Raw genomic sequence first — 54,939 nt, 5'->3', positions numbered from 1 at the left:
ATCGGTCATCTCGCCCTCAAGACCGGAGGACACCATCCACCAGCCCACCGCACCCTGCACACCGATCAGCACGCCGATGGCCAGCAGCCGCTGCTTCCAGCCGGTGGGGATCTTGCCTGCGGCCCAAAAGCCGAGGAAGCCCGCGATCCAGACCAGTCCGATGATCCGGCCAAGGAAGCGATGACCCCATTCCCACCAGAAGATGCCCTTGAACTCCTCCAGTGTCATCGAGGCGTTGACCAGCCGGAATTCGGGCGTTTCCTGATATTTGGCAAAGGCGCTGGCCCAGGCTTCGGCATTCATCGGCGGCAGCGAGCCCATCACCAGATCCCATTCGGTGATCGACAATCCGCTATCGGTAAGCCGCGTCAGCCCGCCCACCACGATCATCACCACCACCAGCGCGAAGAGCACCAGCAGCCAGCCCCGGATCGCGCCGCGCGCGCCGCCGGCTCCGCCCCTGTCGATCATGCCCGTCTGCACGGCTTTGCGCGCGGCGGGCGTTTCGTCACTGACCTCTTCGAATAGCTTGCGTGGTTCGGCCATGGCGCTCCCCTGTTGCGATTGCGGCGATACTTAAGGAAGCGGCGGCGAATGCCAAGGCGCGAAATCGGCTGATGCCGGCAATCCGGCGCGTTTCGGGCGACAAAAACCCGCCCGCTCCATTGCACCCCAAGCCTTGCGGATGATATAACCAGCCAAACAAAATCTTGTGTGTCCCGGATGCGCGGCACAGACCAACGAACAACACGGCGGACAACGTGAACGACACCCCGGAAACCCCTGAAACCGAAGGCGAAATGCCGCCCGAGCGGCCCACCTTCGGCGGCCCCACCGTCTCCATCGAGCTGGAGATGCGCAATTCCTATCTCGACTACGCGATGAGCGTGATCGTGAGCCGTGCGATCCCCGACCTGCGCGACGGGCTGAAACCGGTGCACCGGCGCATCCTTTACGCCATGCACGAGGTGGGCAATACGCACGACAAGCCCTACCGCAAGTCCTCGCGCCCGGTGGCCGATACGATGGGCCAGTATCACCCGCATGGCGACGCGGCGATCTACGACGCACTGGCGCGGATGACGCAGGATTTCTCGATGAGCCTGCCGCTGCTCGACGGTCAGGGCAACTTCGGCTCGATGGACGGCGACCCGCCCGCCGCCTTCCGTTACACCGAAGTGCGGATGGAAAAGGTCGCCCTGTCGCTGCTCGACGATATCGACAAGGACACGGTCGATTTTCAGGACAACTACGATGGCAAGCAGAAAGAACCCACGGTTCTGCCCGCGCGCTACCCCAACATGCTGGTCAACGGCGCCGGCGGCATCGCCGTGGGCATGGCCACCAACATCCCGCCGCACAATCTGGGCGAGGTGATCGACGCGACTTTGGCGCTGATCGAGAACCCCGATCTCGATTCGATCCAGTTGATGGACTACATCCCCGGCCCCGACTTCCCCACCGGCGGGGTGATGCTGGGCCGCGGCGGCGCGCGCAAGGCCTATACCGAGGGCCGTGGCTCGGTGATCCTGCGCGCCAAGACCCGCGTGGAAGAAATCCGAAAAGACCGTTACGCCATCGTCGTCGACGAGATCCCATATCAGGTGAACAAGGCGACGATGATCGAAAAGATCGCCGATCTGGTGCGCGACAAGAAGCTCGAAGGCATTTCGGCGATTCAGGACGAGTCCGACCGCGTCGGCGTGCGGGTGGTGATCGAACTCAAGCGCGATGCGACGCCCGAGGTGGTGCTCAACCAGCTATTCCGCTTCAGCCAGCTGCAAACCTCCTTCGGCTGCAACATGCTTGCGCTGAACGGCGGCCGGCCCGAGCAGCTTACCCTGCGCGATTTTCTCACCCATTTCATCACCTTCCGCGAGGAAGTGGTTGCGCGGCGCACGGCGTTCCTCTTGCGCAAGGCGCGCGAGCGCAGCCATGTGCTGGTGGGCCTCGCCGTCGCCGTCTCGAATGTCGACGAAGTGGTCGCCACGATCCGCGCCTCCGCCGATGCCGCCGAGGCGCGCGCCAAGCTGATGGAGCGGCGCTGGCCGGCCAAGGAAATCGCCCCGTTCATCGCCCTGATCGACGACCCGACTCACAAGATGAACGACGACGGCACCTATAACCTGTCGGAAACCCAGGCCCGCGCCATCCTCGATCTGCGCCTCCAGCGCCTTACCCAGCTCGGCGTGAAGGAAGTCACCGACGAGCTTGAGGAACTGGCCGCGAAGATCAAGGATTACCTCGATATCCTGCGCTCGCGCGAGCGGATCATGGCGATCATCTCGACCGAACTCACCGAGGTGAAAGACGCCTACGCCGTGCCGCGCCGCACCGAGATCGTCGACTGGTCGGGCGACATGGAAGACGAAGACCTGATCGAGCGCGAAGACATGGTGGTCACGATCACCCAGTCCGGCTGGGCCAAGCGCACGCCGCTGGCCGATTTCCGCGCGCAGCGGCGCGGCGGCAAGGGGCTGTCGGGCGGGGGGCTGAAGGAAGACGACGTGGTCACCACGCTGTTCGTCGCCAATACTCACACCCAGCTTCTGTTCTTCACCACCGACGGGATGGTCTACAAGCTGAAAACCTGGCGCCTGCCGCTCGGCGGGCGCACCGCCAAGGGCAAGGCGATCGTCAACATCCTGCCGATCCCCACGGGCGTGAGCATCGCCGCGATCATGCCGGTGGATGCGCCGGAAGAAGACTGGGACAACCTCCAGATCGTCTTCGCCACCGATGCCGGCGACGTGCGGCGCAACGCGCTTTCGGATTTCACCAACGTCATGCGCAACGGCAAGATCGCCATGAAACTGCCCGAGGGGGTGGAGCTGGTGAATGCCCGCATCTGCACCGAGGAAGACGACGTGATGCTCGTCACCGCCAGCGGTAGGGCGATCCGCTTCCCCACCACCGATGTGCGGGTATTCAAGGGCCGCGATTCCACCGGCGTGCGGGGTATCCGGCTCTTGTCGGACGACGACCGCGTGGTGTCGATGGCCGTGGTGCGCCATTTCGAGGCCGAGGCGTCGGAGCGCGCTGCCTATCTCAAGATGCGCCGCCAGATGGCCGGAGCCGACGAGATTGACGGCACGGAGGATGACGAAGAGGCGGTCGCGGGCGATATTTCCGCCGAGCGCTTCGAGGAGATGCGCGCCGCTGAAGACCTGATCCTGACGATCACCTCCGCCGGCACCGGCAAGCTCTCGTCCTCGCACGACTACCCGGTGCGCGGGCGCGGCGGTCAGGGCGTCGCGGCGATGGACAAGGCGATGCGTGGCGGCGCGCTGGTGGCCTCCTTCCCGGTCGGCCCGAGCGACCAGGTGATGCTGGCCACCTCGACCGGCCAGTCGATCCGCTGCCCGGTCGAGGGCATTTCGTTCCGCTCGCGCTCGGCGGGCGGGGTGAAGGTGTTCAACACCGCGAAGGGCGAGCATGTCGTCTCGGTGGCGTGGATTGCCGAGAGCGAAGACGAGGACGAGGTGGCGGACAGCAGCGAAAGCTGAGCCTCTTCTCTGTTCTACAAATACCTTGCTGGGGTGTGGGGGTGCAAAACCCCCACTCCACGCTTGCCAGCCGCGCGCCCCTCGCCTATCTCGCGCCACATGACACAGACACTCCACATCGTCGGTGGCGGCATGGCCGGCTCCGAAGCCGCCTGGGCCGCCGCGAAAGCGGGCCTCACCGTGGTCATCCACGAGATGCGCCCGAAGGTCGCCACCTTCGCCCACCAGACTGGCAAGCTCGCCGAGATGGTCTGTTCCAACTCGTTCCGCTCCGACGACAGCGAGCAGAACGCGGTGGGGCTGTTGCACTGGGAGATGCGGGCCGCCGGCTCGCTGACGATGGAGGCCGCCGATACCCACCGCCTGCCCGCCGGCGGCGCGCTGGCGGTCGACCGTGAGCCGTTCTCGCAATATGTCACCGACAAGCTGCGCGCGCTGCCCAACGTCACCGTGGTGGAGGAGGAAATCACCGCCCTCCCCGGCGACGGCCACTGGATCTTCGCCACCGGCCCGCTCACCTCGGAAGCGCTCGGCGCGGCGATCATCGCCGAAACCGGCACCGAGCGGCTCGCCTTTTACGACGCCATCGCGCCCATCGTCTATGCCGACAGCATCGACATGGATGTCGCCTGGATGCAGTCGCGCTACGACAAGGGCGAGACCGAGGAGGAGCGCAAGGCCTATCTCAACTGCCCGATGACCAGGGACCAGTATGAGGCCTTCATCGACGCGCTGATGGGCTCGGACAAGGCGCCGTTCCACGAGGGCGAGGAGGCGAAATATTTCGACGGCTGCCTGCCGATCGAGGTGATGGCCGAGCGCGGCCGCGAGACGCTGCGTCACGGGCCGATGAAGCCGGTGGGGCTGACCAATGCCCACAAACCAGACGAGAAAGCCTATGCCGTGGTCCAGCTGCGCCGCGACAATGCGCTCGGCACGCTCTACAATATCGTCGGCTTCCAGACGAAGATGAAATACGGCAGCCAGACGGAGGTGTTTCGCATGATCCCCGGGCTGGAAAATGCCAGCTTCGCCAGGCTCGGCGGCATCCACCGCAACACCTTCATGAACTCGCCCACCCTGCTCGACGGTGAAATGCGGCTGAAATCGAAGCCCCATATCCGCTTTGCCGGGCAGGTGACCGGCGTGGAGGGATACGTGGAATCCGCCGCGATGGGCCTGCTCGCGGGCCGGCTCGCAATCGCCGAGCTTTCGGGCAAATCCCTGCCGCCGGTGCCCGCCACCACGGCGATGGGCGCGCTGGTCAGCCACATCACCGGCGGAGCCGAGGCCAAGACCTTCCAGCCGATGAACGTGAATTTCGGGCTGTTTCCACCGGTGGACGGGCTGAAAGGCGGGCGGCGCGGGCGCAAGGACCGCTACAAAGCCTATACCGACCGGGCGAAAGCCGACTGGCAGGGCTGGCTGGGCGCGGCATAAGCGAAATCTTTCCAGGATTTCGCCCCGGTTTCTTGGAATGAAACCGTGCCGCTTGCTGCCTCCCGCCCCGCCCCCTAGCCTGCGCCCATGATCACCCGCTTCGCCCCCTCGCCCACCGGGCTCCTGCATCTCGGCCACGCCTTCTCGGCGCTCACGGCATGGGACATGGCGCAGGCGGCGAGCGGGCAGTTCCTGCTCCGGATCGAGGATATCGACAGGCCCCGCTGCAAACCGGACTTCGAGCAGGCAATTTACGACGATCTGCACTGGCTCGGCCTCACCTGGCCCATGCCGGTGATGCGCCAGTCCGACCGGCTGCCCGATTATGCCGCCGCGCTCGACCGGCTCACCGCAATGGGCCTCACCTATCCCTGCTCCTGCAGCCGCGCCGATATCCGCGCCGCGCTCTCGGCGCCGCAGGAGGGCGCGCAAGGCCCCGATGGCCCGCTCTACCCGGGCACCTGCCGTGGCCGCCCGATGGAAAGCCGCCAGCCCGGCGATGCGATCCGGCTCGACATGGCGAAAGCCACGGCGCTGACCGGGCCGATTACCGTCACCGAAACCGGCCCCGGTTTTCACGGCATCCGCGAACACGAGCCTGCGGACATGGTGGACACCATCGGCGACGTGGTGCTCGCCCGCAAGGATATCGGCACCTCCTACCACCTCGCCGTGGTGGTGGACGATGCCGCGCAAGGCATCACCCATGTGGTGCGCGGCGAAGACCTCTTTGCCGCAACCCCGATTCACGTGCTGCTGCAACGCCTGCTCGCCCTGCCCACGCCCACCTATCACCACCACCGCCTGATCCGCGACGAAGCCGGCAAGCGGCTCGCCAAACGCGACGATGCCCGCGCCATCCGCCACTACCGCGCCGAGGGCCGCAGCCCCGCCGAAATCCGCGCGCTTGTCGGCCTTCAGGCTTTCATCTTGCCATAAATATCCCGGGGGTCCGGGGGCTGGCCCCCGGCCCTGCCCGCACCGCTATGCCATCGGCTCCATGATCACGACTTCCTCGAAGTCGCGCACCGCGGTGTAGAAACACGAGCGCCGGTTGGTGTGGCAGGCCGGGCCTTCCTGCTCGACCAGCACCAGAAGCGCGTCGCGATCGCAATCCACCCGCATCTCGACGAGGTTCTGCACATGGCCGGAGCTTTCGCCCTTCACCCAGAAGGCCGACCGAGAACGCGACCAATAGGTCACCCGGCCGGTCTGCAGCGTGCGCGCGACGGCCTCGGCATTCATCCAGGCCAGCATCAGCACCTCGCCGCTATCCGCCGCCTGCGCCACCACCGGCACCAGCCCCGCCTCGTTGTAGTTCAAGCTCGCCGGATCGAAGCGCATCGCCATCCCTTTCCATTTCCGCCCGCGCCTCTTATCTAGAGACAAGCGCGCGGAGGGGAAAGCCATGACTGAGCAAAGCCTCGAACAGCTCTACTCAACCCAGATCCTCGCCTTGGCGACGGATATTCCCCATGCCGGGCGGCTTGCCGCGCCGGCGGCCAGCGTGAAGAAACGCTCGCCGCTCTGCGGCTCCACCGTCACTGTCGATCTCGTCGCCCGAGATGGCCGGGTCGCCGAGTTCGCGCAGAACGTGAAGGCCTGCGCACTCGGGCAGGCGTCGGCCTCGGTGCTGGGGCGCGTGGTGATCGGGCTTGACCGGGCCACCATCGCGGCCGGGCGCGCGGCGCTGTTCGCCATGCTCACGCAGGACGGGCCAACCCCGCCCGCCCCCTTCGAAGGGCTGGAAGTGCTGCGCCCGGCCCAGGCCTACAAGAACCGCCACCCCTCGATCCTGCTCGCCTGGGATGCCACCCTTGCCGCACTCGACGAGGCGAGCGCCAGCGCCGGGGCGTCATAAAAAAACCGCCGCGCTCCGGGACGGGAGGCGGCGGTCAGTGATGCGGGTTCGGTTCCGAAATCCGGTCAGGACAGAGGCAAAAAACCGGAGGGACAGGTGGCGGCCGGAGCCGCCGGCATCTCTTGGGACAGGCGATGCGGGAACCGGGCAATCCGCAGGCAGAATGGGTCAGTCAGATCAGGCCGGGCAGTTGCAGCCCGTCATAGAGCACCACCATCAGGCCAACGCCGCCGGCAATATCCTGCCAGATGGTGGCAGAAGACCGGTCGAGGACGGCTTTGATCTCTTTCAGCATGGCGGGCTCCTGCTCTCGAAGGTGCCGGAATGTTCCGGCTGTGTTCTTTGTTAACCATTTGTTCTCACAAATCCCGCCCGTCTGTAAAGAACTTTTTAAGAACAAAAGCGAACTTTTTGTTCTTCCGAGCCTAACCGATTGAAATCAAACGGATCGCCTCGTCTTGCCGCATCAGCCAGAGCAGCACGCGGGCCGCCTCGCCGCGCTTCGAGGTCAGGCCGGGATCTTCCCGGAGCAGGTTGCGCGCGTCGGTCTGGGCCACCGCCATCAGCGCCGCCTGCGTCTCCAGATCGCCCACCCAGAAGCGCGGCAGGCCCGATTGCGCCGTGCCGATCAGATCGCCCGCGCCGCGCATGGCCAGATCTTCCTCGGCGATGCGGAAGCCATCTTCGGTCTCGCGCAGGATGCCGAGACGGCGCTCGCCGCCCTCGGTGAGCGGCGGCTGATACATCAAGAGGCAGGTCGAGGCCGCCTGCCCCCGCCCGACGCGCCCGCGCAACTGGTGAAGCTGGGCAAGGCCGAAATGCTCGGCCCGCTCGATCACCATGATCGAGGCGTTCGGCACGTCCACCCCCACCTCGATCACCGTCGTGGCGACCAGCACAGAGGTGTCGCCCCGCTCAAAACCGGCCATCGCCGCATCTTTCTCCGCCGTGGGCAATTGCCCGTGGACCAGCCCGACAACCCCCTCGCCAAGCTCCGCGCGCAGCATCCTGAAGCGTTCTTCGGCGGCGGTCAGTTCGCTCAGCTCGCTTTCCTCGACCAGCGGGCAGACCCAATAGGCCTGCCGCCCCTCGGCGATGGCGGCGCGCAGCCGCTCCACCACCTCGCCGATCCGGCCGGTCGAGACCATGGCGGTGGCGATCGGCTTGCGTCCCGGCGGCTTTTCGTCGAGCACGCTCACATCCATATCGCCATATTGCGCCAGCGCCAGCGAGCGCGGGATCGGCGTGGCCGTCATCACCAGCACATCCGTCACCTGCCCCTTGGCGCCGAGACGCATCCGCTCGGCCACGCCGAAGCGGTGCTGTTCGTCAACGATGGCAAGGCGCAGATCGTGGTAATCCACATCGTCCTGAAACACCGCATGGGTGCCGACCAGGATATGGATATCGCCCCGCGCCAGCGCCTCCAGCTTCGCCGCGCGCTCGCGGCCCTTGTCGCGCCCGGTGAGCATTTCCACCACCACCTCTGCGGCCTCGGCCAGCGGGCGGAGCGCGGCAAAGTGCTGACGGGCGAGGATCTCGGTGGGCGCCATCATCACCCCCTGCCCGCCGGCCTCGACGGCGACCAGCAGCGACAGGAAGGCCACCAGCGTCTTGCCCGCGCCGACATCGCCCTGCAACAGCCGGTTCATCCTGAGGCCCCCGCCCATATCGGCGGCGATCTCCTCCATCGCGCGCTCCTGTGCGGCGGTGGGCCGGTAGGGTAGCGCGGCGAGCACCTTGGCGCGCAGATGCCCGTCGCCCTGGCTCACCCGGCCCTTGCCGCGCCGCACCCGCTGGCGGGCCAGCGCAAGGGTAAGCTGGTGGGCGAAGAACTCGTCATAGGCCAGCCGGCGTCGCGCCGGGGCCTGCGGGCTGAGATCGTCGGGGCCCTCCGGGGCATGGGCGATGGTCACCGCCTTGTTCCAGGCCGGCCAGTGCTCGCGCTCCAGCAGGTTCGGGTCAATCCATTCGTCGAGCGGTTTGACCCGCATCAGCACCTCGCCCACCGCGCGCAGCATCAGCCGCTGGGTGACGCCGGCGGTAAGGTGATAGACCGGCTCGAAATCGGGGATCTGCTCGGCCTGGCCGGGGCGCAGAATGTAATCGGGATGGACGATCTGGGCGATGCCGTCGAACAGCTCGACCTTGCCCGAGACCACCCGGCGCTGGCCGGTGGGAAGCTGCTTTTGCAGCCAGTCGCCCGCCGCGTGGAAGAAGACGAGCTGAAAGGTGGTGAGCGTGTCGCGCACCTCCACCCGGTAGGGGCCGTTGCGGCTGCGTGGCGGGATGTGCTGGCCCACCTCGACCTCTACGGTCACCGTGGCGGGCGCCACCACCTCCTGCACCGAAGCGCGAAAGCGCCGGTCGACCCCGGAATAAGGCAAGGAAAACAACAGATCGCGCGGCAGTTCGATGCCCAGCCCGGCAAAGGCCTGCGCGGTTTTCGCGCCCACGCCGCCCAGCGTTTCAAGCGCCGCGAAGAGCGGAAACAGGATTTCCGGCCGCCCGGTCATGCGTCGCCGATGAGGACGAGCCAGCCGTCCTCGTCGATGGTTTCGACGCCAAGTTCGGCCGCCTTCTTCGCCTTCGATCCGGCCCCCGGCCCGGCGATCAGCAGATCGGTCTTCGCGCTCACCGAGCCCGCCACCTTGGCCCCGAGCGCTTCGGCCCGCACCTTGGCCTCGGCGCGGGTCATCTTCTCAAGCGTGCCGGTGAAGACGAGCGTTTTGCCCGCCACCGGGCTGCCTTCGGTATCGGGCTGTTCCGCCGCGATCACCTCAAGCTCGTCCGCCAGCCGGTCGATCGAGGCGCGCTCGGCCTTCTGGTGGAAGGTGGTCACCAGTGCGGATGCCACCGCCACGCCGATCCCGTCGATGCCCACCAGCTCGTCCCAGGCCGCGCGCGCACCCTCGGGCAGCGCCGGCCCGGCCTCCCACACGCTCTTTTCGGTCTCCGAAATCCGCGCGCGCCGCCCCTCATGCGCCGCTGCCGCCCGTTCCTCCTCCACCGCCGCGCCTGCGGCGAGATGGCGTTCCCCCGCCGGTCCGGCGGCATCGAGCGCGGCGATGAAGGCGGCCCATGTGCCGTAATGGCGGGCGAGATCGCCGGCCACCACTTCCCCCACATGGCGGATGCCGAGGCCGAAGAGCAGCTTGCCGAAGGGGATGCGGCGGCGCTCCCCGATGGCGGCGAAGAGGTTCTGCGCCGATTTCTCACCCCAGCCCTTGACCTGCGCCAGCGGCTTGCCGGCGAGGTGGCGGATACCGGCGATCACATGATCGGCGTTATCGTCCTCCACCGGCACGCCGGAACTGCGCAGCATCTCGGCGAGCCTGTCCAGAAGCTCCGCCCCGCGCTCGGGATCGGCAAGCTGGCGCTCGATCCGGTCGCGCGGATCGGCGGTGAGCCGGTCGGGGTCGCCGTCGCGCTCTTGCAGGCGGAAAATGTCGGCGGGTTCCGAGATGCGGCAGGTATAGTAGAAATATTCCACCTGCTTGGCCCCCAGCCCCTCGATATCGAAAGCGCCGCGCGAGACGAAATGCTTGAGCTTTTCCACCGCCTGCGCCGGGCAGATCAGGCCGCCGGTGCAGCGGCGCACCGCATCGCCCTCTTCGCGCACCGCGTCCGAGCCGCATTCCGGGCACAGATGGGGAAAGGTGTAGGGCGCGGCGGTTTTCGGGCGCCTGGCAAGGTCCACATCCGCCACTTTCGGGATCACGTCGCCGGCGCGGTAGACCTGCACCCAGTCGCCGATCCGGATATCCTTGCCGCCACGGATCTCGTTGCCTTTCGAATCCCGCCCGGCGATGTAATCCTCATTGTGCAGGGTGGCGTTCGACACCACCACGCCGCCGACCGTGACCGGATGCAGCCGCGCCACCGGGCTGAGCGCGCCGGTGCGGCCGACCTGAATGTCGATCCCCTCAAGCCAGGTCCAGGCCTTTTCGGCGGGGAATTTGTGGGCGATGGCCCAGCGGGGCGTGGTCGAGCGGAAGCCGAGCCGGGCCTGCAGCGCGAGGTCGTCGACCTTGTAGACCACGCCGTCGATATCGTAGGGCAAGGTCGCGCGTTGCGCCTCGATCGCGGCGTAATGGGCGAGCATCTCATCGGTGCTGTGGCAGAGCCTGGTGAGCGGGTTCACCGTAAAGCCGAACCCGGCGAGCCGGGCGATGGCGGCGGACTGGCTCTCGGCCAGCGGTTCGGAAAGCGCACCCCAGGCATAGGCGAAGAATTTCAGCGGGCGGGCGGCCGTCACGCTCGCATCGAGCTGGCGCAGGCTGCCGGCGGCGGCGTTGCGCGGATTGGCGAAGGTTTTCTGCCCCGCCGCCTCCTGGCGGGCATTGAGCGCGGCGAAATCTTCGTGGCTCATATAGACCTCGCCGCGCACCTCCAGAAGCTCCGGCGCATCGGCGATCTGTTGCGGGATTCCGGCAATCGTGCGGGCATTGGCGGTGACGTTCTCGCCCTCGCTGCCATCGCCGCGCGTGGCGGCCTGCACCAGCCGCCCGTTCTCATAACGCAGCGACAGCGAGAGCCCGTCAATCTTGGGCTCGGCGGTATAGGCGAGCGGCGCATCGGCGCCGAGGCCGAGAAAGCTGCGCACGCTGTCGTCGAAATCGCGCAGTTCTTCGTCACTGAACACATTGGCGAGCGAGAGCATCCGCACCGCGTGGCGCACCTTGCCGAAGCCCTCGGCAAGCGCGGCACCGACCTGCTCCGACGGGCTGTCGGCCCGTTTCAGCGCGGGAAAGCGCGCCTCGATCGCGGCGTTCCGCTGCCGGGCCGCATCATATTCCGCATCGGAAATCTCCGGCGCGTCCTCGGTATGATAGGCACGGTTGGCGCGCGCGATCAGCGCGGCGAGCCGCGCCAGCTCGGCTTCGGCCGCCTGTTCGTCCAATGCCTCGACGGCGGTGGTTTCAAACCCTGTTCCGGCCACGTCATCCCCCCGGCTGTCGCTGTCTTTCCGGTTTAGGCCGCGGCTTGCGCCCCGTCCAGACGGAACCGCCGGCAAGCGGTGGCAGGCGGGTCGTCGCGCCGGGCACGGCCTGGTGATGGCGCGCGCGGGCGGCAAAGCCGGGGACCGATCTGCCGGATCACCGCCCATCCGGGCGGGGGTGGCCCGGCACCGCTCGCGCGCATGCCGGGCCGGGAGGGAACGGGTTTCGGTCCGTCAGGCGCCGAGGGCGAGCGGGCTGTCCATCATCTCCGGTTCCGGGTCGCGCAGCACATAGCCCCGGCCCCAGACCGTTTCGATGTAATTGTCGCCGCCGGTGGCGGTGGCGAGCTTCTTGCGCAGCTTGCAGATGAACACGTCGATGATCTTCAGCTCCGGCTCGTCCATCCCGCCATAGAGATGGTTGAGAAACATCTCCTTGGTCAGCGTGGTGCCCTTGCGCAGGCTCAGCAGCTCCAGCATCTGGTATTCCTTGCCGGTCAGATGCACCTGCTTGCCCTCGACCTCGACCGATTTCGCGTCGAGATTGACCGCGACCTTCCCGGTCGAGATCACCGCCTGCGAATGGCCCTTGGAGCGGCGGATGATGGCATGAATGCGCGCCACCAGCTCCTCGCGGTGGAAGGGCTTGGTCATGTAATCGTCGGCGCCGAAGCCGAAGCCCTTGAGCTTGTCTTCGGTATCGTCGGAGCCGGTGAGGATCAGGATCGGCGTGGCGATGCGCGCGGCGCGAAGCTGGCGCAGCACCTCAAGGCCGTTCATGTCGGGCAGGTTCAGATCGAGCAGGATCAGATCGTAATCGTAGAGCTTGGCCAGGTCGATCCCCTCTTCCCCAAGGTCCGTCGAGTAGACATTCAGGTTCGCATGGGTCAGCATGAGCTCGATCGAGCGCGAGGTGGTGGGGTCATCTTCCACGAGCAGGATGCGCATGTTTTGTCTCCGCAGATTTCCGTTCGGTCGATGAACACCTTGGACGGTAAAGGTTAACGGCACGTTACCGTTGCGGAACTTTTAGCGAATACTACCTATGGTTGTCTATATCGCTGCACCGCCGTGGCCTTCAGCGCTGCCTCGCCATGCTGCGCCACCGCCGCCCGCCAGCCGGCGAATTCCTCTTCCGACAGCCCGTAAGTTTTCAGCGCTTCCGCCTCGCCGATCAGCCCGGCCGCCACCCCGCGCACCACGGCGGCCTTGCGGCTGGCCACCCAGCGGCGGGTGTCGGCCGGGGGGAAGATCGGCGCGGGTCATCACCGTTCCATCGGCCAGGCGCACCGCGCGCGGGCCATCGACTTTTTTCAGATACATCACTTTGCCTCGTGCTCTGCGCCCGGCACGATGGCGGATCGGGCTTAACGGAGGGTGAAGCCCGGCCTTGTTGTTGCGTCGAATTTTCCTATATTGCGTCCTTCTCCTATGCACGCGGCCAGGATCATGACGGCAACACTCACCGATACCCCCCTGAACTCGCTCGGTTTCGCCAAGAGCCCGGCGGATACGCGCGTGGTGGTGGCGATGTCGGGCGGGGTCGATTCGTCGGTTGTGGCGGCGATGCTGAAGGACGAAGGCTATGACGTGGTCGGCGTCACGCTCCAGCTTTACGATCACGGCGCCGCGCTGGCCAAGAAAAACGCCTGCTGCGCCGGGATCGACATTCACGATGCCCGCCGCGTCGCCGAAGAGATGGGCTTTCCGCATTACGTGCTGGATTACGAGAACATCTTCAAGGAAGCGGTGATCGAGGAATTCGCCGACAGCTACCTTGGCGGCGCCACCCCGGTGCCCTGCATCCGCTGCAACGAGCGGGTGAAGTTCAAGGATCTGCTGGCGACCGCGCGCGATCTTGATGCCGATTGCATGGCCACCGGGCATTACATCCAGCGTTTCGAGGGCGCGCGCGGGCCGGAATTGCACCGCGCCGCCGACCCGAACCGCGACCAGAGCTACTTTCTGTTCTCGACCACGCCGGAGCAGCTTGCCTTCCTGCGCTTCCCGCTCGGCCATCTGAAAACCAAGGACGAGACCCGGGCGCTGGCGCGTAAATTCGGCCTCGACGTGGCCGACAAGCCCGACAGCCAGGATATCTGCTTCGTCCCCGACGGCAATTATGCCGGCGTGATCGAAAAGCTGCGCCCGGGGGCTGCGGAGCCGGGCGAGATCGTTCATGCCGATGGCCGGGTGCTCGGCACGCATGATGGCGTGATCCATTACACGATCGGCCAGCGCCGGGGGCTGGGTATCGGCGGGCTGGCCGATCCGCTCTACGTGGTCAGGCTCGACGTGGAAAACCGGCAGGTGATCGTCGGCCCGAAAGAGATGCTCGCCACCCGGATCGTGCCGGTGCGCGAGATCAACTGGCTCGGCGATGCGCCCTTCACCTCGCAGGCCGAATGGCATCTGAGCGTGAAGGTCCGCTCCACCCGCCCGCCGCGCGAGGCGATCCTGCGCCCGCTCTCCGAGACCGAGGCGGAGGTGGAACTGCTCACCCCGGAGGAAGGCGTGAGCCCCGGGCAGGCTTGCGTGTTTTACGCCCCCGAGGGCAGCCGCGTCTTCGGTGGCGGCTGGATCTGGGCGGGGCGCTGACGAGAATCCCGGTTTCTTGGTAAGAAACCGGGGCGAAATCTTAGAAAGATTTCGCCCTTCCCCTGCGTCAGGCGCCGCCTGACAGGTCGATCATCGCCGAGAACTCGGCCTGACAGGCCACCTGCCCGTCGACCGTGGCCTTGCCGGAAAACTTCCAGACTTTCGAGCCGGGGCCGCCGCGCAGCGTGGTGATGTCCATCCGCAGCACATCGCCAGGCACCACCTTGCGGCGGAACTTCACCCCGTCGATCCCCATGAAATAAACAAGCACTTCCTTGTCGACGAGATCGAGCGAGAGGGCGACCATCACCGCCGAAGTCTGCGCCATCGCCTCGACGATGGTCACCCCGGGCATGATCGGCGCCGCCGGAAAATGACCCTGGAAATGCGGCTCGTTGACCGTGACCATCTTGATCCCCACCGCGCTTTCATTCGCCACGATGTCTTCCACCCGGTCGATGAAGAGGAACGGGTAGCGATGCGGGATGCAACGCTTGATCAGGTCGATATCGGCCGTGGTGGGAATGTCGGTCATCCGGGATGTCTCCTCGTCGTGGTCTGCAGGCGCGGCTTCACTGCGCGTCGGTGTCCTGGGGTGTCTCGTTCCCGTCAGGTGCGGGGGCCTCGGTCTCGCCGGGGCCATCATTGCCGATCGGGGTGCCCTCGCCCAGAACCGCGTCGATCTGGGCAATCGCCTCGTCGGTGATGTCGATATCGGTGGCGGCCAGCAGGATTGCGCGGCGGTCGAGGATCATCACCGCGCCACGGGCACGCACCATCGCGCCGAGGATCGGGCCGATTTCGTCGAAGAACTCCGCCTGCGCCGCCTCGATGCGGTCGCGCAAGCCCGACTCAGCCTGTTCGCGTTGCGCCCGAAGCGATTGAACCTTCTCATCGAAGGCATTGGCAAGACTGCGAAATTCTTCGGTTGAAAGCGTCGGGCGCTGCTCGGTGAGCTGCTGTTCCTCGTCTTCCAGCGCCGCTTCGATGGCGCGGGTCTCTGCCGCCATTGCGTTCGATTCCGCCTCCAGCTCGCGGTTCACCCGCTGGCCGAAAAGCGTGCCGGAAAACAGCCTGTCGCGGTCGATGGTGAGGATCGGCGAAACGATGCGGCCCAACTCCTGCGCCCGCGCCATACCGGGCGCGGCAACCACGAAGATCGCCGCGCAAAGCATTGCAATCGCAAGAAATTTGCTCCGTGCGACGCCCATGATGGCGCCCCGCTCAGAAGCCCGTCGAGATGGATACGCCGAAGCGCTGCTCCACGTCGTAGGCTTCTTTCATGAACGGATAGGCATAGGAGAAGCGCAGCGGTCCGATGGGCGTTTCCCAGTACAGCGCGGCACCGCCCGAGGCGCGGATATACAGATCGTCATCCACGCCCGGCGAATTGTCGAGCCCCCAGACCGAGCCCGCATGCACGAACACGCCGCCGGTGATGTTGTATTCCTCCGGCAACCCGATCGGGAAGCGCGCTTCCAGCCGCGCCGCGCCGTAGTAATTGCCGCCAAGCGCATCGTCATCGGCCGCCGCCAGATCGCGCGGACCCATGCCGTAGGAGCCGAAGCCCAGCACATCGTCGGGCGACATCATGAAGCGGTCGGTCACCCGGGTGCCCGCCCCCGACATCGTCCGGATCATCCCGCCTTCGACCGTGGCCGAAAGGGTGATCGAATCGTTGATCGCGGTGGTGGTCACGTTGGCCAGCGCCGTCGCCTTGGCATATTGGCTGTCGGCCCCGAGGCCGCCCACCGTGCCGGCGACTTCGCCGTAGAAATTCGTCGGATTCCCAAGGCCGTTGCGGCGGGTGTCGAAGCTGTATTTCGCGCCGGCATATCCACCATACTGGAAGCCGCGCGCCTGCTCGGCCAGCATCGTCGGCGAGTTGCCGACATAGTTCATCACTTCCGCGCCCTCGACGCCGCCCAACACCCGCAGGCGCCCGGTTTCCGACAGCGGGAATTCGAGGCTCGGCTCAACCGCGAACTGGCGGCTGTCGAACAGCCCTTCCTGCCAGGTGGTCTGGTTGTAGAAGCCCGAGAAGCCGAGGCGCAGATCGCGGCCGAACAGGTTCGGCTCGGCGAAGGAGACGGCATAGTTGCGGTTGTCGAGCCCGCCGGAGAATTCGAGGTTCAGATACTGGCCCCGGCCGAGGAAGTTGGTCTCGGAGAAGGCGAGCATGAAGCCGAAGCCCTGCCCCAGCGCATAGGTCGCGCCGAAGGAGAAGGCGCCCGTGCCCTGCTCTTCCACGTTCACATCGACGATCACGCTGTCGCTGGACGATCCCTCGCGCGCCTGCACATCGACATTGGCGAAATAGCCGAGCGCGCGGATGCGCTCCGCCGCGGCGCGGATGGCGCGCGGGTTGAACGGATCGCCCTCGACGGTGGTGAATTGCTGGCGCACCACGCGGTCGAGCGTGGTTTCGTTGCCCTCGATGTCGATCCGTTCGACCACGATGCGCGGACCGCGCACGATGGTGAAGGCGATATCGAGCGTGCCGTCGCGCTCGTTGCGGGTGATGCGCGGATCGACGCGGACGAAGCCATAGCCGTCCTGCTGGAGCTGCTTCTCCATCCGCGCGGTGGCGCGGTCGACCACGGCGGGGTTGTAGGTCGCCCCTTCGCGGATGCGCGCCAGCCCCTCGAAGGCCGCCGGGTCGATGCCCTCGACCTCGGTCGCGGTGCTGATCGCGCCGAAGGAGAATTGCTGGCCCTCGCGAATCTCGTAGGTGACGAAATAGCCGTCTTCCTGCGGCGCGACTTCCGAGGTCACCGCCACGGCGTCGAAATCGACATAGCCGCGCGAGGCGTAGAAATCGGCGAGAAGCTGTTTGTCGAACTCGACACGGCCCGGATCGAACGTATCGGCGCTGACGAAGAAGCGAAGGATGCCGGCCTGTTTCGAGCCGATGACCCGGCGCAGGCGGGCATCGGAGAAGGCGCGGTTGCCGGTGAAGGTGATGCGCTCGATCTCGGTGTTCTTGCCCTCGACCACCTCGAAGACGAGGTCGACGCGGTTCTGCGCCCGGCGAATGATGACGGGCTCCACCTGGGCGGCGATCCGGCCCTTGTCGGCATAGGCCTGGGCGATGGTCTCGGCGTCCTGCTCGGCGGTCGCCGGGTTGAACACATAGCGCGGTTGCGATTGCAGCAGCGCGAGAAGCTGATCGTCCTTCAGGGCCTTGTTGCCCTCGATGTTGATGCGGTTGATCAACGGGAATTCGGCGACCTTGACCACCAGCGTCGAGCCACGCGGATCGACGGTCACGGTGTCGAACAGGCCCGAGGCCACGAGGCGCTTATAGGCGTCGTTCAGTTCCGCCGCGCTCACCGGTTCGCCACGGCCGAATCCGAGATAGGTCATCACCGTGTCGGCCTCGATCGCGTCGAGCCCTTCGATCTGCACGGCGGTGAACGAATAGGTCTGCGCCGCCGCCACTGTCGGCAAAAGCGCCGAAGTGGTTGAAATCCCCATAAAAGCCGCCACGATGGCCGGCTTGAGGAAGGTGGTGGACTGCAACCTTAGTTTGGCCGCGACGTGCTGCTCTTTATACGTCATCTAGTTATCACCCGCGCAAGCATCCCAGTCCCTTGTGTCGATACCGGGAATAACTCCAAGAGTCAAAACGTGAAAAGCATTGGGCGCGGGGGTGTTGCCCCGCGCCCATAGGTGCCAATCCGATGCTGTTCACAGGCCCGTCGCACCGGGCCGTGGCGGGGCTCAGTTGAGCAATGTCCCGACATAGGCGCCCGCCGCGAGCGCAAAGGCGATGGTCGCGCCATAGAGCAGGCGATCCCAGTTCAGATTCATCAGGAGCGAAAGCCCGCGATAGCTGTGTTCGATCTGTTCCATGTCGACCTCTGCTCTTGGATGGACGAAAGCCGTTCAACACATATCTAGGAATCGAATATGGCGGCAGGGTTGCCGTAATGGGGCATTTTGATGGCGCCCCGGCGCGGTAGCCTGCAGCCTATGTTACGGGCAGAGCAGATCGTTGGCGAGGCCCAGCACCATGATGCCCAGCACCAGCGCCAGCCCGATCATCGTGAGGAAATTCAGAGCCTTGTCGGAGGGCGCGCGGCCGGTCACCGCTTCCCAGGCGTGAAACATCAGATGGCCCCCATCGAGCACCGGGATCGGGAACAGGTTGAGCAGCCCCACCGCCGTGGACAGAACCGCCACGAACCACAGAAAGCTGGCCGAGCCCTGGCTCGCCGCTTCGCCGGAGGTTTCGGCGATGGTGATCACCCCGCGCAGATTGCAGCTCGAAATCGCGCCGGTCACCATGTGCCAGATGCCGGAAATCGACGCCTCGATGATATAGGCGACGGTATCCACCCCGCCCTTCGCCGAGGCCCAGAGGCCCGGATTCTCGGTCGCCGGCTCGAAGACGAGACCGCCGCCGATGCCGATCAGCCAGCGGGTTTCGTAGCCGCCATCGGCGGTGGGCAGATCCCGGGGCAGCGGTGTCAGGGTGATGTCCAGCGCCGCGCCGCCGCGGTTGACCCCCAGCGTCAGCGGTGCCCCCCCTCCGGCTTCGACAATCGCCTGCAGATCGGTGAAGGTCGCGATCGGGGTGCCGTTCACCGTCTCGATCAGATCGCCCGGCTCAAGCCCGGCATCGAAGGCCGCCGATTGCGGCATCACGCTGTCGACGATGGGCGGCTGCGGATGCAGTGCCTGCAGGGTGATCTCGGCACCACCCCGGCGCACCGTCCAGTCGAGCGGGCTTTCATTCGGCAATCCGGCGACGAAATCGCCGAATTCGGCCAGCGGCGGGATCGCCTGGCCGTCGATGGCGACGATCTCGTCGCCCGGCTCCAGCGTGCCCTCGACACCGGCCACCGGCTTCAGTTCCGCCACCGTGAGCGGATCGCTGGCCACGCCGGAATAGAGCGCGATCGCGGCGAAAATCACCGCCGAGAAGATGAAATTGGTGATCGGTCCGGCAGCAACGGTGGCCGCCCGCGCCCAGAGCGGCGCGCCGTGGAGGGTCGAGCGGCGCTCGGCGGCATCCATCTGCGACAACGCTCCGGTATCAGCCGAGCCGGAGGCGGCATTGGCATCGCCGTGAAAGCGCACATAGCCGCCCACCGGCAGCGCGGCGATCTGCCAGCGCGTACCGCGCTTGTCCATCCGGCTCACCAGCACCGGCCCGGCGCCGATCGAGAACACATCCGCCTTGATCCCCGACCAGCGGCCGACGAGGTAATGCCCAAGCTCGTGGATGAACACGATGGGAATCAGCGCCAGCAGAAACGCAATCAGCGTCAGCGTCAGGTTTCCGAATGACGGGATCAGGCTGCCCAGGTCCATCAACTGCTCCTTCGTCCGGGCTCAGGCCCCGGCTTCAATCATGTCTTTCGCGGTCTTGCGGGCCATCTGGTCGGCCGCGCGCACGTTATCAAGGGTAATATCGGCATGAATAAGGCTGGAATCGCCCGACAATTTCGTGAGCACCTCTTCCACCAGCTCCGACATCCGCACGAAGTTGATCCGGCCCGCGATGAACCCGTCGAGCGCCGCTTCCTTGGCGGCATTGAACACCGCGCCCGAAAGCCCGCCCTCTGCCATCACCTCGCGCGCCAGCCTCAGCGCCGGCCAGCGCCGCTCGTCGGGGGCGCGAAATTCGAGCTGGCCGATGGCGGCAAGATCGAGCCGCTCGACGGGCAGCGCCTTGCGGTCGGGCCAGTTCAGCGCATAGCCGATGGCATGGCGCATATCGGCGGGGCCGACATGGGCCATCAGCGCCCCGTCATTGAAGCCCACCAGCGCATGCACCAGCGATTGCGGATGCACCAGCACCTCGATCCTGTCGGGTGAGACGCCGAAATATTCCTTGGTTTCAATCAGTTCCAGCGCCTTATTGAACATCGACGCCGAATCGATGGTGATCCGCTGGCCCATATCCCAGTTCGGGTGGCTCGATGCCTGTTCCAGCGTCGCGTCCGCCAGCTTTTCGATCGGCCAGTCGCGAAAGGCGCCGCCCGAGGCGGTGATGATGATCCGCTCAACCGCGTCCATCTCTTCGCCCACCAGGCCCTGGAATACCGCCGAATGCTCGCTGTCCACCGGCAAAAGGCGCGCACCTTTGGCCTTGTTGGCCTCGACGGTGGCCAGCACCAGCGGCCCGGCGGTGACGAGGCTTTCCTTGTTGGCGAGCGCCAGAGTCGCGCCCTCTTCCAGCGCGGCGAGGCCCGGCGGCAGGCCGGCGGCGCCGACGATGGCCGACATCACCCAATCGGCGGGGCGGCGCGCGGCCTCTTCGATGGCGGCTTCGCCGGCGGCGGCCTCGATGCCGGTGCCCGCGAGCGCGTCGCGCAACTCGGGCAGGTTTTCCTCATGCGCCGTCACCGCCACCTGCGCCTTCAGGGCACGGGCCTGTTCGGCGAGCCGGGCGATGTTATGCCCGCCCGTCAGCGCCACGACCTCGAAAGCCTCCGGGTCACGGGCGATCAGGTCGATGGTGGACAGGCCGATGGAGCCGGTCGAGCCGAATATGGAGATGCGGCGGGTCATGACGTCCAGATTACATAGGCAAAGGTAAGGATGCCGGCCAGCGCCGAGGCAGCGACCAGAGCGTCGAGCCGGTCGAGAAAGCCGCCATGGCCGGGGATGAGGGCAGAACTGTCCTTCACCCCGACCCGGCGCTTCATCGCGCTTTCGGCGATGTCGCCCATCTGCCCGGCAAAGGCGAGGCCGACAGCGGCGGCGGCCCCGGCAAGCGGTGTGCCCTGCTGACCCAGCACGAACCAGCCGAACAGCGCCGCCCCGACCCAGCCCGCCACCGTGCCCGACCATGTTTTCTTCGGGCTCACACGCGGCCAGAATTTCGGCCCGCCGATCAGGCGGCCCGCGAAATAACCGAGAATGTCGGAGATCGCCACGATCACCACCAGAACGACAACGCCGATCACGTCGAATTCCAGATAGGCGAAGACGAGGTAGAGCGCGCCGATCAGCACCATCAGCCCATAGCCCGCCCAGATCAGCCGCCCGCCATTCAGAAGCACGGCCCCGGCGAGGAGCGGCAGGGCGAGCCCGATGGCGAGCCCGGCGCCGAGACGCCCGGCAAGCGCATCGGCCAGCATCGCCCCCTCGCCCGGAGGCGGCACGCCAAGGCCGCCCCAGAGCGCCACGGCCAGCGCCAGCGGCAGAAGCACAGGCGACAGCGCCAGCGCGATCCGGCGAACGCCGCCGATTCCCGGCCGGCACAAAGCCGCCAGCTCCCAGAACATCACGAAGGTGACGAGCAGGGCGAACAGGCTCCACACCACGCCACCCGCCGCCAGCGCCAGCGCGACGACGGCCACCATCGCCACGGCAGACATCACACGGGTGGACAGATCCGACCAGGCGGAAGGGGTGTCAGCCATTCTTCACCCCGCCGAAGCGGCGGTCGCGCCCGGCGTAGCTGGACACGATCCCGGCAAAGATCTCGGCGGTGAAATCGGGCCAGAGCGTCTCGATGAACTCGTATTCCGCATAGGCCGATTGCCAGAGCAGGAAGTTGGAAATCCGTGCCTCGCCCGAGGTGCGGATCACCAGGTCGGGGTCCGGCAGCAGGCAGGTATCGAGGTATTTCGGCAGGGTTTCCTCGTCGATGCTCTCGGGGTCGAGCTTGCCCGCCGCCACGTCTTCGGCCAGCCGCTTGGTGGCGCGGGCCACCTCGTCGCGCCCGCCGTAATTGATGGCGATGGTCAGGTTCACCCGGTCGCATTCGGAGGTGAATTCCTCAAGCTCGTCCATCAGCTTGACCAGCGCCTTGTCGAGCTTCACGCGGTCGCCGATGAAGCGGACGCGCACGCCCTCTTCCTTCATGTCGCGCGCTTCTTTCTGGATATAGCGGCGGAACAGGCTCATCAGCCCCGCCACCTCGGTCTGGGTGCGCTTCCAGTTCTCGGTCGAGAAGGCGAAGATGGTGACGTATTTCACCCCGAGATCGGGGCAGGCCTCGACGATCTCGCGCACCCGCTTGGCGCCGGCATGGTGGCCGAACAGCCGTGGGCGGCCACGCTGCTGGGCCCAGCGGCCATTGCCGTCCATGATGATTGCAACGTGGCGCGGACCTGCCGCGAGAGGCTCCGCCGCCACGGCCTTGCCGCGCGCCTTTGCCTTGCCCTTGCTGCCGATACCTTTGATCACATGTCTCTCCTGCCGTGTCCCGACGCGTAGCCGCGTCAGACCTGCATGATTTCTTCCTGTTTGTGTTCCAGCATCTTGTCGACATGGCCGACATAGGTGTCGGTCAGTTCCTGGATCGAATCCTGCCAGAACTTGTGGTCGTCGTCCGACATCCCTTCCTTGCCGCGCTTGAGCTGGTCCATGCCGTGATGGCGCACGTTGCGCACCGCCACGCGGGCCTGCTCGGCATATTGCGCGGCGACCTTGGTCAGCTCGCGCCGGCGCTCTTCGTTGAGCTCGGGGATCGGCAGCATGATGATCGTGCCATTGGTCTGCGGATTGATCCCGAGACCCGATTCCATGATCGCCTTTTCAACCTTCTGGACCAGCGACTTGTCCCACACATTGATGGTGACGAGGCGCGGCTCGGGCACGTTCACGGTGCCGACCTGGTTGATCGGCGTGATCGCGCCATAGGCATCGACCGAGATCGGCTCGACCATCGAGGCCGAGGCCCGACCGGTGCGCAGGCCCTGAAATTCGTATTTCAGCGCATCGAGCGCACCTTTCATCCGGCGCTCAAGATCGTCGAGATCCAGTTCAAACTCTTCGGTCGACATGGGTTTGCCCTTCTGTTGCCGCTCGCGTGTTCCGCGCGAGGTATAGCGTCAATGCAGTTCGAATGTATAGCCTCGGCGGGTGCGGAGCGGGTGTTTTCCCGGCGCGCGGCGGATTTGCGCGCGCCGCCCCCTGCCCGCCGCGGATCAGCCCTTCACGGTGGTATAGGTGCCGTCGCCCGCGAGAATGGTGCGCAAGCCGCCCGGCTCGTCGAGCGAGAAGACGATGATCGGCAGGTGATTGTCGCGCGCCAGCGCGATGGCCGAGGCATCCATCACCCCGAGCCGCTTGGCCAGCGCCTCGTCATAGGTGACGGTCTCGTAGCGCTTGGCGTCGTCGAACTTGTTGGGGTCCTTGTCGTAGACCCCGTCCACCTTGGTGCCCTTGAAGATCGCCTCGCAGGCCATTTCCGAAGCGCGCAAAGTGGCGGCTGTGTCGGTGGTGAAATAGGGGTTGCCGGTGCCGGCGGCAAAGATCACCACCCGCTTCTTCTCAAGATGGCGTACCGCGCGGCGGCGAATATAGGGCTCTGCCACCTCGTCCATCCGGATCGCGGTGATGACCCGGGTAAACACGCCCAGGCCCTCCAGCGCCGATTGCATCGCCAGCGCGTTCATCACGGTCGCCAGCATCCCCATGTAATCGGCGGTGGTGCGTTCCATCCCCTGCGCCGAGCCCGCAAGCCCCCGGAAGATGTTGCCGCCCCCGATCACCATGCAGATCTCAACGCCCAGATCGTGCACCGCCTGCACCTCGCGGGCAATGCGCTGAACTGTGGGCGGATGCAGGCCGTAGCCCTGCGGCCCCATCAGCGCCTCGCCCGAGATTTTCAGCATCACGCGCTTATATGTCGGTTGCGGGGCGTCGGGGGTGGTTTCGGTCATAGGTCCGCCATGTCTTGGGGGTGGAATTCGCTGGGCCGCAAAATGTCGGAAAACGCGGCCGGGTTCAATGCGCGAATGGCGCGGGCCTAGCCAGAACCTGAGAAACGGCGCGCGTTCATGCCCGGGTCACGTCGTGGTCGTAGATCCAGTCGAACCGGCCAAGCACCCGGTCGGGCGCGGCGCGGTTGGCCAGGCGCAGCGCCGTATGCCCCAAAGCGCGCAGGAGCGGGTTGGCGTAATGGTAGTTGCGCGCATTGCCGTTGGCCGCCTCGATGACATTGACCACACGGTGACGCCGCCGCGCCTGATAGAGCGCCGGTCCTTCGTCGATCCCGGCGACCCCGAGCGCGTCAGCCAGCACCCAGGCATCTTCCAGCGCCATCACCGCACCCTGTGCCATGAAGGGCAGCGTCGGATGCGCCGCGTCGCCGAGGATCGCCGCACGGCCCTTGTGCCACTGATCGGCCACCGGGTGGCGGTGAAGCCCCCACAGATGCACCTTGTCGACCCGCGCCAGCAGATCGCGCACGGGCCGGGCAAAGCCCGCGAAGGCGGTGCGCAGATTGTCGGGATCGTCGCGGTGATGCCAGCCCTCGTCGGCCCAGGCCGCGCGCTCCTCGACGGCGACGATATTGACGATCGAGCCGCCGCGCAGCGGATAATGCACAAGGTGGCGCCCCGGCCCCATCCAGACCCGCGCCTCCACCGGCTCGCCGCCCTCGGCGGGCACCAGCGCACGCCAGGCCACCTGCCCGGTGAAGAAGGGTTTGCGCACGCCGTTCAGCGCCACCCGCAACAGTGAATGCAGCCCGTCCGCGCCGACGACAAAACCCGCCTCGCGGCTGCCCTGCCCCTCGATCTCGATCAGCGTCGATTGCGGGCCGAGATCGACACGGGTCACCTGCGCCCCGGTCTCGACCTGTACGCCCGCCGCCCGCGCCGCCTCTTCCAGCAGGCCCAGCAGATCGGCGCGGTGGAACAGCAGAAAATCCTTGCCCGGGCGCAGCCCCGCCAGATCCATCCGCACCACCTCGCGGCCCGAGGGGCCATCGGCGAGCACCACCGCCCGGCTCGCCATCGACCGCGCCCGCGCCGTGGCGCCGAGGCCGAGCGCATCGAGCACCGCCACGCCATTGGGGCTGATCTGCAATCCCGCGCCCACCTCGCCGATCTCCGGCGCCTGCTCCAGCACCGTCACCTTCGCCCCGCGCGCGGCCAGCGCCGTGGCCGCGGCAAAGCCGCCGATGCCGCCACCCAGAACGGTGATCTCCTGCCCAATCAGCATGTCGTCCCCCCGATACAAAAACACCGGAGCGTCGCCGCCCCGGTGCCTCACATGATCCTACATCGCCATCGGCTCAATCGTCCCGATGCACCTTTTCGCGGCGCTCGTGGCGCTCCTGCGCTTCGAGGCTCAGCGTGGCGATCGGGCGGGCATCGAGGCGCTTGAGCGAGATCGGCTCGCCGGTTTCCTCGCAATAGCCGTATTCGCCCTCTTCGATCCGGCGCAGCGCCGCGTCGATCTTGGCGACGAGCTTGCGCTGCCGGTCGCGGGTGCGCAGTTCCAGCGCCCGGTCGGTCTCTTCCGAGGCGCGGTCGGCCAGATCGGGAATGTTGCGGGTGGCTTCCTGCAATCCCTCGATCGTGTGCTTGCTGTCATCCAGCAACTCGGCCTTCCAGGCCAGCAGCTTGCGGCGGAAATATTCGAGTTGTCGGTCGTTCATGAACGGCTCGTCCTCGGCAGGACGGTAATCGTCCGGCAGGAAAGTTTCCGCTTTCATCCCTGGCTCCTTATGCTCGCCGGCGACCTCGGTTTTCTCAATCGATTCACTCGTCTCGGCCATCCGGTTCCCTCCTGCGCGCCCCTTTAGCCCACCGCCCCCAGGTTGTCACTACACAAAGCGTGCCCGCGACGGTTCGCCCCCCGGGCGGCCCCGCGGCTGGCCGCACTTGTGCGCTGAAAACTGGGCCAAATTGCGAAATAACCAAGGAAATCAAAAAAGCGTTCGGCGGATTACATGCGGGGTTGCAGCGGCGCCACAGGCTGGGCGCTTGCCATGCCGCGCGGCTGCGCCTACCAAATGAGCCAAAGGGGTTCCCATGACTTTTGCCAGCACCGACACCTACATCGCCACCGAAGACCTGACCGTCGCCGTCAACGCGGCGGTGACGCTCGAACGCCCGTTGCTCGTAAAGGGCGAGCCCGGCACCGGCAAGACGGAGCTGGCCCGGCAGGTGGCGCAGGCGCTCGGGATGGAGATCATCGAGTGGCACATCAAATCCACCACCCGCGCCCAGCAGGGGCTTTACGAATACGACGCGGTGAGCCGGCTGCGCGACAGCCAGCTTGGCGACGAGCGCGTCCATGACGTGGCCAACTACATCCGCAAGGGCAAGCTCTGGCAGGCTTTCGAGGCGGGCGAGCGGGTGGTGCTGCTGATCGACGAGATCGACAAGGCCGATATCGAGTTTCCCAACGATCTGTTGCAGGAGCTCGACCGGATGGAATTCCACGTCTATGAGACCGGCGAGACGGTGCGCGCGGCGCATCGCCCCGTGGTCATCATCACCTCGAACAACGAAAAGGAGCTGCCCGACGCCTTCCTGCGCCGCTGCTTTTTCCACTATATCCGCTTCCCCGACATGGAGGTGATGAAGGCCATCGTCGAGGTGCATCATCCCGGCATCAAGGAGCGGCTGCTGACCACGGCGCTCACCCAGTTCTACGAAATCCGCGAACAGGCCGGGCTGAAGAAGAAGCCCTCCACCTCGGAGGTGCTCGACTGGCTGAAGCTGCTGCTGGCCGAGGATCTCGACGCCGACGATCTCAGGCGCGACGCCACCACCGCCCTGCCCCGGCTGCACGGCGCGCTGCTGAAGAACGAGCAGGACGTGCACCTGTTCGAGCGGCTGGCCTTCATGGCGCGGCGCGAGCGGTGATCGCGGGGCGGGCGTGGGCGAACATCACCGCGTTGCCCGCCAGTGCCAGCGCGAGGCCGAGCACGCCACTCCAGTGCCAGCGATAGCCTTCGAACAGGGTCGACAACCCGAGGGCTACGATGGGGAACAGCACCGTCGCATAGGCCGCGCCCGAAGAACCGATCCGCGCCACCAGCAACAGGTAGGTGGTGAAGCCGACGATCGAGCCGATCACCGAGAGATAGACCAGCGCCGCGAGGTAGCGCCCGCCGGGCGGCATCACCGGGGCTGTGCCGGTGACGGCAAGGATAGCCAGCAGGATCGCCGCGCCATAGACCATGCCCCAGGCATTCGCCGTCACCGGCGACAGCCCCGCCGCGCTGTTGCGGCGCGAGACCATGTTGCCGAGCGAAAAGAACAGCGTGCCCAGCGTGGCGAGCCCGATCCCCTTTGCCGCGCCCGGCCCGGCGCTGCCGAGAATGTCGGGCCCGAACAGCAGCGCGATCCCGGCACCGCCGAGCGCGCCCGCGACGAGCACCCGCGCGGTGATCCGGTCGCCGAAGAACAGCCGGGCGTTCAGCGCGTTGAAGATCGTCGCCAGCGAGAAGATCACCGAGACGAGGCCAGAGGGCACATAGGCGGTGGCGGCGTAGAAACACAGGAAATTGAGGCTGAACAACATCAGCGCCTGCGCCACGATCCACGGTTGGTGGCGGCGTGGCGGCAGGTGCAGCCGCCCCATGAGCGCCAGCCCGGCGACGAACACCGCCCCCGCCAGCGCGAAGCGGTAGAACACCGAGACCGGCACCGGCACCGGCACCGGGCCGACCTGGAAGGTGATGGCAAGCCAGGTGGAGCCCCAGATCAGCACTGTGGCGATGAACAGACCGAGATTGGCGGCAGACATGGCAAGCCTTTCGTTGCGTCGCGCCACCCTAGCGCGCGTCGCGGGCCTGGTTTTGCACGATCTTGCGCAAATCGTCCGGGCCCGCACTTTTCGACGCTTTTGCCCGGCGGCGCGAGCGGCTAGCTTGCCGCCAACACGCGACCCGACCCGACAGAAGCCCGCCCGATGCGCCCCGTCTCCACATTTCTCAGCGCCTCGCCCCATGCCGAGATGACGGCGCGGGCCGATCTCGGCTTTGGCCTGTCCGCCGCGATCTGGACCAACCGCAGCGACGAGGTGCGCTACACCGCGCCGCTGGGCCATACCTTCAGCTACTACCTCGAGGGCGGCGACGGCACCTGGCGCACCGATATCAGGCCGGTGCACGGCCACCCCGGCGCCGTCAGCGTGCTGCCGGAGGGACAGAGCTCGGACTGGGACATCACCGGCGCGTTTGAATTCGTGCATCTCTACCTGCCCGACGCGGCGCTGCGGCGCAGCTATGCCGAGACCTTCGACCGCGACGCACGGCTGATGCCGGTCGAGGATCTGACCTATGCGACGATCCCTGCCCTCACCGCGCCGTTCCGCGCCCTTGCCAGCGCCCTGCGCACCGGCGATGCGCTGCAAGCCGAGGCGGCGGCGGCCGAACTTGTCACCGTGTTCTTCACCCGGCACGCCGGCCTCGCCCGGCCCGCGCCGGCGCTGGGCGGCGGGCTGGCGCCGCGCACCGCCCGGCGGCTGCGTGACTTCATCGAGGCGCATCTCGACACGCCGATCCGGCTGGCCGACCTCGGCACCGAGGCCGGGCTGAGCGCCTTTCACCTGCACCGGGCTTTCCGCACCCGGTTCGGGGTTTCGCCGCAAGCCTGGATCGCGCACCGGCGCGTGGCGCGGGCCAAGGCGCTCATCCGGGACGGCGAACCGCTGGCGCAGGTCGCGGCGGCCTGCGGCTATGCCAACCAGAGCCATTTCAGCCGCAGTTTCCGCGACGGCACCGGCATGACGCCGGGCGCCTATCGCCGGGCCCTCGGGGCTGCCGCCGCCGCCAGACCCTGACGACAACGATTCGGCTCCGCCCCATTCTTCGCCACATTTCCGCCCCATTTCCGCGCCCGCCTAGTGCCCTGCCCAACACCGGCCACCACATCTTGCGGGCCGATTGTCTCCATTCCGGAAACAGCCCGTTTTTCGCCCCATTTGCGCCAGATTTCCGCTTCCCACACGGCGAAATGTGGCCTACCCCTGAACCTGCCTGGGGGGGCGTGAACGGTGAGTGTATTGCCTTGGGAGACAATACCAATCTGACCGTCCGTTCGTTGACGCGAGCTGACGAGCCCCAGTGGCGCCGCCTGTGGCGGGCCTACCTGGCGTTCTACGAGACGGAAGTGGACGACGAGGTGTACCTGACCACCTTTTCGCGGCTTCTCTCGGATGATGAACCCCAGTTCGGCCTGATCGCAACCGATGGCGGCCGCCCTGTCGGGCTCGTGCATTACATCTTCCACCGCCACAACTGGAAGATCGAAGACGTGTGTTATCTGCAGGATCTCTACGCTGACCCGGATGCAAGGGGCCGGGGCGTGGGGCGGGCGCTGATCGAGGCGGTCTATGCCGCCGCCGATCGCAAGGGGGCGCCCGCCGTCTACTGGATGACGCAGCACTTCAACAAAAAGGCACGCGAGCTCTACGACCGGATCGGGAGGGTGACACCGTTCATCAAGTATCAACGGGGGTAGATACGATGAACACGTCTTTCCGGTCGATCGTGGGGGCGATCGCGATCCTGGGGCTGGCGGGCTGTGCCGCCAACGCGCCGCAAGGGGAAGTGGCGACACGTGAAGTGACGTCACGGCAAGTTGCGCTGCCGGCGGAGCTTCCGCCGATGAAGGCCTTTGCCAGCTCCGGGATCACCCGCCCGACCCGCTCCAACGCGGCCATCGCGGGCGACTTTCTTGACCTCGCCTTCGCGCTCGAAAGCGGCCGCAGCCTGCCGGTGCTGACCCGATTCGAAGGCCCGGTCTCGATCCGGGTGACGGGCCGCGCATCGGCGGCGCTGGATCATGACCTCGACCGGCTCCTGCGCCGCCTGCGCGCCGAAGCCGGGATCGACATTCGCCAGACCTCGGCCAATGCGCCCGCCGCGATCACCGTCGAGGTGATCACCAAGCGCGCGCTGCAGGCGCTGGTGCCGCAGGCCGCCTGTTTCGTGGCGCCGAACGTGTCGAGCTGGGCCGAATACCAATCGGTCCGCGGCACCGTGCAGACCGACTGGACCCGGCTCACCACCCGCGAGCGCATGGCCGTGTTCATCCCCGGCGATGTCAGCCCGCAGGAAATGCGCGATTGCCTGCATGAAGAGATCGCCCAGGCCCTCGGCCCGGTGAACGACCTCTACCGGCTGTCGGATTCGGTCTTCAACGACGACAATTTCCATACCGTGCTGACCGGGTTCGACATGCTGATCCTGCGCGCCTATTACGCGCCCGACCTCGCCTCGGGGATGACCCGAAGCGAGGTGTCGGCCCGCCTGCCCGCCATCCTGGCGCGACTGAACCCGGCCGGCGGCACCGGCACGCCGCGCCTGGCCGCGCCGACGCCGCGCGCCTGGAAAGACGCGATCGAGGACGCGCTGGGCGGCTCCGGCCCGATCGCCACGCGCCAGCTTGCCGCGCGCCGCGCCGTCGACCTCGCCCGCGCCAATAACTGGCGCGACACCCGGCTCGCCCTCTCGCTCTACGCGATGGGCCGGCTCTATCTGAGCACCAATGCCGATATCGCGCTCTCCGCCTTCCGCGAGGCCGAACGGATCTACGGCGCCTCGCCCGAGACCCGGCTGCAGGCCGCCCATATGGGCGTGCAGCTTGCCGCCCACGCCCTGTCGCTCGGCAATGCCGACACCGCGATCCGGATCGTCGACGATCATCTCGGCGCGGTGACCAAGGCCGAAAACGCGGCCCTGCTCTCGACCCTGATGATGATCAAGGCCGAGGCGCTGGAGCTGTCCGGGCGCGACGCTCAGGCGCAGCTTGTCCGGCTCGACAGCCTCGGCTGGGCACGCTATGGGTTCGGCTCCGAAGCCCGGGTGGGCGCGCGGCTCGACGAGATCGCCGCCATTTCACCGGGCGGTCACAGCTAAAGCGGGGCTTCTGGCGCCCGCCCGGAGGGAGCCGGAGCCATGATCATTCTCGCCTTCGCCATCCTCGGCGCTCTGGTCGGCGGCTTCACGGCCCGCTCGCGCGGCGGCAAGGGGCTCGACATCGCCCAATATGCCGCCGGCTACGCGATGGCCTTTGCCGTGATCGGGCTGTTCCTGACCGTGTTCCTCTCGCGCGGCTGACGGGACTCGGTGGGCGCGCTGCGCCCGGAATTCTGACGACCGAAGACGCCGGGCTTGTCCGCCGCCGCCGCATCTGCAAGGTTGCGGCCAACCGGAGGCACGCGATGTTCCTGCCCTTTTTCGACGCCCTGCGCAGCCACAAGGTGCCCGTATCCTTGCGCGAATATCTCGCCTTTCTGGACGGAATGAGCGCGGGGCTGGTGACCTATGATGTCGAGGGGTTCTACTATCTCGCGCGCACCGCGATGGTGAAGGACGAGCGCAATCTCGACAAGTTCGACCGCGCCTTCGCGGAAGCCTTCAAGGGGCTGGAAGAGATCTCCATCGACCAGGTTCTGAACGCCGTCAACCTGCCCGCCGACTGGCTGGAAAAGCTCGCCGAGACGCATCTCAGCGCGGAGGAACGCGCCGAGATCGAGGCTTTAGGCGGCTTCGACAAGCTCATGGAAACGCTGAAGAAACGTCTTGAGGAGCAGAAGAAGCGGCATCAGGGCGGCTCGAAATGGATCGGCACCGCCGGCACCTCGCCCTTCGGCGCCCATGGCTACAACCCCGAGGGTATCCGAATCGGGCAGGAGAAAAGCCGCCATCAGCGCGCGGTAAAGGTCTGGGACAAGCGCGAGTTCCGCAATCTCGACGACAGCGTCGAGCTTGGCACGCGGAATATCAAGGTGGCGCTGAAACGGCTGCGCAACTGGGCGCGCGACGGCGCGGCGGAAGAGCTGGACCTCGACGGCACGATCCGCGCCACCGCCGAGCATGGCTATCTCGACGTGAAGACCCGGCCCGAGCGGCGCAATGCGGTGAAGGTGCTGTTGTTTCTCGATGTCGGCGGTTCGATGGACCCGCATGTGAAGGTGGTGGAAGAGCTGTTCTCGGCGGCGCGGGCCGAGTTCAAGCATCTCGAATATTACTACTTTCACAATTGCCTCTACGAAGGGCTGTGGCGTGACAATCGCCGCCGCTGGAGCGAGCAGACGCCAACATGGGACGTGCTCCACACCTATGGCCCCGACTACAAGGCGATCTTTGTCGGCGATGCCTCGATGAGCCCCTACGAGATCGCCATGCCGGGCGGCGCCAACGAGCATTGGAACGCCGAATCCGGGCAGGTCTGGCTTGACCGCGCCCGTGAGGCCTGGCCCGATCACCTCTGGATCAACCCGGTGCCCGAGGCGCATTGGGGCTACACCCGCTCGATCGAGATGGTGCAGCAGATCTTCGCGGGCCGGATGGTGCCGATGACGCTGGACGGGATCGACCGCGGGATGCGTGAACTCGGGCGTTAACGCCGCCGCGCCGCCACCGGCAGAACGATCAGCGCCGCCAGCCCCAGCCCCGCCCCGGCGAGGAAGGTGGCCGAGGGGCCGAGCGCATCCCACAGCACCCCGGCGACGAGGCTCGCGGCCAGCGTGGCGAGGCCGGTGGCGAGGTTCAGCACGCCAAAGCCGGTGCCGCGCAACGCGGCGGGCACCGTGTCGGCCACCATCGCGGCAAAGGCGCCCTGGGTGAAGCCCATGCTCGCGCCCCAGAGCGCGATCCCCGCGAAGGCCCCCGCCAGCCCCGGCGCAAGCGCCATCGCCAGATCCCCCGCCACCAGGAGCACCACGCCCACCGCCAGCACCGGCACGCGGCCCACGGCATCGCTCAACGCCCCTGCCGGGTAGGCCGCCAGCGCATAGACCACGTTCATCACGATCAGCACCAGCGGGATCAGTGCGGTGGTCAGCCCGGCATGGTCGGCCTTGAGTACGAGGAACGCCTCGGAGAAGCGCGCCAGCGCAAACAGCGCCGCCACGCCGGTGACGGCCCAGAAGGCCGGCCCGAGCCGGGCCATGGCCGCGCGTGACAGCGGCGCGCGCTCCGGCGGGCTGCCGGTGCGGGGCGGCTCTCGGACCCAGACGACCAGCACCGCGACCGCGATCACCGCCGGCAGCACCGCCGCCCAGAAGACCAGCGGGATATTGTCGGCGGTGAGCCACATCAGCGCGATGGCGATCAGCGGGCCGAGGACGGCGCCCACCGTGTCGAGCGTCTGACGCAGGCCGAAGGCCGCGCCGCGCCGCGCCTCGGGCGTGAGATCGGCCACCAGCGCATCGCGCGGCGCACCGCGAATGCCCTTGCCCACCCGGTCGACGAAGCGGGCGGCGACGATCCAGCCAAGGCTGCCGGCGAGCGGAAAGACCGGCTTGGTCAGCGCCGCCAGCCCGTAGCCCGCCAGCGCCAGCGGCTTGCGCCGCCCGATCCTGTCGGAAAGCGCGCCGGAAAACACCTTCACCACCTGCGCCGTCGCCTCGGCGATGCCTTCGATCAGCCCGACCGCCAGCATCGTCGCGCCGAGACCCGACACCAGGTAGACCGGCAGAAGCGCATGGATCATCTCCGACGAGACATCCATGAACAGCGAAACGAGGCCAAGCGCCCAGACACCGCGTGGAAGCCCCTGTCGCATCCTGAATCTCCTGCTTGCACGCCCTGAGGGCCTGGCCCAGAGTGGCGCGATACCCCGGCGACGGAAACCGCGCCCGCTTCCGTTGAACCACAGGCCACGCGAAAGGACAAACGTGCTCGCCTTCGTCAAACGTCTCTGGAACGCCGCGCCCGTCGCCACGCTGCTTCTGGCGGCGGCGCTGGTGGCCTGTGCCTATTTCGGCACCCGCGCGGTGGTTTTCTCGCTCTACTGGCACGACCCGGCGCATCGCGAACAGGAGATCGCGGCCTGGATGACGCCGGGCTATATCGCGCATTCCTGGCGCGTGCCGCGCGAGGTTGTGCTGGGCGCGCTCGGCGCTCCCGTGCCGCCACCCGACGGGCCGATGAACCTCGAAGATCTCGCCGCCTACAGGGGCATGAGCGTCGAGGCGCTGATCGCCGAGGCCGAGGCAGCCATCGCCGCCTTCCGCGCCGACCATCCCGAAGGCGCGCCGCAATGAGCGAGACCGTCTTCTCGCTGGTCACCGATTGGGGCCCCTGGGTGATCTTCGCCTCCGCCTTCCTGTCCTGCCTCGCCTTGCCGATCCCGACCTCGCTGATGATGCTCACCGGCGGGGCCTTCGTCGCCGCCGCCGACCTCGCGCTGTGGCAGGTGGTGGCCGCCGCCTTCGCCGGGGCGGTGCTGGGCGATCAGGCCGGATTTCTGATCGGGCGCTACGGCGGCACGCCGGTGGTCGAACGTATCGCGCGCGCGCCGTCGCGCCGGGCGGTGCTTGGCCGCGCCCGCGCGCTGGTCGACCGGCGCGGCGGCATCGGCGTGTTCTTCTCGACCTGGGCGGTCGCGCCGCTCGGCCCCTGGGTCAATTTCATCGCCGGGGCGACCGGGCTGGGCTGGCTGCGCTTTACTCTGGCGGATGTGCTGGGCGAGATGATCTGGGTCACGCTCTATGTCGGTCTCGGCTATGCGTTCGCCAGCCAGATCCCGACCGTGGCGGAGGTCATGGGCGATGCGATGGGGCTTCTGGCCGGGCTGGTGGTGGCGCTGGCGGCCGGATTGTGGATACGTGCCGTAATGAAGGCGCAGAAGGCAAAGGCCGGCTCCGCCGCATGACCCCTTCCCTGCCCGCGCCGCAGGCCCCATATTCTCTCCATGCTGAAACTCACCCCGATCCTGCTGGCGCTTGCCTACGGCCTTCTGATGTACCGCTTCTCGGCGTGGCGGCTGGGACGCGAACTTGACGAGAAATCGAGCGAGCTGGCCGATCCGCGCCTGAAGGCGGTGACCGACCGGATGGCGCGCGCGCTCGATCTCGACCGGATCCGGGTGCATCTCTACGAGGTCGAGCCGATCAACGGGCTGGCCGCGCCGGATGGGCGGATCTTCATCACCCGGGGTTTCTACCAGCGCTTCCAGCAGGGCGTGGTCTCGGCGGAGGAACTCGCCAGCGTGATCGCCCATGAGCTTGGCCATGTGGCGCTGGGCCATTCGCGCCGGCGGATGATCGACTTTTCCGGCCAGAACGCGCTGCGCATGGCGCTGGGCATGGTTCTGGCGCGGGTGCTGCCGGGGATCGGCCCCTATATCGCCAATACGATGATGTCGCTGCTCGCCGCCCGGCTCTCGCGGTCGGACGAATACGAGGCCGATGCCTATGCCTCGGCGCTGCTGGTGAAAGCGGGGATCGGCACCGCACCGCAGAAATCGCTTTTCGGCAAGCTCGACCAGCTCAGCGCCGGGCGCGGCGGGGCGATGCCGGCCTGGTTCATGAGCCACCCGAAAACCACCGAGCGGATTGCCGCGATCGAGGCCAACGAGGCGAAATGGGGCGTTTGAACGGGATATGGGGGCGCGGCTGACCGGCGCGGCGTCACGGCCTCCGGAAATCCGGATAAGCGGAGATCGCAGCGGCGATGCTGCGCGGACTTTCAGCCTCCGGAAATCCGGATAAGTGGAGATCCGGATTTCCGGATGCCCGGCTCACCCCACAGGGCACCGCCACGCCTAACGCAGCCCCGCCGCCTCCAAAGCCTTGCCGAGCCGGGGCAGGCGCGCCTTTTTCATCAGCCGGCGGATCGGCCAGTCTTCGCCCGAGAGCCGTTCGGCCTCGTCCTGCACCGCCCGCGCCACCCGTTCCACCGCCCGCGGATGCGCCTCCCAGAGCGCGCGCAAAAACAGATCGGGCGCCTCGCGCGCCAGCCCTTCCTCACTCAGCGTATGGCGGGGAAAATCCTTTGCATTCAGCGTCACCAGCACATCCGCCGACCCGGCAATCGCCGCCGCGAGCACATGCACATCCGCCGGGTCCGGCAACCAGAGCCGGGCCGCATCGCCCGCGCGGGGGCTGACCGAAGCACCGGGCCAGCGCGCGTCCAGCGCCGCGATCTCGCCGCGCGCCAGCACCTCCTGACCGGGGCCGAGCTTTGCCGCCGCCCGCGCCCATTCCTCAAGGATACGCGGGCTCCAGAGCGGCTCGTAAAGCCCCGCCGCCGCCGCCCCGATCAGCATTTCACGCATCACCGTCGGGTAAAGCACGCAGGCGTCGAGCAGGGCCTTCACGGCAGCAGCCGGTAGAACAGCGCCTTGAGATAGCCGCTCTCGGCCAGTTGCGGATGTTGCGGATGGTCCGGCCCGGCAAAGCCGGTATGGATGAGCTGCGCCTGCCGCCCGGCCCGCCCGATGCCCCGGTTGCAAGCGGTGCGGAACTTCGCCAGATCCGCCGCATGCGAGCATGAGCACAGGCCGAGGTAGCCGCCCGGCGCCACCAGCGGCGCGGCCAGACGGGCAAGCCGCTCATAGGCGCGCAGCCCCGCTTCCAGCGCCTGCTTGTTCGGGGCGAAGGCGGGCGGATCGCAAATCACCACGTCGAACCGGGCGCCCTCTTGCGCCAGAGCTTCGAGCATGGCGAAGGCATCGCCCTGCCGGGTGGCGAAGCGCGCGGCCATGCCGCCCTGCCCGGCACCCTGTTCGGCCAGCGCCAGCGCCGGGGCCGAGCCATCCACCGCCAGCGCGCTCTCGGCCCCGCCCGCGAGCGCGGCGAGGGAAAAGCCGCCCACATGCGAAAACACGTCGAGCACCCGCCCGCCCCGCGCCAGGCTTGCCGCGAAAGCGTGGTTCGGGCGCTGGTCGAAGAACAGCCCGGTTTTTTGCCCGCCTTCCAGATCGGCCATATAGATCGCGCCGTTCATCGGCACCGGCACCGTGCCGGGATTTTCGCCGATCAACACCTGCGACACATCATCCAGCCCTTCGAGGCCGCGCGCGCGGCCGCTGGCGTTCTTGATCACATTGGTCACGCCGGTGACCGCCACCAGCGCCTCGGCCAGCACCTCCGCCAGCCGGTCGGCCCAGGCGGCGTTGGGTTGCATCACCGCCGTTTCGCCAAAGCGGTCGATCACCACGCCGGGCAGGCCGTCGGCCTCGGCATGGACGAGCCGGTAATAGGGCGCGTCGAACAGATGGGCGCGGTGGGCATGGGCAGCGGCAAGGCGCGCGCTGAGCCAGTCGGCGTCGATCTCGGCCTCCGGGTCGCGGTCGAGGACGCGGGCGAAGATCCGCGAGGCCGGGGTGACGGCCACCGTCGCCAGCGGATTGCGTTCGGCATCTTCCAGCCGGGCGATGGTGCCGGCGGCGAGCGCCTTCGAGCGGCGGTCGGTGACGATCTCGTTGTCATAGACCCAGGGCGCGCCGTGGCGGATCGCGCGGGCATTGGCCTTGGGTTTGAGGCGGATGGTGGGGCGGCTGTCGGTCATGGCCCCCGGTTACAGGAGCCGGGGCGCGCCGGGAAGCCCGAAAGCAGAAGAGCGCCCCCGAGGGAGCGCCCTTCCGGCCCGAGCCTGCCCGCTCCTAGCCTTGCAGAAAATCGCGCGGCCGGGTGATCTCGTAGCGGATCATCTCGCGGATCGCCGCTTCGATCTCGTCTTTCTGGTAGATGCCATTGGCCTCGTTGGCGAGCGCTTCGGCCGGGCTGACCGGCAGATCGAAGCCGATCTCGCGCGCCGGTTCCAGCAATTCGCCGGTCTCGGCGTCGCGGATGGCCATGACCATCCAGATCTCATGCTCGCCGCCGATGGAGTAGCGGGTGCGCATGGTCAGCGCATGGAAGCGGGTCACCACCGCCTCGATCTTCACCGCGCGCGCGCCGTCAAGCCCGGCCACCCCGGCGGTGAGCGCCTCGGTCACGATCGCATCGACCTGGGCGTGGCGGTCACCCAGCGGTTCGCCCTGCCACAAGAGATCGACCCGCGGCTTGATGCTGTTCTCTTCCGAGGTGGTCAGCGTCTGCGGCACGGTCACCTCGATCCCGGTCACCTTGTAGGACGGGTTGAGCGGCACCGGGGCGTGCTCGCCCATCATGCTGCCGAGGAGCGGCATCTCATTGCTGTCGGCTCGGGTGACAAGCCCGCCATGGCCACCGGAACAGGCGCTGAGCGCAGCGGCGGCGGCGAGGATCAGGGCGATGCGTAGGGATTTCATTCACTGCCTCCTTCTGGCGGGCCTCTCATCTGTCCCGCTCGGGTTGAGGGGAAAGTCCCGGCGAAATGGGGCGGAAATGTGGAAAACGGACGGTAATTCAGGGAATTCGCCCAAAGTGTTGCCAAAACAGCAACAATCGCCCAAGGCCGGCCAGACCCTGCCGGGCGCCCGGCATCGGGGCCGCGGGTATTGTTAGCGCTAAAGGGTTGTGTTAGGCCGCAGGCATTCTTCTACAAAGCCGCAGGAGCGAAGGACGCACCATGCCCCTCCATCCCGAGATCGACCGGATCACCGCGCGGATCGTCAGCCGGTCGCGCGACCGCCGCAGCGCCTATCTCGACCGGATCGCCCGCGCCGCCGAAGACGGCCCCGCCCGCGCCCATCTGAGCTGTTCGAACCAGGCCCATGCCTATGCCGGGGCGGGCGGCGATCAGGATGCGCTGGCCACCGGGCGCGCGCCCAATATCGGGATCGTGACCAGTTATAACGACATGCTCTCGGCCCACCAGCCGTTCAAGGATTACCCCGATCTGATCAAGGCGGTGGCGCGGGCCGAGGGCGGCACCGCGCAGGTGGCGGGCGGCGTGCCGGCGATGTGCGACGGGGTGACCCAATCAACGCCGGGCATGGAGCTCAGCCTGTTCTCGCGCGACGTGATCGCGCTCGCCTCCGCCGTGGCGCTCAGCCACAACACCTTCGATGCCGCGCTCTATCTGGGCGTCTGCGACAAGATCGTGCCGGGGCTGGTGATGGCGGCGGCCACCTATGGCCATATCCCCGGCATCTTCGTGCCCGCCGGGCCGATGACCAGCGGTATCTCGAACGACGAAAAGGCCAAGGTGCGCCAGAAATTCGCCACTGGCGAAGCCAGCCGAGCCGAGCTGATGGCGAGCGAGATGGCGGCCTATCACGGGCCGGGCACCTGCACCTTCTACGGCACGGCAAACTCCAATCAGATGCTGATGGAATTCATGGGGCTGCACCTGCCCGGCGCCAGCTTCGTCAATCCCGGCACGAAGCTGCGCGATGCGCTCACCGGCGAGGCCGCGCGCCGGGCGCTGCAGATCACCGGCCTTGGCAACGAGTTCACGCCCGTGGGCCATGTGCTTGACGAAAAAGCCTTCGTGAACGGCATGGTCGGGCTGATGGCGACGGGCGGCTCGACCAACCTGGTGATGCACCTGCCCGCGATGGCGCGCGCCGCCGGGGTGGAGCTGGCGGTGGAGGATTTCGCCGGGATCAGCGCCGTGGTGCCGCTGATGGCGCGGGTCTACCCCAACGGGCTGGCGGATGTGAACCATTTCCACGCCGCCGGCGGGCTCGCCTATATGATCGGCGAATTGCTCGACGCGGGCCTCCTGCATCCCGACACCAAGACGGTGGCGGGCGGCGGGCTGACGGCCTATACCCGCGAGCCGAAGCTCGACGGCGACCGGCTGCGCTGGCAGGACGGCCCCGGCAAGAGCGAGAATGACAGGATTCTGCGCCCGGTATCGGACCCGTTCCAGCCCACCGGCGGGCTGGCCCAGCTCAGCGGCAATCTGGGCGCCGGGGTGATCAAGGTTTCCGCCGTCGCGCCGGAGCGCCATGTGATCGAGGCCCCGGTGCGGGTGTTTCACGATCAGGACGCGGTGAAGGCCGCGTTCCAGGCCGGCGCGTTCACCTCCGACGTGGTGGTGGTGGTCCGCTTCCAGGGCCCGCGCGCCAACGGGATGCCGGAGCTGCACGGGCTTACCCCGGTGCTCTCGGTGCTGCAGGATCGCGGGCTGAAGGTGGCGCTGGTCACCGATGGCAGGATGTCGGGCGCCTCGGGCAAGGTGCCCGCCGCCATCCACGTTACGCCCGAAGCCGCGGAGGGCGGCCCGATCGCAAAGCTGCGCGACGGCGACAGGGTGCGGCTTGACGCGAAGGCGGGCAAGCTCGAGGTTCTGGCAGAGGATTTCGGCGCGCGCGCGCCGGTTACCGCCGATCTCTCGGCCAATGGCATCGGCCATGGGCGCGAATTGTTCGAGATGTTCCGCCAGACTGCCGGACCCGGCACCAGCGGCGCGTCCAGCGTGGTGTAAGGAGACACAGCCATGACCCCGCAGGAAGCCAGCGCCCGCGCCGAGGAAATCTGCCGCGCGGCCCCGATCATCCCCGTGCTCACCGTCGAAGACGCGGCCCATGCCAGACCGCTGGCGCAGGCGCTTGTGGCCGGCGGGCTGCCGGCGCTGGAAGTGACCCTGCGCACCCCCGCCGCGCTCGACGTGATCGCCGCCATGGCCGAGGTGCCGGGCGGCATTCCCGGCGCGGGCACCCTGCTCACCCCCGCCGATGTGAGGGCGGCCAAGGCGGCGGGCGCGAAGTTCGGCGTTTCGCCCGGCGCGACGGATGCGCTGCTGGACGCGGCGGAAGCGCATGATCTGCCGCTGCTGCCGGGCGCGGCCAGCTCCTCGGAGGCGATGCGGCTTCTGGAGCGCGGCTACCGGGTGCAGAAGTTCTTTCCCGCCGAGGCGGCGGGCGGCGCGGCCTTCCTCAAGGCGCTGGCCGCACCCCTGCCCCAGATCGGCTTCTGCCCCACCGGCGGCGTGAGCCCGGCCAATGTGCGGGACTATCTGAGCCTGCCCAACGTGCTCTGCGCCGGCGGCTCCTGGGTGGCGCCGAAGGACAGATTGCGCGCGGGCGACTGGGCCGGAATCGAGGCGCTGGCCCACGACGCGGCGGCGCTGGAGCGCGGCTGAGCGGATCGGGAGTGATAGCGGTGGGGTGACGGACCAGCCAGAACTCCAGTTCTCCGGATAAGTGGATATCGCGGGCGGGCATCCGTCATCGGAATTCAGGCGATATTCCAATGGGTTGGACCACCGGCCTTGACGCGGGAGCATGGTTAATCCTTCGTTCCCCTGCCGACCCGGTGCCGTCGGCTCACCCGGCATCGCGGCGGACCCATCGGCCCGGCCCTGACAGCCACGTCTCCGGATAAGCGGCGATGGCGAAGCCAGATCAAGACCCGGTGTTCAGGTGTGGTTTCAAACGGGTAGACCGCCAGCCACGGTGCAGAGCCATGGTTAACCCTTGGTTGCCGCTGCACCCGACCGGCGCGTCGCCAGCAGCTTTCGCGGTCAAAGTGGCCGGATCAGACGCGCGGGCGGAAATCCGGTTCTCCGGATAAGTGGAGATCGCAGGGCGTGATCAGATCGCCGAAATTCATTGCGATTACAGCAGGTTGTCACGCTGGTTCCGGCATCCAAACATGGTTAACCCATCGTTACTGCCGCCGCATCCGCCCAACCTGCCGACGCCAACTCACCCGGTATCGCGGCACGCTCATACTCCCGCCAGAACGCCACTTATCCGGATAAGTGGAGTCCCGCAGCCAGCCATACCATCTGACATTATCAAATGAATACAACGCAGTGAAAACCACGGCGATGAGTCTCACGGGCCGTTAACCCCGGTGAACAGCCTCACGCATCCGGCCCGTAAAGCGCCTGCGCGCGGGTCTCGAAGGCGCGCACGATCCGTTCCATCGCCTCGTTGAAGACCACGCCGATGATCTTTTGCAGCACCGCGTTGCGAAACTCGAAATCGACGAAAAAGCGCACCTCGCAGCCGCCATCCACATCGGCGAATTCCCAGCGCGAACGCAGATATTTGAACGGGCCTTCGAGATAGTCGATATCCAGCCGCCGGGCCTGCTCGTCCAGCACCACCCGGCTGGCGAATTTCTCGCGAAACACCTTGAAGCTCACCACCAGATCGGCCTCCATCAGCTGGGTGCCGTCCGCATGGGGGGTAACCGAGCGGATCCGCGCGGCGGCGATCCAGGGAATGAATTCGGGGTAGCGCAGCACATCCGCCACCAGATCGTACATCTGGAGCGCCGTATACGGCATCACCCGATTTTCGCCATGTGTCGGCATGTCCCCTTCCCCTGAAGCGTTCCCCGCGCTAATTCCATAACAGGTAGCCGGGATGCAAGGGGGGCACCATGCCGACGCGGCCATATGTCATAGAAGAGATGATCTCGGCCAAGACCATCGCGGCGCGGATCGAAGCGCTGGCGAAGGACATTCACGATGCCTTCGAGGATACCGACAAGCTGATCGTGGTCGGCCTTCTGCGCGGCTCCTTCGTCTTCATTGCCGATATGGTGCGCGAGCTCGATCTGCCGGTCGAGGTGGATTTCATCGAGGCGAGTTCTTACGGAAATTCCACCGAGTCGAGCCGGGAGGTGCGCATTCTCAAGGACTTGCGCGGCGAGATTCAGGGGCGCGACGTGCTGGTCGTCGAGGATATCGTCGATACCGGTTATACGCTGAAGCACGTGGTGGGGCTGCTGAACGCCAAGGGGCCGAAACGGCTCAAAACCGTCGCCCTGCTTGACAAACCCTCGCGCCGCGAGGTCGACATCAAGGCCGACTGGACCGGGTTCGAAATTCCCGACGAATTCGTCGTCGGCTACGGCATCGACTTTGCGCAGCGCAACCGCAACCTGCCCTATATCGGCGCGGTGCGGTTCCTGGAAGACGAGGCATGAGCCTCGGACCCCGCCAGTTTTTCCGCATGGCCAAATGGGCGCGCAACCCGCCCTCGGAAAAGCGCGTGAAGCTGGTTCTGGCGGTGATCGTGATCGCGCTGGCCATCTTCGGGCTCGAACGGATCTTCGGCAGCCCCGACTGGATGAAGCTGCCGCAGATGAGCGGCCGCCACCTGCCGCGCTGAGCCGTCGCATGGCGGGGGGTAGACCTTGCAATCCACAAACCTTATATGTTCTGTCAGGTTTATGGGAAATGCGCGATGAACAGCGAGACACAGCAGATGGAAGGGGCGCCCCTGATCAAGCCCTCGACCACCGATCACCCGCTTTACGACAAGGTCGTCGAAGCGTGCCGCACGGTTTATGACCCCGAAATCCCGGTCAATATCTACGATCTCGGGCTGGTCTACACGATCGACATCAGCGGCGAAGGCAATGTGCATATGCTGATGACCCTCACCGCCCCCGGCTGCCCGGTGGCCGCCGACATGCCGGGCTGGCTGCAGGATGCCGTCGGCCCCGTCGAGGGGGTGCAAAGCGTCGATGTCGAGATCACCTGGGATCCGCCCTGGGGGATGGACATGATGTCCGACGAGGCGCGGCTGGAACTGGGGTTCATGTGATTTTCACGATATCAAGCCAAAAGACTTGATATTTTACTTTTCAAGCCATATAGCTTGAATTCATGTCCATGCCCGCACATACCGTCGCCGTGCTGACCGGAGACCTCATCGGCTCGACCGCGTCCGGCGAAACCGCGACCGACGAGGCGATGGCCAGTCTCCACAAGACCACCGTCGAGATCGCAAAGTGGCGGGGCGTTTCACCGCCCCTGCGCTTTTTCGACCGGTATCGCGGCGATGGCTGGCAAATCCTGCTCACCCACCCGGCCTATGCGCTGCGCGCGACCCTCGTGCTCGCCGCGACCCTCGCCAGCACCGCCGAGTTGCCCCGCACCCGGATCGGCATCGGCATCGGCCCCGCCGACATTCCCGACAACAAGGACTTCGCGGCATCGACCGGCGCGGCCTTCATCGCATCGGGCCATGCCCTCGATACATTGCCGCGCGCGCGAGTATTCGCCATCGAGGGCGAACACGTCACCTCCCTGCATCGCGCGATACTGGCGCTTGCGGAAGAGCTGAGCGGGCGCTGGACACCGGAACAGGCCGAAGCGACCGCCCTGTATCTGAGCCCGCGCCAGCCGACCCTCGCCGCAATCGCCGAACGCCTCGGTATCTCGACCCAGGCCGTCTCCTACCGCATCCGGGGCGCCGGGGCGCGCGCGCTGCGTGACGCGGCAACATGGTGGGAACAGGACGCCGAGGACAGAGCCCCATGATCGCCACCTTCACCGCCCTCCTCCTCGCCCATGTGCTCGCCGATTTCGTGCTGCAAACCAACTGGATCGCGGCCAACAAGCACCGTCCCGGCGTCTTCGCCCTGCATATCCTCATCGTCTTCGCCGCCGCCGCGCTCGCGCTTGGCCAGCGGCAGCCGGAGGCGCTGGGCTGGCTGGCCGCGCTGGCCGTGGTGCACGGGCTGATCGACCTTGCCAAACGCTTCGCCGCCGCCACCGGCTTTGCCGGCTTCGTCACCGATCAGGTGGCGCATCTGGCCAGCCTTGCCGGGCTGGCCGCGCTGATGCCGGGGCTCTGGGCCAGCGGGCTCTGGGCCACGCTCCTGCCCGGCCAGACATGGCTGCTGCACGCCTTCGCCCTCGTCGCCGGCTTCGTCATCGCCACCCGCGCCGGCGGCTTTGCCGTGGGGGCGCTGCTTGGACGGTTCGACGGCGTCGAGCTGCCGCAGGGCCTTGAGAAAGGCGGCGAGCTGATCGGCCTGCTGGAGCGGGCGATGATCTTTCTGCTCGTCCTTGCCGGCGAACCGGCCGGGATCGGCTTTCTGATCGCGGCGAAATCGGTGCTGCGGCTCGAAGCCACCTTCGCCGATGGGGCCAAACATCACCGCGCGGCGGAATATATCATCATCGGCACGCTGGCCTCTTTCGCCTGGGCAATGGCGGCCAGTTTCGCAACCGTGACATTACGCGCCACGCTCACCCCTTGAGCCGCAATCCCTGAGCAATTAGGTTGGGTAAGCGAACAGAGGAGTCACCCATGTTTTCGATCCCCGGCAAACAGGCCGTCAGCATCACCCCGAAAGCCGCGGCGCAGATCGCCCGGCTGATGGAGAAGGACGGCACCCAGGGCCTGCGCATCGGCGTCAAGAAAGGCGGCTGCGCGGGGATGGAATACACGATGGATTACGTCACCGAGATCGACCCCGCCGACGAGGTGGTCGAGGCCGAAGGCGCCCGGGTGATGATCGCGCCGATGGCGCAGATGTTTCTGTTCGGCACCGAGATCGACTACCAGACCTCGCTGCTCGAATCGGGCTTCGTGTTCCGCAACCCCAACGTCGTCGATGCCTGCGGCTGCGGCGAGTCGATCAAGTTCGACGAGAGCATCTCCGCCGGGACATGAGCGTCTCCGACAGCGAGATCGCCTTCGCGCTTGAGCTGTTTTCCAGCATCGAGGGGCTGACCCACCGCAAGCAGACCGGCGCGCTCTGCCTTTATTGCGACGGCAAGATCTTCGCCACCGCGGGCGATGGCGCGATCTACCTCAAGGCCCGCGGCTCCTTCGCCGACGAGATGGAAGCCGCCGGCGCCCGGCAATTCACCCTCACCCGCGCCGATGGCAGCACCGCCACCAATTGCTACTGGACCCTGCCGGACGCGGCCCTTGACGATCCCGATCTGGCCTGCAACTGGGCGCGCCGGGCGCTGGCGGCACTCTGATCCGGCAAGGCCATTCGCCGCACCCTTCCCACTTTGCGCCCGTCTCCTTTGCCGCTAGTCTCCGCCCACCAACAACACGGGGAGACACACCACATGCGGCGCGCACTGGCAGCAGGCAACTGGAAAATGAACGGCACGAGCGCATCGCTCGGCGAGATCGAGGCGTTGAAGGCGGCCCATACCGCCCCGAAGGTCGATATCCTGATCTGCCCGCCGGCCACCCTGCTCAACCGGCTCTCGGTCGCCGCGGCGGGCAGCGCCATCGCCACCGGCGGCGAGGATTGCCACGCCGCCGAGAACGGCGCGCATACCGGCGATATCTCGGCGGAGATGCTGGTGGACGCGGGCGCGAGCCATGTGATCGTCGGCCATTCGGAACGCCGCGCCGACCATCATGAGAGCGACGCGGATGTGCGCGCCAAGGCCGGGGCCGCTCTGCGCGCCGGGCTGACGGCGGTGATCTGCCTGGGCGAAAGCCTCGATCAGCGCGAGGGCGGCGAGACGCTCGACGTGATCGGCAGCCAGCTTGCGGGCTCGCTGCCCGACGGGCTGACCGGCGCCAACGCCGTGATCGCCTATGAGCCGATCTGGGCCATCGGCACCGGCAAGATCCCCACCATCGAGCAGATCGAAGAGGTGCACGATTTCATCCGCGCCGAACTGGTCAAGCGGTTCGACGCCGAGGGCGACAAGATGCGCGTGCTCTATGGCGGCTCGGTGAAACCCTCGAACGCCGCCGAGATCTTCGCGGTCGGCAATGTCGACGGCGCGCTGGTGGGCGGGGCGAGCCTGAAGGCTGACGATTTCAGCCCGATCATTGCCGCGCTGGAAGCCGCCAAGGGCTGAGCGCTACAAAGCTTGGGGAACGCCCGGCACACCCGCCGGGCGTTTCGCGTTTGCCGGGAGGGACCCCCATGAACCATGACGAGTTGGCCCGCTGGTCGAAACGCGCCGCCGACTGGGCGCGCGACTATCACGCGGGCTTGCGCGAGCGCCCGGTGCGGCCCGATATCCTGCCCGGCGATTTCCGCAAGCTGATCGAGGCGCCGGTGCCGGAGAGCCCCGAGCCGATGGAACGCATCTTCGACGATTTCACCCGGCTCGTGCCCGATGCCATGACCCATTGGCAGCACCCGCGGTTCTTCGCCTATTTCCCCGCCAATGCCGCACCGGTCTCGATGCTGGCCGAGCAGCTTGCCAATGCGATGGCGGCGCAGGCGATGCTGTGGCAGACGGCTCCGGCGGCGAACGAGATGGAAGCCCTCGTGCTCGACTGGCTGCGCGATGGGCTGGGCCTGCCGGGCACCTTCACCGCCACGATCCACGACAGCGCCACCACCGCCACCTTCTCCGCCGTGCTGACGATGCGTGAGAAAGCGCTGGATTATAAGGGGCTTACCGAAGGTCTTTCATCTACCCCACGGCTGCGCCTCTACGCCTCGGCGCAAACCCATTCCTCGGTCGACAAGGCGGCGCGGCTGTCAGGGATCGGGCAGGACAACCTGGTGAAAATCCCCGGCCGCGCCAATGATCCGCTCTACTCGATGGACCCCACAGCGCTTGACGACGCGATCCGCGCCGACCTTGCCGCCGGCCACACACCGGCAGGGGTGATCCTCGCCACCGGCGGCACCTCGATCGGCGCCTGCGACGATCTCACCGCCTGCATTGCCGTCGCCAAGACCCATGGCCTGCCCACCCATGTCGATGCCGCCTGGGCCGGATCGGCGATGATTGCGCCGGAATTCCGCACGCTCTGGCAGGGCGTCGAGCAGGCCGACAGCATCGTCTTCAACCCGCACAAATGGCTCGGCGCGCAGTTCGACGCTTCGGTGCAATTCCTGCGCGATCCCCGGCCCCAGATCGCCACGATGGGCCTGCGCCCCGACTACCTCAAGACGCAAGGCGCCGACGAGGTGGTCAATTACAATGAGTGGACGCTGCCTCTGGGCCGCCGCTTCCGGGCGCTGAAACTCTGGTTCCTGCTGCGCGCCGAGGGGCTTTCGGGCCTGCGCCAGCGCATCCGCAACCATGTGGCCTGGGCCGGCGAGGCACGCGACGCCATTGCCGCCCTGCCCGGCTTCGAGATCGTCACCGAGCCGATCCTGTCACTCTTCACCTTCGCCCTCGACAGCGATGCGCGCACCGCCGCGCTGCTGGAGGCGGTCAACCGCGACGGGCGCATCTACCTCACCCAGACCACCCATGAAGGCCGTTTCGTGATCCGGGTGCAGGTGGGCCAGTTCGACTGCACCCGCGATGATGTGATGACGATTCCCGAGGTGCTCGCCGCCTGCGCCGCGCGGCTCTGAGCCTGCATGACTCGCCGGCGCGGCCCGTGCTAGGCTCGCGGCGATTTCACTCGGGGCGAGCGCCCCGGCACAACGCCTCGATCGGAGAGATTGCCATGACCCGCCTCGCCGCGCTCCTGTTCGCGCTCATCCTGCCCCTTGCCGCCGTCGGCCAGAGCTGGCCTGTGCATGAGACCGTCTATGTCAACGACTACGCGAATATCATCGAGGAAGGGGCCGAGAGCCGCATCACCTCGGCGCTGACCTCGCTGCGCGAGGAAACCGGTGTCGAGGCCACCGTGCTCACCCTCCATACCCGCTGGGGCTATGAGAGCACCGGCAGCCTTGAGAGCTTCGCCACCGGGCTGTTCAACCATTGGGGCATCGGCAATGCCGAGCGCAATGACGGCATCCTGATCCTCGTCGTCTCGGAAGACCGCGAAATGCGCATCGAGCTTGGCTCGGGCTACGGCACCGCCTTCAACCGCGAGGCGCAGGATATCGTCGACCGGGTGTTTCTGCCCGCCTTCCGCGACGGCGATTTTTCAGCCGGGATCGAGGATGGGACGGCGGCGGTGATCTCGCGCATCGCCCAGGTGCACGCCGCCGGAAACGAACCCGCCGCCCGCGGCGGCGGCGGCGGCGGCTTCGTCGGCGCGGTGATCGGGGCGCTGATCGCGGTGATCGCCGGCATTTCGATCTTCGGGCGGCGGATCAGCGACCGCTTCAGCCGCTGCCCGCAATGCGGCACGCGCGGCATCCATACCGAGAAACACACGCTGGAAAAGGCCACCCGCAAAGCCACCGGGCGGGGCGAAAAGATCACCACCTGCCCGCATTGCGGCTACCACGCGACGGTGCCCTTCACGATCTCACGGATCTCCTCCTCATCGTCCTCCGGCGGCTCGTTCGGAGGCGGATCGTCGTCCGGGGGCGGTGCTTCTGGCCGCTGGTAGGCGCGCCCTGGCCGGGCGCTTCCTGCCGGACGCAAGGTCACCCGTTCCGGGCGCCGAAAACGTGATAGACTTGCGGGCGAAGGGAGCGCTGGGGTGAAGCATTACGGGCTCGATCATACGCTGGCCGAACATGTCGCCGATGGGGTGATGCATGTGCTCGGCCTCGCCGCCGCCATCGCCGGGGCCACGGCGCTGATGGTCTGGGCGGCGCTCTCGGTGCCCGCCGACAGGCTCTGGCCACTGATCCCCTATGCGGTGGGCCTGGTCGCCACCTTCGCGCTCTCGGCGGCCTATAACCTCACCCTGCACCGCAGGATCCGCGCGGTTCTGCGCCGCTTCGACCATGCGGCAATCTATCTGATGATCGCGGGCACCTATACGCCGATGGCCATTATCGGCATCGGCGGCGGGCGCGGCCTCGCGCTGGCCATCGCCGCCTGGAGCCTCGCCGTATTCGGCATCACGCTCAAGCTTGCCTTCTTCCACCGCTGGCCGCGCCTCGGCTTCGTGCTCTATCTCGCGCAGGGCTGGCTTGGCGTCGTCGCTGCCTGGCCGCTGATGCAATCGCTGCCGCTGGCGGCGCTGATCCTGCTGCTGATCGGCGGGGTGACCTATACGCTCGGCACGATCTTCTATGCCAAGGCATGGCCGTTCTCCACGGCGATCTGGCATGGCCATGTGCTGGCCGCCGCCGCCACCCATTACGCCGCGATCATCCTCGTCGCCCGGCTGGCCTGAACGCCCCGCGCCTTACCGGTGACCGGGATGCAGCGCGTGGTCGATCGCCTCTTCGACATGGTCCCAGTGCATCTGGTGCATGAAGCCGTGCATCGAGAAATGATGCCGCGCCTCCTCGTGATCGGGCGTGCGCAGCAACAGCGCCGCCCCCGCCCCGACGAGGCAGGCTCCGGCGGTGATCGAAAAGGCCAGCGGGAAATTCCCCAGATCGCCGAGCTTGCCGCCAAGGATCGGAAAGACGATCCCGCCCGCGCCATAGCTCAGGAAGACGTAGGGGTAGTTCTGCCCCACCCGGTCATTGCCGAACAGATCGGCGGTGAGCGCCGGGAACAGCGCGAAATTGCCGCCGAAGTTGAAGCCGATCAGCGCCGCGCCCGCATAAAGCAGCCAGGGCGTGCCCGCCATCGCGGTGAAGGCGAAGAGAAACAGCGCCTGGCTCGCGGTCATGATCAGCACCGACCGGCGCCGGCCCAGCCTGTCCGATGCCAGGCCCCACAGGATGCGGCCCAGCCCGTTGGCGAGCGAGAAGAACACCGCCATCGCGGTGCCGGCAATGGCGCTGGCCTCGACCGGCGACAGGCCGCGCGCCGTCAGCGCCTCGATCGGGTAGAGCTTCATGAGCCCGATCGACATCAACCCGGCTCCGGCGGACACCGCGAAGATCAGGAAGACGAGGTAGAATTGCGGCGTGCGCAGCATTTCGGTGAGGCTGTAATTCTCGCCGCCCTTGGCGGTGGCGGCGCTGGCGGCGAAGCCTTCGGGCCGCCAGCCCTTGGGCGGCATCCGCATCCAGATACTGCCGATCAGGATCAGCAGGGCGAAGGCGAGGCCGTAGAGAACGAAGGTCGCGCCGATGCCGCGGCTGTCGAGCAGGTGGCCCCAGGCCCCCGCCATCTTCACCCAGCCCATCGCGCCGAAGCCGAAGCCCGCCACGGCAAGCCCGGTGATCATCCCCTTGCGGTCGGGAAACCAGCGCATCCCCACAGCGATGGGCACCACGTAGCCCAGCCCGATCCCCGCCCCGCCAATCAGGCCGACACCGATCACCACCACCCAGAAATTCGTAGCCCCCAGCAGGCCGGCCAGCACATAGCCCAGCCCCAGCACCAGCCCGCCGGATATGGCAAGCGCGCGTGGCCCGAAGCTGTTGAGCAGCCGTCCGGCCACCACCATCACCAGCGCGAAGCTTGCGAGCCCCACGGCGAACACCACCTGCGTCTGCATCTTCGACCACCCCGCCTCGATCAGCGGCGGCGTGAAGACCGACCAGGCATAGATCGCGCCGAGCGAAAGCTGCATCAGCACCGCGCCCAGCACCACGAACCAGCGATTGCCGACAGATCTGACCGCAGACATCCCCGCCTCCTCCTCATGCGCTCGCGGCAGGGCTTACCATTTGCCGCGAGTCTGTTTCCGCGCGCGGGGTGAGCCTATCATGCTGCGCCGCAGCGCGACTTGATCTGGCGCAGGCGCGGGCCAGGCATGCCGGGGGCTACGCCCTCGGATATTCAGAGGAACGCCGGGAGAAGGCCGGGCGGCTCAGCCCGCCGCCTCGTCCTTTTCCATCAGCGCGAGCCATTCCTCCTCGGCGGCGGCGCGTTTTTGTTGCCGCTCCACCAGCCCTTCGCTCGCCTTGGCGAACTTGGCGGGCTCGCGGCTGAACAGATCGGGATCGGCGAGAAACGCTTCGAGCCGGACGATCTCGGCGCTGAGCCGGTCGATCTCGTCCGGCAGCGCCTCCAGCCGGTGCTTTTCGGTGAAGGTCAGCCCGGACGCGGCGGGCTTGTCGCGCGCCGGCTCCTTCGGTCTGGCCGGTTTCGCCACCGGCTTCGGCCGGGTCTCTTCGGCTGCGTCCTCACCCCGCTGGGCGCGGTAATCGCTCCAGCCGCCGGCATAGACCAGCGCCCGCCCGTCGCCCTCCATGGCGATGGTGGTGGCAGCCACCCGGTCGAGGAAATCGCGATCATGGCTCACCACGAGCACGGTGCCGTCATAATCCGAGATCAGCTCCTGCAGCAGATCGAGCGTTTCGACATCGAGATCGTTGGTCGGCTCGTCGAGCACCAGCAGGTTCGACGGCTTCGCCATGATCCTGGCGAGGATCAGCCGCGCCTTCTCGCCGCCCGAAAGCGAACGCACCGGGGCGCGGGCCTGCGCCTCGTCGAACAGGAATTCCTTGAGATAGCCGACCACATGCCTGGGCTGGCCGCGCACCAGAATCTGGTCGGCCTTGCCGGAAACGCGCAGCTCCTTGTCGCCGGCAAGGTTCTCCCACAGCGAGGCATCGGGATCGAGGCTGGTGCGGTTCTGGTCGAACACCGCCATTTCCAGCCCGGTGCCGAGGCCAACGCTGCCCGTATCGGGCGCCAGCTCGCCGATGAGCATCTTCAACAGCGTCGTCTTGCCCACGCCATTGGGGCCGACAAAGGCCACCCGGTCGCCCCGGTTGATCAGAACCGAGAAGTCGCGCAGGATCAGCTTGCCGTCGTAAGCCTTTGAAATACCTTTCGCCTCGATCACCTTCTTGCCGGATTTCGGCCCCGATTCCAGCGCCATCGCCGCGGTGCCCTGGCGGCGGATCTGCGCCGCGCGCTCGGCCCGCATCGCCTGCAGCGCGCGCACCCGGCCCTGGTTGCGCTTGCGCCGCGCGCTGATCCCTTCCACCGCCCAGCGGGCCTCGGCCTTGATCTTGCGGTCGAGCTTGTGGCGCTGCATGTCCTCGTCATCCCAGACCTTGTCGCGCCAGGCTTCGAACGCCTCGAATCCCTTCTCCTGCCGGCGCACCTCGCCCCGGTCGATCCAGAGCGTGGCGCGGGTCAGGGCGCGCAGGAAGGCGCGGTCGTGGCTGATCACGACAAAGGCGGCGCGGGTGGTGGACAGTTCCGCTTCCAGCCAGCCGATCGCCTCGATATCGAGATGGTTGGTCGGCTCGTCGAGCAGCATCAGCTCCGGCGCTTCGGCGATCAGCTTGGCCAGCGCGGCGCGGCGGCGTTCGCCGCCCGAGGCGGCATCGCAGCGGGTGTCGGGATCGAATTTCAGCCCTTCGGCCACCCGCTCCACCCGGTAGTCCTCGCCATGATCCAGCCCCGAGGCGGCGAATTCACCCAGCGTGGCGAAGCCCGACAGGTCCGGGTGCTGCTCCATATAGCCCACCCGCACGCCCGCAGGCAGCACCCGCGCGCCATGGTCGGGTTCCACCAGCCCGGCCATCACCTTCATCAGCGTCGATTTGCCCGAGCCGTTGCGCCCCACCAGCGCCACCCGGTCGCCGGGCTGCACGACAAGGTCAAGCCCCGCGAATACGGGATCGCCGCCGAAGGTCAGCGAAATATCGGTGAGTTGCAGAAGCGGTGCGCGGGCCATGCCGGCGAGGTATCCGGCTGCGCGCCCGCCGTCAACGGGGCAGCGTCAGGCCGAGACCAGCCCGCGCAGCGCGCGCGCCCGCGCTTCCGGCACCCGGCCCACTTCCAGCCCGGTAAAGACATGCAGCGTGCCCAGATCGCGGTCCACCACCGCATGGTCCGAAACCCAGCCGCCCATCATCAGATAGGTACGCAGGAGCGGCGGCATCGCCTTCAGGGCGCGCCTTGCGTCGGGCCGGTGCCGAAGCCGGGCGGCGAACCGAAACACATCCGGCGCCTTGACGCGCGGCCGCCAGCGCACCGGCGCCATGTGGCGGGCGCGCAGCAGCGCGAAGGCATCGGCATAGGCGCCCGGCTCGGTGCCGTGGAAGGACGAACAGCCAAACAGCATCCCCACCCGCTCGGCATCGACGATCCGGGCAAGCGCGCCCCAGGCCACCCGCAGCACATCGGCATCCTTCACGCCCGGCGCGATGCAGAACCGCCCGACCTCGACCATCCGCCCGTCAAACCCCGCGAGCGCGCCAAGCTCGTAGAACTGCGCCGAATAGCTCTCGCCAATCTCGCGCCCGCTGGCGACGCTGAGCAGCCGGTAGGTGCAGACAAGCGCGCCGCTGGCCTTGTCTTCCACCAGCATGTGGCGGCAACGCGCATCGTAGGAATCGGCGTCTTCGGCGGCGCTGTCGCCGCGAAAGGCGCGGGCGCGCAGGGCGAGGCTCCGCGCCAGGTCAGCCTCCGTCGCGGCCAGCCGGGCGCGATACCGCGCCGTCTCCATCAAGGCTTCGTGAGCCATTGCGCACTCCCCGCCCCTTGGCTCTTCGCCCCGGGGCTGACTAACTATGTGTGAGCCACAGACTGGCCGCAAGAGATGACGTCAGGGTGAAGATCAGGAGGCGATCTGATGAAAATTACGAAAACCGATGCCGAATGGCGCGCGCAACTCAGCCCGCTCGCCTATGACGTGACACGCAAACGCGGCACCGAACGGCCCTTTACCCATGACGATTTTCCCCAGACGCCGGGGCGTTACCGCTGCACCTGCTGCGGCGCGGTGCTGTTCGATCAGGCCGACAAGTTCGATGCCGGCTGCGGCTGGCCGAGCTTCTCGCAGACCGGCGCGCAGGCCCCGGTGGGCGAAAGCCTCGATCTCAGCCATGGGATGCGGCGCACCGAGGTGCATTGCACCGAATGCGGCGCGCATCTGGGCCATGTCTTTCCCGACGGACCGGCGCCGACGGGGCTGCGCTACTGCATCAACGGCGTGGCGCTGGATTTCGAACCGGGCGACGGCGCCGAATAGGCGCCGGCCAGGCGCCGGCGGCGGGCCGTCACCGGCCCCCGCGCATCTCCGGTCAGTTGAAGGCGTTGCGGATATTGTTGAGGGTGCCGGTATTGCCGAAGAGCTGCCGCAGGAAGCTGACGCCCTCGATGTTCGAATCGGTCACCCGGCGTTCCAGCGCCACGACCTGGCCGCGTTCGAGGCCGAAACGCTCGACATTCTCGACCACCCCATCCTCGTCGAAACTGATCGCGACGACCTGCCGGTCGATCTCTTCCGGCGCCCGGAACGTGTCGTGCTTGAATTCGGAGCGCACGTAGTACCAGGCCCCTTCCGCAAGCAGGCCAGACGCGCCCGGCTTGCCGATAATCGCCTCGACGGTCGAGCGGGTATCGAGCCCGACCTGGATTTCCTCAAGGTCGTCCGGCGCGGGAATGAAGCCGTGATAATTGTAGATCGGCGTGCATGCGGAGGCCGCGGCCAGCGCCAGCACCGCTACCATGTAGCGCACGATCACAGCTGCTCTGGACATACCGCCCCCCTTGCCTTGCCCGGCCCGTTCTGTCACTCGACTTACAGAATGCAAGCGTTTGTTTCAAGCAACGAAAGCCTGTGAGCCGATGAGCGCCAGCCACAAATCCGCCGCCCCCGGCCCGGTGATCCGGGTCGCCGATCTCGCAAAGGGCGAAACCCGCCCGATCCTCGTCGAGCCCGATGCCGAGGCGCGCGCCGCCATCGCAGCACTTCTGGGCATCGACGCGGTGAAGAAGCTGCGCTTCGAGGGCACGCTCGGCCCGCTCGGCAAACGCGACTGGCGGCTCACCGGCCAGCTCGGCGCCACGGTGGTGCAGCCCTGCGTCGTCACCCTCGCACCGGTCACCACCCGGATCGAGGAAACCGTGGAGCGGGCCTGGATCGCCGACTGGCAGGAACCCCAGAGCGACGAGGTCGAACTGCCCGAGA

At 67.1% G+C, this 54,939-nt stretch carries 57 protein-coding genes and 1 pseudogene (2 of these 58 only partly in view); 29 read left to right on the top strand and 29 right to left on the bottom strand.

Going from position 1 to position 54,939, the window contains the following annotated elements:
• Positions 1-546, bottom strand: partial view of a heme A synthase gene (gene ctaA, locus QMG28_RS07580; protein WP_281841614.1) — the 5' end (the start) only. Its footprint begins 600 nt before the window's first position; 546 of the gene's 1,146 nt are visible here — the first part of the coding sequence; it begins with the start codon at positions 544-546; the stop codon falls past the left edge of the window.
• A gap of 215 nt (positions 547-761) precedes the next feature.
• Here ctaA and gyrA point away from each other — a divergent pair, with 215 nt between their 5' ends.
• The 3 genes from gyrA (at position 762) to gluQRS (ending at position 5,885) form a co-directional block, all read left to right on the top strand.
• Entirely contained in the window at positions 762-3,506 is a 2,745-nt protein-coding gene (gene gyrA / locus QMG28_RS07575; protein WP_281841613.1) for a DNA gyrase subunit A, read from the top strand.
• A 99-nt stretch (positions 3,507-3,605) separates the two neighbouring features.
• On the top strand, positions 3,606-4,946 hold the full coding sequence (gene trmFO / locus QMG28_RS07570; protein WP_281841612.1) for a methylenetetrahydrofolate--tRNA-(uracil(54)-C(5))-methyltransferase (FADH(2)-oxidizing) TrmFO: 1,341 nt from the start codon (positions 3,606-3,608) through the stop codon (positions 4,944-4,946).
• A gap of 87 nt (positions 4,947-5,033) precedes the next feature.
• Positions 5,034-5,885 carry a tRNA glutamyl-Q(34) synthetase GluQRS gene (gene gluQRS, locus QMG28_RS07565; RefSeq protein WP_281841611.1) on the top strand — a complete coding sequence of 284 codons (852 nt, stop codon included), beginning with the start codon at positions 5,034-5,036 and terminating at the stop codon, positions 5,883-5,885.
• Between the two features lie 45 nt (positions 5,886-5,930).
• Here gluQRS and hisI read toward each other — a convergent pair whose 3' ends face one another.
• Positions 5,931-6,290 carry a phosphoribosyl-AMP cyclohydrolase gene (gene hisI, locus QMG28_RS07560; RefSeq protein ID WP_281841610.1) on the bottom strand — a complete coding sequence of 120 codons (360 nt, stop codon included), beginning with the start codon at positions 6,288-6,290 and terminating at the stop codon, positions 5,931-5,933.
• A gap of 64 nt (positions 6,291-6,354) precedes the next feature.
• On the opposite strand from hisI, the gene QMG28_RS07555 reads away from it, so the two are divergent.
• Positions 6,355-6,807, top strand: a complete 453-nt coding sequence (locus QMG28_RS07555; RefSeq protein ID WP_281841609.1) for an iron-sulfur cluster assembly scaffold protein — start codon at positions 6,355-6,357, stop codon at positions 6,805-6,807.
• A 172-nt stretch (positions 6,808-6,979) separates the two neighbouring features.
• Here QMG28_RS07555 and QMG28_RS07550 read toward each other — a convergent pair whose 3' ends face one another.
• The 5 genes and pseudogenes from QMG28_RS07550 to sciP all read right to left on the bottom strand — a co-directional run bounded on the left by QMG28_RS07550 (position 6,980) and on the right by sciP (position 13,072).
• A complete protein-coding gene (locus tag QMG28_RS07550; protein WP_281841608.1) occupies positions 6,980-7,102 on the bottom strand; it encodes a hypothetical protein in 123 nt (40 codons plus the stop codon).
• A gap of 130 nt (positions 7,103-7,232) precedes the next feature.
• A complete protein-coding gene (recG, locus tag QMG28_RS07545) occupies positions 7,233-9,323 on the bottom strand; it encodes an ATP-dependent DNA helicase RecG (protein WP_281841607.1) in 2,091 nt (696 codons plus the stop codon).
• Positions 9,320-11,749 (bottom strand): NAD-dependent DNA ligase LigA, encoded by a 2,430-nt coding sequence (ligA, locus tag QMG28_RS07540; protein WP_434784431.1) that lies wholly within the window; start codon positions 11,747-11,749, stop codon positions 9,320-9,322. Before ligA ends, recG begins: the two co-directional genes overlap by 4 nt.
• A gap of 234 nt (positions 11,750-11,983) precedes the next feature.
• A complete protein-coding gene (gene ctrA, locus QMG28_RS07535) occupies positions 11,984-12,697 on the bottom strand; it encodes a response regulator transcription factor CtrA (RefSeq protein ID WP_281841606.1) in 714 nt (237 codons plus the stop codon).
• 95 nt (positions 12,698-12,792) lie between these two features.
• Positions 12,793-13,072 (bottom strand): annotated as a pseudogene (gene sciP / locus QMG28_RS07530) (CtrA inhibitor SciP).
• A 126-nt stretch (positions 13,073-13,198) separates the two neighbouring features.
• Here sciP and mnmA point away from each other — a divergent pair.
• Positions 13,199-14,347: a tRNA 2-thiouridine(34) synthase MnmA gene (gene mnmA, locus QMG28_RS07525; protein WP_281841605.1), complete on the top strand. Its 1,149-nt coding sequence runs from the start codon at positions 13,199-13,201 to the stop codon at positions 14,345-14,347.
• A 67-nt stretch (positions 14,348-14,414) separates the two neighbouring features.
• On the opposite strand, the gene fabZ is transcribed toward mnmA, so the two are convergent.
• The 12 genes from fabZ to dksA all read right to left on the bottom strand — a co-directional run bounded on the left by fabZ (position 14,415) and on the right by dksA (position 25,757).
• Positions 14,415-14,882: a 3-hydroxyacyl-ACP dehydratase FabZ gene (fabZ, locus tag QMG28_RS07520; protein ID WP_281841604.1), complete on the bottom strand. Its 468-nt coding sequence runs from the start codon at positions 14,880-14,882 to the stop codon at positions 14,415-14,417.
• A gap of 37 nt (positions 14,883-14,919) precedes the next feature.
• Positions 14,920-15,522, bottom strand: coding sequence for an OmpH/Skp family outer membrane protein (locus tag QMG28_RS07515; protein ID WP_281841603.1), 603 nt, complete (start codon positions 15,520-15,522; stop codon positions 14,920-14,922).
• 49 nt (positions 15,523-15,571) lie between these two features.
• Positions 15,572-17,908: an outer membrane protein assembly factor BamA gene (gene bamA / locus QMG28_RS07510; protein ID WP_281841602.1), complete on the bottom strand. Its 2,337-nt coding sequence runs from the start codon at positions 17,906-17,908 to the stop codon at positions 15,572-15,574.
• 162 nt (positions 17,909-18,070) lie between these two features.
• Positions 18,071-18,202, bottom strand: a complete 132-nt coding sequence (locus QMG28_RS07505; protein ID WP_281841601.1) for a hypothetical protein — start codon at positions 18,200-18,202, stop codon at positions 18,071-18,073.
• A 123-nt stretch (positions 18,203-18,325) separates the two neighbouring features.
• Positions 18,326-19,666 carry an RIP metalloprotease RseP gene (gene rseP / locus QMG28_RS07500; protein WP_281841600.1) on the bottom strand — a complete coding sequence of 447 codons (1,341 nt, stop codon included), beginning with the start codon at positions 19,664-19,666 and terminating at the stop codon, positions 18,326-18,328.
• Positions 19,667-19,687: 21 nt separating this feature from the next.
• Positions 19,688-20,869, bottom strand: coding sequence for a 1-deoxy-D-xylulose-5-phosphate reductoisomerase (gene dxr, locus QMG28_RS07495; RefSeq protein ID WP_281841599.1), 1,182 nt, complete (start codon positions 20,867-20,869; stop codon positions 19,688-19,690).
• Positions 20,866-21,726: a phosphatidate cytidylyltransferase gene (locus QMG28_RS07490; protein ID WP_281841598.1), complete on the bottom strand. Its 861-nt coding sequence runs from the start codon at positions 21,724-21,726 to the stop codon at positions 20,866-20,868. The genes dxr and QMG28_RS07490 overlap by 4 nt, the downstream gene beginning before the upstream one ends.
• Positions 21,719-22,444: a polyprenyl diphosphate synthase gene (uppS, locus tag QMG28_RS07485; protein ID WP_281841748.1), complete on the bottom strand. Its 726-nt coding sequence runs from the start codon at positions 22,442-22,444 to the stop codon at positions 21,719-21,721. Before uppS ends, QMG28_RS07490 begins: the two co-directional genes overlap by 8 nt.
• A gap of 86 nt (positions 22,445-22,530) precedes the next feature.
• On the bottom strand, positions 22,531-23,094 hold the full coding sequence (gene frr, locus QMG28_RS07480; protein WP_281841597.1) for a ribosome recycling factor: 564 nt from the start codon (positions 23,092-23,094) through the stop codon (positions 22,531-22,533).
• A gap of 144 nt (positions 23,095-23,238) precedes the next feature.
• Positions 23,239-23,976: a UMP kinase gene (gene pyrH / locus QMG28_RS07475; RefSeq protein WP_281841596.1), complete on the bottom strand. Its 738-nt coding sequence runs from the start codon at positions 23,974-23,976 to the stop codon at positions 23,239-23,241.
• A 115-nt stretch (positions 23,977-24,091) separates the two neighbouring features.
• A complete protein-coding gene (locus tag QMG28_RS07470; protein WP_281841595.1) occupies positions 24,092-25,261 on the bottom strand; it encodes an FAD-dependent monooxygenase in 1,170 nt (389 codons plus the stop codon).
• 73 nt (positions 25,262-25,334) lie between these two features.
• Positions 25,335-25,757 carry an RNA polymerase-binding protein DksA gene (dksA, locus tag QMG28_RS07465; RefSeq protein WP_281841594.1) on the bottom strand — a complete coding sequence of 141 codons (423 nt, stop codon included), beginning with the start codon at positions 25,755-25,757 and terminating at the stop codon, positions 25,335-25,337.
• A 319-nt stretch (positions 25,758-26,076) separates the two neighbouring features.
• On the opposite strand from dksA, the gene QMG28_RS07460 reads away from it, so the two are divergent.
• Complete coding sequence (locus QMG28_RS07460) at positions 26,077-26,916, top strand: AAA family ATPase (RefSeq protein ID WP_281841593.1); 840 nt, start codon at positions 26,077-26,079, stop codon at positions 26,914-26,916.
• Here the strand turns inward: QMG28_RS07460 and QMG28_RS07455 are convergent.
• A complete protein-coding gene (locus QMG28_RS07455; RefSeq protein ID WP_281841592.1) occupies positions 26,894-27,802 on the bottom strand; it encodes a DMT family transporter in 909 nt (302 codons plus the stop codon). The genes QMG28_RS07460 and QMG28_RS07455 overlap by 23 nt on opposite strands.
• A gap of 165 nt (positions 27,803-27,967) precedes the next feature.
• On the opposite strand from QMG28_RS07455, the gene QMG28_RS07450 reads away from it, so the two are divergent.
• The 5 genes from QMG28_RS07450 to QMG28_RS07430 all read left to right on the top strand — a co-directional run bounded on the left by QMG28_RS07450 (position 27,968) and on the right by QMG28_RS07430 (position 32,410).
• Positions 27,968-28,840 carry a helix-turn-helix transcriptional regulator gene (locus QMG28_RS07450; protein ID WP_281841591.1) on the top strand — a complete coding sequence of 291 codons (873 nt, stop codon included), beginning with the start codon at positions 27,968-27,970 and terminating at the stop codon, positions 28,838-28,840.
• A gap of 227 nt (positions 28,841-29,067) precedes the next feature.
• Positions 29,068-29,520 (top strand): GNAT family N-acetyltransferase, encoded by a 453-nt coding sequence (locus QMG28_RS07445; protein WP_281841590.1) that lies wholly within the window; start codon positions 29,068-29,070, stop codon positions 29,518-29,520.
• 5 nt (positions 29,521-29,525) lie between these two features.
• Positions 29,526-30,920 carry a DUF2927 domain-containing protein gene (locus tag QMG28_RS07440; protein ID WP_281841589.1) on the top strand — a complete coding sequence of 465 codons (1,395 nt, stop codon included), beginning with the start codon at positions 29,526-29,528 and terminating at the stop codon, positions 30,918-30,920.
• Positions 30,921-30,959: 39 nt separating this feature from the next.
• Positions 30,960-31,121 carry a hypothetical protein gene (locus QMG28_RS07435; protein ID WP_281841588.1) on the top strand — a complete coding sequence of 54 codons (162 nt, stop codon included), beginning with the start codon at positions 30,960-30,962 and terminating at the stop codon, positions 31,119-31,121.
• Between the two features lie 104 nt (positions 31,122-31,225).
• Positions 31,226-32,410, top strand: a complete 1,185-nt coding sequence (locus QMG28_RS07430; RefSeq protein WP_281841587.1) for a vWA domain-containing protein — start codon at positions 31,226-31,228, stop codon at positions 32,408-32,410.
• Here the strand turns inward: QMG28_RS07430 and QMG28_RS07425 are convergent.
• Positions 32,407-33,573 (bottom strand): MFS transporter, encoded by a 1,167-nt coding sequence (locus QMG28_RS07425; protein WP_281841586.1) that lies wholly within the window; start codon positions 33,571-33,573, stop codon positions 32,407-32,409. The genes QMG28_RS07430 and QMG28_RS07425 overlap by 4 nt on opposite strands.
• A gap of 112 nt (positions 33,574-33,685) precedes the next feature.
• On the opposite strand from QMG28_RS07425, the gene QMG28_RS07420 reads away from it, so the two are divergent.
• The 3 genes from QMG28_RS07420 to QMG28_RS07410 are packed head-to-tail and all read left to right on the top strand — an operon-like array spanning position 33,686 to position 35,388.
• Positions 33,686-34,054 (top strand): hypothetical protein, encoded by a 369-nt coding sequence (locus QMG28_RS07420; protein ID WP_281841585.1) that lies wholly within the window; start codon positions 33,686-33,688, stop codon positions 34,052-34,054.
• On the top strand, positions 34,051-34,665 hold the full coding sequence (locus QMG28_RS07415; protein ID WP_281841584.1) for a DedA family protein: 615 nt from the start codon (positions 34,051-34,053) through the stop codon (positions 34,663-34,665). The genes QMG28_RS07420 and QMG28_RS07415 overlap by 4 nt, the downstream gene beginning before the upstream one ends.
• A gap of 39 nt (positions 34,666-34,704) precedes the next feature.
• On the top strand, positions 34,705-35,388 hold the full coding sequence (locus QMG28_RS07410) for a M48 family metallopeptidase (RefSeq protein WP_281841583.1): 684 nt from the start codon (positions 34,705-34,707) through the stop codon (positions 35,386-35,388).
• Between the two features lie 168 nt (positions 35,389-35,556).
• On the opposite strand, the gene QMG28_RS07405 is transcribed toward QMG28_RS07410, so the two are convergent.
• The 3 genes from QMG28_RS07405 to QMG28_RS07395 form a co-directional block, all read right to left on the bottom strand.
• Complete coding sequence (locus QMG28_RS07405) at positions 35,557-36,111, bottom strand: RSP_2648 family PIN domain-containing protein (protein ID WP_281841582.1); 555 nt, start codon at positions 36,109-36,111, stop codon at positions 35,557-35,559.
• Entirely contained in the window at positions 36,108-37,304 is a 1,197-nt protein-coding gene (locus QMG28_RS07400) for an RSP_2647 family RNA methyltransferase (protein WP_281841581.1), read from the bottom strand. The genes QMG28_RS07405 and QMG28_RS07400 overlap by 4 nt, the downstream gene beginning before the upstream one ends.
• Positions 37,305-37,398: 94 nt before the next feature.
• A complete protein-coding gene (locus tag QMG28_RS07395; RefSeq protein WP_281841580.1) occupies positions 37,399-38,028 on the bottom strand; it encodes a DUF6778 family protein in 630 nt (209 codons plus the stop codon).
• Between the two features lie 260 nt (positions 38,029-38,288).
• Between QMG28_RS07395 and edd the strand changes: the two genes are divergently transcribed.
• Together edd and eda are read left to right on the top strand one after the other, a co-directional pair.
• On the top strand, positions 38,289-40,094 hold the full coding sequence (gene edd, locus QMG28_RS07390; protein WP_281841579.1) for a phosphogluconate dehydratase: 1,806 nt from the start codon (positions 38,289-38,291) through the stop codon (positions 40,092-40,094).
• Between the two features lie 12 nt (positions 40,095-40,106).
• Positions 40,107-40,751: a bifunctional 4-hydroxy-2-oxoglutarate aldolase/2-dehydro-3-deoxy-phosphogluconate aldolase gene (eda, locus tag QMG28_RS07385; RefSeq protein WP_281841578.1), complete on the top strand. Its 645-nt coding sequence runs from the start codon at positions 40,107-40,109 to the stop codon at positions 40,749-40,751.
• A 726-nt stretch (positions 40,752-41,477) separates the two neighbouring features.
• Here the strand turns inward: eda and QMG28_RS07380 are convergent.
• A complete protein-coding gene (locus QMG28_RS07380) occupies positions 41,478-41,933 on the bottom strand; it encodes a type II toxin-antitoxin system RatA family toxin (protein WP_281841577.1) in 456 nt (151 codons plus the stop codon).
• 68 nt (positions 41,934-42,001) lie between these two features.
• On the opposite strand from QMG28_RS07380, the gene hpt reads away from it, so the two are divergent.
• The 11 genes from hpt (at position 42,002) to trhA (ending at position 49,335) form a co-directional block, all read left to right on the top strand.
• Entirely contained in the window at positions 42,002-42,550 is a 549-nt protein-coding gene (hpt, locus tag QMG28_RS07375) for a hypoxanthine phosphoribosyltransferase (protein ID WP_281841576.1), read from the top strand.
• A complete protein-coding gene (locus QMG28_RS07370; protein WP_281841575.1) occupies positions 42,547-42,735 on the top strand; it encodes a hypothetical protein in 189 nt (62 codons plus the stop codon). The genes hpt and QMG28_RS07370 overlap by 4 nt, the downstream gene beginning before the upstream one ends.
• 75 nt (positions 42,736-42,810) lie before the next feature.
• The gene (locus QMG28_RS07365; RefSeq protein ID WP_281841574.1) at positions 42,811-43,173 is read left to right on the top strand and encodes an SUF system Fe-S cluster assembly protein; all 363 of its coding nucleotides are present in this window, start codon (positions 42,811-42,813) and stop codon (positions 43,171-43,173) included.
• Positions 43,174-43,235: 62 nt separating this feature from the next.
• Positions 43,236-43,892: a hypothetical protein gene (locus QMG28_RS07360; protein WP_281841573.1), complete on the top strand. Its 657-nt coding sequence runs from the start codon at positions 43,236-43,238 to the stop codon at positions 43,890-43,892.
• Positions 43,889-44,617 carry a DUF3307 domain-containing protein gene (locus QMG28_RS07355; protein ID WP_281841572.1) on the top strand — a complete coding sequence of 243 codons (729 nt, stop codon included), beginning with the start codon at positions 43,889-43,891 and terminating at the stop codon, positions 44,615-44,617. Before QMG28_RS07360 ends, QMG28_RS07355 begins: the two co-directional genes overlap by 4 nt.
• Positions 44,618-44,667: 50 nt before the next feature.
• The gene (locus QMG28_RS07350; protein WP_281841571.1) at positions 44,668-45,033 is read left to right on the top strand and encodes a HesB/IscA family protein; all 366 of its coding nucleotides are present in this window, start codon (positions 44,668-44,670) and stop codon (positions 45,031-45,033) included.
• Complete coding sequence (locus QMG28_RS07345) at positions 45,030-45,350, top strand: TfoX/Sxy family protein (protein WP_281841570.1); 321 nt, start codon at positions 45,030-45,032, stop codon at positions 45,348-45,350. Before QMG28_RS07350 ends, QMG28_RS07345 begins: the two co-directional genes overlap by 4 nt.
• Positions 45,351-45,443: 93 nt before the next feature.
• Positions 45,444-46,196, top strand: a complete 753-nt coding sequence (tpiA, locus tag QMG28_RS07340) for a triose-phosphate isomerase (protein ID WP_281841569.1) — start codon at positions 45,444-45,446, stop codon at positions 46,194-46,196.
• A gap of 68 nt (positions 46,197-46,264) precedes the next feature.
• Positions 46,265-47,662: a pyridoxal phosphate-dependent decarboxylase family protein gene (locus QMG28_RS07335; RefSeq protein ID WP_281841568.1), complete on the top strand. Its 1,398-nt coding sequence runs from the start codon at positions 46,265-46,267 to the stop codon at positions 47,660-47,662.
• 95 nt (positions 47,663-47,757) lie between these two features.
• Complete coding sequence (locus QMG28_RS07330) at positions 47,758-48,597, top strand: TPM domain-containing protein (RefSeq protein WP_281841567.1); 840 nt, start codon at positions 47,758-47,760, stop codon at positions 48,595-48,597.
• 93 nt (positions 48,598-48,690) lie between these two features.
• A complete protein-coding gene (gene trhA / locus QMG28_RS07325) occupies positions 48,691-49,335 on the top strand; it encodes a PAQR family membrane homeostasis protein TrhA (RefSeq protein ID WP_281841566.1) in 645 nt (214 codons plus the stop codon).
• A 12-nt stretch (positions 49,336-49,347) separates the two neighbouring features.
• Here trhA and QMG28_RS07320 read toward each other — a convergent pair whose 3' ends face one another.
• The 3 genes from QMG28_RS07320 to QMG28_RS07310 all read right to left on the bottom strand — a co-directional run bounded on the left by QMG28_RS07320 (position 49,348) and on the right by QMG28_RS07310 (position 53,490).
• Positions 49,348-50,691 (bottom strand): L-lactate MFS transporter, encoded by a 1,344-nt coding sequence (locus QMG28_RS07320; protein WP_281841565.1) that lies wholly within the window; start codon positions 50,689-50,691, stop codon positions 49,348-49,350.
• 183 nt (positions 50,692-50,874) lie between these two features.
• Positions 50,875-52,698: an ABC-F family ATP-binding cassette domain-containing protein gene (locus QMG28_RS07315; protein WP_281841564.1), complete on the bottom strand. Its 1,824-nt coding sequence runs from the start codon at positions 52,696-52,698 to the stop codon at positions 50,875-50,877.
• A gap of 45 nt (positions 52,699-52,743) precedes the next feature.
• Entirely contained in the window at positions 52,744-53,490 is a 747-nt protein-coding gene (locus QMG28_RS07310; protein ID WP_281841563.1) for a GNAT family N-acetyltransferase, read from the bottom strand.
• A 108-nt stretch (positions 53,491-53,598) separates the two neighbouring features.
• Between QMG28_RS07310 and msrB the strand changes: the two genes are divergently transcribed.
• Complete coding sequence (gene msrB / locus QMG28_RS07305; protein ID WP_281841562.1) at positions 53,599-53,997, top strand: peptide-methionine (R)-S-oxide reductase MsrB; 399 nt, start codon at positions 53,599-53,601, stop codon at positions 53,995-53,997.
• Between the two features lie 52 nt (positions 53,998-54,049).
• Here the strand turns inward: msrB and QMG28_RS07300 are convergent, their stop codons facing one another.
• Positions 54,050-54,508, bottom strand: coding sequence for an outer membrane protein assembly factor BamE (locus QMG28_RS07300; RefSeq protein ID WP_281841561.1), 459 nt, complete (start codon positions 54,506-54,508; stop codon positions 54,050-54,052).
• An 88-nt stretch (positions 54,509-54,596) separates the two neighbouring features.
• Here QMG28_RS07300 and QMG28_RS07295 point away from each other — a divergent pair, with 88 nt between their 5' ends.
• A protein-coding gene (locus QMG28_RS07295) for a YceD family protein (protein WP_281841560.1) crosses the window boundary here: on the top strand, positions 54,597-54,939 show its 5' portion. The gene runs 221 nt beyond the window's last position; 343 of the gene's 564 nt are visible here — the first part of the coding sequence; its start codon is at positions 54,597-54,599; the stop codon falls past the right edge of the window.

This window comes from Sinisalibacter aestuarii (assembly GCF_027923545.1).
In the GTDB taxonomy this organism is placed as follows: Bacteria; Pseudomonadota; Alphaproteobacteria; order Rhodobacterales; family Rhodobacteraceae; genus Sinisalibacter; species Sinisalibacter aestuarii.
The sequence above is the reverse complement of the archived record's forward strand: the minus strand, read 5'-3'. Positions and strand labels throughout refer to the sequence as shown.

What these genes read in the sequence shown, in the direction of transcription:
- trmFO (WP_281841612.1), top strand. Translation starts at nt 3,606, where the DNA reads ATGACACAGACACTCCACATCGTCGGTGGCGGCATGGCCGGCTCCGAA.
- gluQRS (WP_281841611.1), top strand. Translation starts at nt 5,034, where the DNA reads ATGATCACCCGCTTCGCCCCCTCGCCCACCGGGCTCCTGCATCTCGGC.
- hisI (WP_281841610.1), bottom strand. Translation starts at nt 6,290, where the DNA reads ATGCGCTTCGATCCGGCGAGCTTGAACTACAACGAGGCGGGGCTGGTG.
- QMG28_RS07555 (WP_281841609.1), top strand. Translation starts at nt 6,355, where the DNA reads ATGACTGAGCAAAGCCTCGAACAGCTCTACTCAACCCAGATCCTCGCC.
- QMG28_RS07550 (WP_281841608.1), bottom strand. Translation starts at nt 7,102, where the DNA reads ATGCTGAAAGAGATCAAAGCCGTCCTCGACCGGTCTTCTGCCACCATC.
- recG (WP_281841607.1), bottom strand. Translation starts at nt 9,323, where the DNA reads ATGACCGGGCGGCCGGAAATCCTGTTTCCGCTCTTCGCGGCGCTTGAA.
- ctrA (WP_281841606.1), bottom strand. Translation starts at nt 12,697, where the DNA reads ATGCGCATCCTGCTCGTGGAAGATGACCCCACCACCTCGCGCTCGATC.
- mnmA (WP_281841605.1), top strand. Translation starts at nt 13,199, where the DNA reads ATGACGGCAACACTCACCGATACCCCCCTGAACTCGCTCGGTTTCGCC.
- fabZ (WP_281841604.1), bottom strand. Translation starts at nt 14,882, where the DNA reads ATGACCGACATTCCCACCACGGCCGATATCGACCTGATCAAGCGTTGC.
- QMG28_RS07515 (WP_281841603.1), bottom strand. Translation starts at nt 15,522, where the DNA reads ATGCTTTGCGCGGCGATCTTCGTGGTTGCCGCGCCCGGTATGGCGCGG.
- bamA (WP_281841602.1), bottom strand. Translation starts at nt 17,908, where the DNA reads ATGACGTATAAAGAGCAGCACGTCGCGGCCAAACTAAGGTTGCAGTCC.
- QMG28_RS07505 (WP_281841601.1), bottom strand. Translation starts at nt 18,202, where the DNA reads ATGGAACAGATCGAACACAGCTATCGCGGGCTTTCGCTCCTGATGAAT.
- rseP (WP_281841600.1), bottom strand. Translation starts at nt 19,666, where the DNA reads ATGGACCTGGGCAGCCTGATCCCGTCATTCGGAAACCTGACGCTGACG.
- dxr (WP_281841599.1), bottom strand. Translation starts at nt 20,869, where the DNA reads ATGACCCGCCGCATCTCCATATTCGGCTCGACCGGCTCCATCGGCCTG.
- QMG28_RS07490 (WP_281841598.1), bottom strand. Translation starts at nt 21,726, where the DNA reads ATGGCTGACACCCCTTCCGCCTGGTCGGATCTGTCCACCCGTGTGATG.
- frr (WP_281841597.1), bottom strand. Translation starts at nt 23,094, where the DNA reads ATGTCGACCGAAGAGTTTGAACTGGATCTCGACGATCTTGAGCGCCGG.
- pyrH (WP_281841596.1), bottom strand. Translation starts at nt 23,976, where the DNA reads ATGACCGAAACCACCCCCGACGCCCCGCAACCGACATATAAGCGCGTG.
- QMG28_RS07470 (WP_281841595.1), bottom strand. Translation starts at nt 25,261, where the DNA reads ATGCTGATTGGGCAGGAGATCACCGTTCTGGGTGGCGGCATCGGCGGC.
- dksA (WP_281841594.1), bottom strand. Translation starts at nt 25,757, where the DNA reads ATGAAAGCGGAAACTTTCCTGCCGGACGATTACCGTCCTGCCGAGGAC.
- QMG28_RS07460 (WP_281841593.1), top strand. Translation starts at nt 26,077, where the DNA reads ATGACTTTTGCCAGCACCGACACCTACATCGCCACCGAAGACCTGACC.
- QMG28_RS07455 (WP_281841592.1), bottom strand. Translation starts at nt 27,802, where the DNA reads ATGTCTGCCGCCAATCTCGGTCTGTTCATCGCCACAGTGCTGATCTGG.
- QMG28_RS07450 (WP_281841591.1), top strand. Translation starts at nt 27,968, where the DNA reads ATGCGCCCCGTCTCCACATTTCTCAGCGCCTCGCCCCATGCCGAGATG.
- QMG28_RS07440 (WP_281841589.1), top strand. Translation starts at nt 29,526, where the DNA reads ATGAACACGTCTTTCCGGTCGATCGTGGGGGCGATCGCGATCCTGGGG.
- QMG28_RS07435 (WP_281841588.1), top strand. Translation starts at nt 30,960, where the DNA reads ATGATCATTCTCGCCTTCGCCATCCTCGGCGCTCTGGTCGGCGGCTTC.
- QMG28_RS07430 (WP_281841587.1), top strand. Translation starts at nt 31,226, where the DNA reads ATGTTCCTGCCCTTTTTCGACGCCCTGCGCAGCCACAAGGTGCCCGTA.
- QMG28_RS07425 (WP_281841586.1), bottom strand. Translation starts at nt 33,573, where the DNA reads ATGCGACAGGGGCTTCCACGCGGTGTCTGGGCGCTTGGCCTCGTTTCG.
- QMG28_RS07415 (WP_281841584.1), top strand. Translation starts at nt 34,051, where the DNA reads ATGAGCGAGACCGTCTTCTCGCTGGTCACCGATTGGGGCCCCTGGGTG.
- QMG28_RS07410 (WP_281841583.1), top strand. Translation starts at nt 34,705, where the DNA reads ATGCTGAAACTCACCCCGATCCTGCTGGCGCTTGCCTACGGCCTTCTG.
- QMG28_RS07400 (WP_281841581.1), bottom strand. Translation starts at nt 37,304, where the DNA reads ATGACCGACAGCCGCCCCACCATCCGCCTCAAACCCAAGGCCAATGCC.
- QMG28_RS07395 (WP_281841580.1), bottom strand. Translation starts at nt 38,028, where the DNA reads ATGAAATCCCTACGCATCGCCCTGATCCTCGCCGCCGCCGCTGCGCTC.
- edd (WP_281841579.1), top strand. Translation starts at nt 38,289, where the DNA reads ATGCCCCTCCATCCCGAGATCGACCGGATCACCGCGCGGATCGTCAGC.
- eda (WP_281841578.1), top strand. Translation starts at nt 40,107, where the DNA reads ATGACCCCGCAGGAAGCCAGCGCCCGCGCCGAGGAAATCTGCCGCGCG.
- QMG28_RS07380 (WP_281841577.1), bottom strand. Translation starts at nt 41,933, where the DNA reads ATGCCGACACATGGCGAAAATCGGGTGATGCCGTATACGGCGCTCCAG.
- hpt (WP_281841576.1), top strand. Translation starts at nt 42,002, where the DNA reads ATGCCGACGCGGCCATATGTCATAGAAGAGATGATCTCGGCCAAGACC.
- QMG28_RS07370 (WP_281841575.1), top strand. Translation starts at nt 42,547, where the DNA reads ATGAGCCTCGGACCCCGCCAGTTTTTCCGCATGGCCAAATGGGCGCGC.
- QMG28_RS07365 (WP_281841574.1), top strand. Translation starts at nt 42,811, where the DNA reads ATGAACAGCGAGACACAGCAGATGGAAGGGGCGCCCCTGATCAAGCCC.
- QMG28_RS07360 (WP_281841573.1), top strand. Translation starts at nt 43,236, where the DNA reads ATGTCCATGCCCGCACATACCGTCGCCGTGCTGACCGGAGACCTCATC.
- QMG28_RS07355 (WP_281841572.1), top strand. Translation starts at nt 43,889, where the DNA reads ATGATCGCCACCTTCACCGCCCTCCTCCTCGCCCATGTGCTCGCCGAT.
- QMG28_RS07350 (WP_281841571.1), top strand. Translation starts at nt 44,668, where the DNA reads ATGTTTTCGATCCCCGGCAAACAGGCCGTCAGCATCACCCCGAAAGCC.
- QMG28_RS07345 (WP_281841570.1), top strand. Translation starts at nt 45,030, where the DNA reads ATGAGCGTCTCCGACAGCGAGATCGCCTTCGCGCTTGAGCTGTTTTCC.
- tpiA (WP_281841569.1), top strand. Translation starts at nt 45,444, where the DNA reads ATGCGGCGCGCACTGGCAGCAGGCAACTGGAAAATGAACGGCACGAGC.
- QMG28_RS07335 (WP_281841568.1), top strand. Translation starts at nt 46,265, where the DNA reads ATGAACCATGACGAGTTGGCCCGCTGGTCGAAACGCGCCGCCGACTGG.
- QMG28_RS07330 (WP_281841567.1), top strand. Translation starts at nt 47,758, where the DNA reads ATGACCCGCCTCGCCGCGCTCCTGTTCGCGCTCATCCTGCCCCTTGCC.
- QMG28_RS07320 (WP_281841565.1), bottom strand. Translation starts at nt 50,691, where the DNA reads ATGTCTGCGGTCAGATCTGTCGGCAATCGCTGGTTCGTGGTGCTGGGC.
- QMG28_RS07315 (WP_281841564.1), bottom strand. Translation starts at nt 52,698, where the DNA reads ATGGCCCGCGCACCGCTTCTGCAACTCACCGATATTTCGCTGACCTTC.
- QMG28_RS07310 (WP_281841563.1), bottom strand. Translation starts at nt 53,490, where the DNA reads ATGGCTCACGAAGCCTTGATGGAGACGGCGCGGTATCGCGCCCGGCTG.
- msrB (WP_281841562.1), top strand. Translation starts at nt 53,599, where the DNA reads ATGAAAATTACGAAAACCGATGCCGAATGGCGCGCGCAACTCAGCCCG.
- QMG28_RS07300 (WP_281841561.1), bottom strand. Translation starts at nt 54,508, where the DNA reads ATGTCCAGAGCAGCTGTGATCGTGCGCTACATGGTAGCGGTGCTGGCG.